Here is a 53,821-nt window from a genome sequence, read left to right on the forward strand (position 1 = left end):
GCCGTCGAGGTCGCCCATCATGATGTCGGTGACGATGCACAGCGCCGGTGCTTCGGCATAGACCGACAGCAGCGTGACCGGGTCGAGAAAGGGTTCGGCGGCATGACCGTGACGGCAGAGCAGTCGTGCGACAGCCGCGCCGAGGTCATGGTCGTCATCGACGACATAGACGGCGGCACGATCCGGCTGATTGGCGGGGAGTGTCATGTCTCGGCTCCGGGGCGCGGGAGGGATAGCGTCGCGCAGATGGTGCCGTCGGCGTGCGTGACACGCTCTACCGTGCCGCCATGGGCTTCGACGATCGCCCGCGCCACGAGCGCCCCGACGCCCATGCCGGGGCGTGCTTCCCGCCGATCGGGGCAGCGGTTCGCGACCATGACCACGACCCGGTCGTCGTTCTGATGGGCAGAGAGCGCGACACGACCGTCGCACGCCTGCACCGCATTGCGGACGAGATTGACGACCGCCTGCGCGAGCTCGATCTCCTGGCCGAAGACGACCAGGTCGGGATCGATGGGCGACACCTCCACCACGACCCGCGCCGCCCTGGCCTCGGCACGGGTCAATGCCGTGACGGTCTCGACCAGCGCGGACAGGGGCAGGGCGCTCGGTTCGTCGACCGATCGACCGCCGAAACGGCGCAGCCGGCGGACCAGCGTGGACAGCGCCGCCGCCTTGCGGTCGATCAGCGCGGCGGTCTGGGCGATGTCCGGATCCGCGGCGACGGTGATCTCGTGCAGGTGCTTGGCCTCGATCGCCAGCGTCGAAAGCGGCTGGCTGATCTCGTGGATCACCGCCACCGACATGGCGCGCAGCGTCTTCAGCCGTTCCGCCTGGAACAGCATGCGGTCGCGGCGCGACAGGTCGCTCTGGGCCCGCGCCTGCGCATCGGCGAAGCTGCCCGCGAGGTAGCCGACGACGACGATCGATGCGAGGCTCATGTGCAAGGCGAGCCGTTCGGCGACGGGCAGGTCGGTCGCGGTAAAGGGCAGGACGATCGCCGCCACGATCACGATCGCACACCAACCCGCGGTGCGGCCGAAGCGCAAACCGATCCAGGCGACCGCGAGCAGCGCCGGGGCGGCGGGGACGCCCAGCCCGATCGCCGCCAGCAGCGTGCTCGCGGCGATCGCTGCGCCGAGGACAATGGCGGCTTCGGCCAGTCCGGCAAGCTGACGCAGCGTCGGGCGGTGCAGTGCCCGGGGTCGGTCCTGCCCCGCATGGACCACCCAGAGCAAGGGCGGGGCGATCAGCAACACGCCGAGCAGGTCGCCGACGACAAAGCCCGTCAGCGATGCCACCGTCTGACGCAGGCCCGAGACGCCCGTCAATTCGGGACTGAACAAGGTCCAGGGCAGCGCCGCCATGGTCGCCGCGACCGGCGCGGTGACTGCGGCGAGGCCGAGCGGCATCGGCGCGACGCCGAGGCTCGATTGCGACCGCGCCGCGACGTGGCGGACCAGCCAGACGACGATGCCATAGGTCAGCGCGGGCCGGGCGACGCCGTTTGCCGCGGTCAGCCAGCCGGCCTGGCCCGGAACGATGATGCCGGCGATCGTCTGCACGATCAGTTCCGCCGCCATCACCGCCAGCGTCAGCCGCGGGCCACGGCTCCATAGCAGCGCCAGCCTGACGCCAGCGGCGGGATAGAGCAGCGAGTAGAAGCCCTGACCGCCCCAGCCTGCCGCGGCCTGGTGCGCGGCCGCGAACGCCGCTGCATAGCCGATGAGCCAGGGAAGGTCGGTCAGTCGTGGCACTGTTTTGCCGGCTACGGCACCGATCGAGAGGCGGGGCGAAGAGGGAGGCAGCGGCATTGAGGGCTGCCTAGCCGCATCCGGCGCCGATAGGCCATCGGGGAAATTCCCGGGTTTTCGACGCGGCGGCGATGGCCATGATGATCGCGAGCCAGCTCCGGGAATGTATCGATGCCAGCCCATAGTGTCTCGCGATCGCGGAATCGTCACCGTGTAACGCGCGCCACAGCACGATGACGGACGGACCTAATCCGATTCACGAGGTGCGCGAGCTCTGGTACCAGGAGGATGGCAGCGTTATCGTCTACAGCCATCAGGTCGTGCCGCGGCGGTGGTGGAACCGCCTGACGCGGCCGATCGGCGTGCTGCTGATCGTGCTCGCCGTCGCGTGGCCCGCATTGCTGCTATCTCATGGATGGACATGGCTGGGTCTGGCGTTTGCCATTGGCGACGTGTGCGTCGTGTTCGTCGGCCGCGATCTGATCCTGTGGGGGGCCAGGCGCTGGAGTGATCCGTAGGCAACCGCGCTTAACGCGGAATCGGAAGGTCTGCGCAGCAGGGCGGGTGCCCTGACGGGCTTGTCGCTCGCCAGGGCACATCATGAATGGCCGGCTCCCCCGACCGGCGGGTCAGTCGCCGGGGAGGGCGGCACCGGCGACTGCGAACAGATCCGCCGCGGAGTGGCGGGACAGGTCGATCGGAAACGCCGCGCTCATCGACACGCCCGCCGGCGCGTCGTTCGCATCGAAGCCGAGCGCGCGGCAGGCCGCCACGCTTGCCTTGGTCCTGCAGGCGAGCCCGCCGCCATGTGCAAAGACGTTCAGCAGCACCCGGCGTGCGTGCGAGCGCGGCCGGATGCGCAGATCGGGAACGTCGGTATAATAGATCTCCAGCGCGCCGGGGCAGAGCCGGGCGAGATCGTCGAGCAGCGCCTCGCGCTCGTTCGGTGCGGCGGTCGGTTCGGTGCGGAGCGCTTCCTCGTCGCCGTCGGTTTCATCGTCGGCCTCGCTCTCTCCAGCCAGATCCTCGACGGCGGGTGCGGGGCGGTCGGCGAGCAGCCGGGCGAGCCGCTCCTCGAACGCGACCGGATCGACCGCTGGCGCGTCGCCGGGTTCGGTGCCGTCGTTGCAGGGCGGCATGAACGCGGCAATGAGATCCCGCTCGATCGGCGCGAGCCAGTGCTTCTTCACCCATGCGCTCGGCCGCTGCCCGGGCTCGGGGAGAACGGTCGCGGCCAGGTCGCGCGGCAATTGGAGATAGGTGAAGCCGAGGTGATCGAGCATCGTGGCCTCGTTCCCCGGCCCGAACACATCCCAGTGTGCGGCTGCGAGCTGCGCCTTGGCGAAGGTGCAGCTGCCGCCCTTGCGCTGGAGAAGCGGGCTTTCATCGCCGTTCAGCGCCAGCATCGCGACGATCGTCTCGATCGGTCCGTTGGGCTCTGCGGCGGCGAGCGCATGCAGATGCTTGAGATGCCGACGGGCGAAGGTGACATAGGGCGAGCGCAGCGTCTGATAGGTGACGTGCTTCTCCCAGCGCTCGAGGACCGATCCGCCAAAGGGCCGCTCAGCCTTGCCGGCATATAGGCCGACATAGACGAGCCGGTCGTCATGGAACATGCCGTAGATGCCGGGCCCGCGCAGTGCCTCCGGCTCCCCCGCCCAGGGTGCCCGCGGTACGGCGCGCAGGTTCATCCATGCCGGCTTGCCGAGCGTGGGCGGCACGGGACGCAGGGTAAACAGCTCGGAAGCCCGGTAAAACGGCATGCGCAATGTCTCCTCATGGGGTGGCTATGCGGCTTAGGCGGACGCGCGCGCGACCGGCTATCCGGGGTTTTCCCGGGGGGCGACATCGCCGGCGGCCCGTCCCGCGGGCTGCCGGTCACGGGGCGCGCTAGAAGCCGACGCGAAGCGAGACGTCGACGGCGCGGGGACGACCGAGGACCCATTGCTGATTGCTGTACGTGCTGATCGCATAGTCCCGGTCGAACAGGTTGTAGCCGTGGATGTCGACCGCGAGCCGTGGCGCCACTGCATAGGAGAGCGTGGCGTCGATCGTGGTGTAGCTGGGGACGTGGAAGCTGTTCGCATTGTCCGAATAACGAGGCCCGACGTAGCGCAGGCCGGCGCGCGCCTGAAACGCGCGCGTCGCGTTCCAGCGCAGCCAGAGGTTGGCTAGCGCCTCGGGCACGTCCGGCGGGGTATTGCCATCGAAGCGCATACCGCCTGAGACGAAGTCGTCGAACGTCGCGTCGAGGATGCTGCCGTTCGCATCGATCCCGACACCGTAAGGCAGATCGAGCGACACCGCGGCCTCGATACCCCTGGCCGATCGCTGGCCAACCTGCTCGACCGGGCTCGTCGGGGTCAGCTGCGCCAGCAGGCGCTTCTTGACGATGCGGTAGGCGGCGAGGGTGGCGGTGCCGCGACCGTCGAGGAACACGGCCTTCGCGCCGACCTCGACCTGATCGCCAACCGCGTTGCTGAACTGCACCTGCCCGGTCGAATAGGTCGTCAGCGTCCCCAGCGGGTCCACGCCGGTGGCATATTGCGCATAGAGCGACACCGTCGGGATAGGCTGATAGACGCTTCCGACCCGCCAGGTCAGATTGTGCAGCCGCTTGTCGAGCACGAACGTCTCGGTGCCGGCGCCGCCCGGATAGTCGATCGACCAGCGGCGTATCGTGTCGCGCTCGTAGCGCACGCCACCGACGATCGAGACGTGCGTGCCGAGCTTCAGCCGGTCCTCGGCAAAGACCGCATATTCGGTCGTGCGCGTGCGATAGCGCGGTGCGATGCCTTGCGTGTCGATGATCAGACCGGGATCGAACGCGAAGGGATCGACCTCCGAAACCTGCGGGTCAGACCCGAAATTGTGGGAGTAGGTCAGTTTGATGAGGTTGACGTCGAAGCCCATGACAAGGTCATTGCCGACGCCATCGGCAATCTGTGTTCGGAGCGTCACGCTGCCCTGATCGCCCCATTGCGTCTGATCGTGGACGATGCCGGTCATGTCGGTGCGCAGGATGCCGCCCGGCGTGCCGGTGTTGCCGCTGCCGTTGGCGCAGACGCCGTCCGCGGCGATCCAGCAATAGGTTTCGAGATTGAGCCAGGAGCGTTTGGAGGTGAGGCGATAGGCCTGGTTGCTGACGGTGACCGCATCGCTCGGCGTCCAGTCAACCTGCAGGCTGGTGCGGTTGTCGCGGTATCGGATAGAGCCGTCGCGTGTGTTGTAGTTGCGTTCCCGGATGCGGTCGTTGAGCCGACCGTCGATCAGCGGTGTGCCGAAATAGCGCATCGGCTTCTGGTCGCCATAATCGTCCCGCACGGTGACGACGAGCGTGTCGGTCGGCGCCCAGCGCAGCGTGCCCGACACGGCATGGCTGCGCGACTGGCCGCGATCGACATAGCCGTCCGATCGGCGATAGCTGCCGTCGATGCGGTAAGAGAGGCGCTCGGTGATCGGCCCCCCTGCGCCTGCCGCGAGATGGAAGCTGTCCTGCGAGCCATAGCCGATCTCGCCCTCCACGTGCGTCTGCTGCGTATCGGGTTTGCGCATCACGACATTCACCGCGCCGCCCAGTGCGCCCTGGCCGTAGAGCACCGAGGCCGGGCCGCTCAGGATGTCGATCCGCTCGACCATCCACGGATCGGTCGGAAAGGTGATCGTGCCGGCCGCCGGGAACAGCCTGATGCCGTCGATGAGCTGGAGCACGGATCCCTGACCGCTGAAGCCCCGCGCGGCGAGCGCGGTACCGCCATTGCCGGGATTGCCCGCATTGCTGATGCCCGGTGCGCGGCTCGTCGCGTCGATCACCGACAGGTCGCCGCGCGCGCGGATCGTGGCGCCGTCGATGACCGAGAGCGTCGCGGGGGTCTCGAGCGGCGTAAGGCCCAGGCGGCTGCCGGTCGCATTCGGCGTGGTGAGCGTGTCCTGGGCATGCTGTCCGACGACCAGGATGTCCTTGGTGTCGGGATCCGGCGCGGACTGCGCATGGACTTGTGCTGCGAGGACAGGCGACAGAATAGCCCCCGCGAGCGCGAGGCGAGACAATAGGAACGGCATTACGGTAATCCCCCGGGCGTCTGGCGAACCCGGCAGGGACCTCCCGCGAACGGCCGACATCCGCGCCAGCCGGACGCGATTGCGACCGGCACGCATGCCCGTGCGGTCCCCACCGCACACGTCGTCGCTCGACGGAGTACCGTGCCGCGGCCACCCCCTGGGCCAGGCAAGAGCGACCAGACGCCGGCAGGTCTCCTGGCTCACGGGTCATCACACGATGCACGGCCTTCCCAGGCCCTCATGACGAAACGTCTGGCCCAGTGGCTGCTCCTTCCTTTGCAGGAAGAAGCGAAATGCATCGCGCTCGCCGCTTACAGTTGCAGGGACAGCCTCGGCTTCAGGTGGCAAACCACCCTCACCGCGTTCCCTATTAAGCCCCTTTCGGGGCACCGACGCGATCATGCCGTCCTGCTCGGATCGAACAGGTCAGCGGCGCCGGTCTATCCCGGTCAGGATCGTTCGGCAATCGTCCGGCGAGCGGCGCGATGGCGGCTCGATCGTCCTGCTCGATTGCTGTGATCCAGAAGCTCCGTTTGGCGCGATGCGCGTCCTCGATCAGGAGGCGGCGGTGCCGCACGCTCTGTGCGGGGATGCCACGCTGATGGCATGCAGGATTAAGGGATCGAGATGAAGAACGTGAAGAGCCGTCAGGCTGTGACGGCGATGCTGCTGGCTGCGGCATCGGCGGGTGCCATGATCCAGCCCGTTGCCGCGCAGACGGTGGCACCGGCCGAGACGCAGGCGGAAACCCGCATGACGACTGCGGCGGCTCCGTCCAGCGCCGGCAAGCCCGCGCTGGCGCAGGCCGGTGTGGCCGGCACTGTCGAAGCCAAGGGTGATTCAGCCAGTGCCGCCGCGCCGCAGATGACCCGCGACAATGGTGCGCCGATCGGCGAGAACCGCCACTCGAAGGCGGCGGGCGACCTGGGCCCCGTCCTGCTCGAGGACACGACGCTGATCGAGAAGCTCGCACGCTTCGACCGGGAGCGCGTGCCCGAGCGCGTCGTCCATGCCCGCGGAACCGGTGCCCACGGCGTGTTCACCGCGACCGCGGACATTTCGAGCATCACCGGTGCATCGCTGTTCATGCCCGGCAAGCAGACGCCCGTGTTCGTCCGCTTCTCGACCGTGATCCACCCCTCGGGCAGCCCCGAGGGCATGCGGGATCCGCGCGGCTTTGCGACCAAATTCTATACCGATCAGGGCAATTGGGATCTGGTCGGCAACAACCTGCCGATCTTCTTCATCCGTGACGCGATCCAGTTCCCGGATATGATCCACGCGCTCAAGCCCTCGCCTGTGACGAACAAGCAGGACCCCAATCGCTTCTTCGACTTCTTCTCGGCCACGCCCGAGGCGACCAACATGCTCGCGCATGTCTATTCGAACCTCGGTACGCCGGCATCCTACCGGACGATGGACGGCAACGGCGTCCATGCCTTCAAGCTGGTGAATGCCAAGGGCGAAACAATGTTCGCCAAGTTCCGCTGGATCAGCCGCCAGGGCGTGCGCAACCTGAACGGCGCGCAGGTCGCGACCGCGACCTGGAACTACCTGACCGACGATCTTTATGGCGAGATCGGCAAGGGCAACTTCCCCGTCTGGGACCTGATGGTGCAGACGATGTCGGCGTCGGCGTTCGCCAAGCTCGACTATAATCCGTTCGACGACACCAAGGAATGGCTGGGCGTGCCGTTCCGCAAGATCGGCGAGATGACGCTCAACAAGGTGCCGACCAACTTCTTCGACTATACCGAGCAGTCGGCGTTCGCACCGGCCAACCTCGTGCCGGGGATCGAGGCTTCGCCGGACCGGATGCTGCAGGGGCGGCTGTTCTCCTATTCGGACACGCAGCGCTATCGCATCGGCGCCAATGCGATGCAGTTGCCGGTCAATCGTCCGCTCGCGAGCGTCGTCAACAATTACCAGGACGGCCAGCTCGACCATAGCAACCGCGCGTCCGACGTGAATTACTTCCCGGCGGCGACCGCGGCAAAGTCGACCGATGCCCGCTTCCGCGCCGCGCCCTATGGCATCGACGCGACCGTCGATGCGAAGCCGATCGCCAAGACCAACAACTTTGCCCAGGCGGGCGAATTCTACCGGGCGCTCAAGCTGCAGGACAAGGCGGATCTGGTCACCAACCTGGCGGGTGATCTCAATGTCGTGACGTCGGCGCGGACGAAGACGATCATGGTCAGTTACTTCTATCAGGCCGACAAGGACTTCGGCACGCGCCTGGCAACCGCGGTGAACGTGCCGATCGCCGACGTGTCGCGCGCGGTGGCGGACTATCGCGCCGCCAACCCGGGCCAGAGCGCCCGCTGATCCCGGGGCAGGCGGTGCGCCACGGCGCGCGCCTCCTGCCGTGACAGACTTCAAGGAATGAGACCGACGATGCTGACTTATCTTGCCGCGCTGCTCGCCGCTGCTGGGCCACAGGCCGCTGCGACCGAGCGACAGACGCCTCCTGCGGTCGCGGCCTTGCCATCACCCGAGCGTCGCCAGCAGCTGCTGTTCGAGGCGGCGCGGCTCGGCCGGACGGACATGATCGAGCCGCTGCTCAAGGCCGGCGCCGACATCAATGCCTATGACGAGCGCGGTTTCACGCCCGTGATCCTGGCGGCGTATAACGGACAGCTTGCTACGGTCGACGCGCTGATCGGCAAAGGCGCCGACGCCTGTCGCCCCGATCGTGACCAGGGCAACAGCGCGCAGATGGGTGTCGCGTTCAAGGGCGAGGATGCGATCGCGGCGCGGCTGCTGAAGGCAGGGTGCGACGTGAACGCCCGCAATCACGCCGGGCAGACCGCGCTGATGATGGCATCGCTGTTCAATCGCCGGGCACAGGTCGACCTGTTGCTGGCGGCGGGTGCGGACCGGATGATCCAGGATGCGGCGGGACGATCGGCAGGTTCGGTCGCGGCCGGGCAGGGGAACGCTGCCATGGCGGAACGCGTGAAGCGCTAAAGCAAGTCTTCGGGCGTCCCGCGCGCCACGGCGGGCCGTGTCGCTACCGTTCCGCATTGACGCGGCGCGGCATCCGGGGCCATCGCGTTGGCCATGACCAAGAGCAAGGGACGCACCGGCGCACACGCGCGCGCCAATATCCAGCCTGCGCCGACAGCCGCCGAGCTCGACGCAGCCAAGCGCGAGGCCGTCCAGATCGAGGGGCGGCTCGCCGGCCTCGCGGCCGGGCATCCGTCGGTCAAGATCTGGAAGGCCCGCCTCCGGGCCGCGCAGGCGGTGATCGCTCGTGCGCCGCGCGACTGAGACGTTTGCGTAGGTTCGGCCGGGTCTGGATCACGGCGCACTGATGATCACCATCACACCGTCAGCTCCATGTCAGTCCCGGGATTTACTCCGACAAGTGAAGCCGATAGCCTGTGTCTGAAGACGTGGCTGGGAGAGTGACATGGGTTGGACGCGTCGCGGTGCGCTAGGCGCAGGGATTGCGCTGGGTGCGGTGCCGCCATTCGCCCTGGCGGCGACGGGTGCACCCTCGGCGGCGACCCCCTTTCCGCTGTCGCAGGTGCGGTTGCGGCCGTCGATCTTCCTGACATCGGTGCAGGCGAACCAGCGCTATCTGCTGTCACTCGATGCGAACCGTCTGCTGCACAATTTCCATGCCGGGGCAGGGTTGCCGACCAAGGGCGAAGTCTATGGCGGATGGGAATCGCGCGGGATCGCCGGGCATTCGCTCGGTCATTATCTCAGCGCGCTGTCGCTGGTCTATGCGCAGACGGGGGATCAGCAATTCCGTGACCGCGCGGCCTATATCGTCGCCGAACTCAAGGCGATCCAACTGAAGCAGGGGGATGGCTATGCCGGCGGGACGACCGTCGAGCGCGACGGCAAGACCGTCGATGGCAAGGTCGTGTACGAGGAACTGCGCAAGCGGGAGATCCGGTCGACCGGGTTCAGCCTGAACGAAGGATGGGTGCCGCTGTACACCTATCACAAGGTCATGGCGGGCGTGCTCGACGCGCACCGGCATGCCGGAGTTGCAGAGGGTCTGGCCGTCGCGATCGGGCTTGGGACCTATCTCGGCACGATCCTGGAGGGACTGAACGACGTCCAGGTCCAGGACATCCTGCGGACCGAGCATGGCGGGCTGACCGAATCCTATGCCGAGCTGTACAGGCGGACCGGCAATCGCCGCTGGCTGACACTCGCCGAACGGCTGCGGCATCACGCGATCGTCGACCCGCTCCGGGACGCGCGCGACGACCTCGCGGGGCACCACGCCAACACCCAGATCCCGAAGATCGTGGGGGAGGCGCGCCTGCATGAGCTGACCGGCGATACCGACCATGCCAGGGTCGCCCGGTCGTTCTGGACGATCGTGACGCGCGACCACAGCTATGTCATCGGCGGCAACTCGGACCACGAGCATTTCGGCGAGCCGCGCAAGCTTGCCCAGCGGCTCGACCAGCAGACGTGCGAGGCGTGCAACAGCTACAACATGCTGCGCCTGACCCGGCATCTCTATGGCTGGACCGGCGATGCGCGCTATTTCGACTTTTACGAGCGCGCGCATCTCAACCACATCATGAGTCAGCAGCACCCCGACACGGGGATGTTCACCTATTTTACTGCGCTGGCGCCGGGCATGGGGCGCGTGCATTCGAGCGCGACCGAGGATTTCTGGTGCTGTGTCGGGTCGGGCATGGAAAGCCATTCGAAGCATGGCGAGAGCATCTACTGGAAGCGCGGCGATGCGGTTGCGATCAACCTCTATTATGCCTCCACGCTGGATGCCCCCGAGGCGAAACTCGACATCGATACGCAATTCCCGCTTGGCGACACGGTGCGGATCGCCGTCAGGACGGCGCCGCGGACGCTGGCGCTCCGCGTGCCCGGCTGGTGCGCTGCGCCGCTGTTGCAGGTGAATGGCAGAACGGCTGGCGTGCGCGACGGCGGCTATCTGCTGCTGACCGGGCTCAAGGCGGGCGATCAGATTGCCTTGTCGCTGCCCATGCCGGTGCGCGTCGAATCGATGCCCGACGATCCAAGGCTGATCGCGTTTCTCAGCGGCCCGCTGGTCCTTGCGGCCGATATGGGCGCGGGGGACCGTCGGTCCGACGGGCCGGACCCCGCGCTCGTCACCGATCGGGCGGAACCGGTTCTGGCGGCGGCGGGTGGATTGCACCGGTATCGACTGGGCGGGCAGGGCAAGCCGCGCGACCTGACGCTGCGACCGTTTTTCGCGCAGCATGACAACCGCACCGCGGTCTATTTCCGCCGGTTCGGTACCGCCGAGTGGCCGACCGCGCAGCTCGCCTGGGCGCGTGCGTCGCAGGAGCGGGCGGCACTGGCCGCGCGGACGGTCGATGTGATCCGGCTGGGTGAGCAGCAGCCCGAGGTCGACCATGCGTTCGCCGACAGCGGCAACTCGGCGGCAGTGTCGCATGTCGCCGACCGCAGCCGCAACGTGAACATCGGATATTTCGAATTCGACCTGGCGGTTGCGCCGGGGCCGCTGACGCTGCAGGTCGAATATGGCGGCGGGCAGCGCAACAAGGATTTCCGGATCTCGGTCGACGGCACGCCGTTGGCGCGCGAGCAGCTCACGGGTGACGTCACCGCCGCCCGCAACATCCGGACCTATCCGCTGCCGCCCGAGACCACGCGCGGCAAATCGAGAATTCGCGTCCGCTTCGACTCCGACACATGGCAGGGGGTCGAGGTCTATACGGTGCGGACGATGCGATCCGAGACGATCTGACCGGTACGACGGAAATAGGCTTGGACGGTAAAGTCGGGGGATTTCCGGCTGGTCGGTTAGGTCCGCGAGCGGTATCGGGCCATCCCGCGGATCGTCGATTGGAGACGTCATGAAGGTTGCGATCATTGGTGCCGGCATTGCCGGCCTCAGCTGTGCGCTGCGACTCCAGCAGGACGGCTGCGTGGTGACACTGTTCGACAAGGGACGCGGCGCGGGCGGTCGCATGGCGACGCGGCGGGTCGAGACGCCCGGCGGCACGATCGCGTTCGACCATGGCGCGCAATATCTGACGATGCGCGACCCGGATTTCGTGGCGGCGATGCAGGGCTGGGCGGCGGCGGGCGTCGTCGCGCGCTGGCCCGCGGCGGGGCCCGATGCCTGGGTCGGGACGCCGGGGATGAACGCGATCGTCGGGCATCTCGCAGCGCAGACGGACGTCCGCTGGAACACCCAGGTCACCGCGCTGCGCAGGACGACGGCGGGATGGCAGGTCGATCCGGGCGAAGCGGAGCTGTTCGACAGCGTCGTCGCCGCGATCCCTGCGGAACAGGCGGCGGGACTGCTCGCACCGCATGACGCGGCGATGGCGCGCGTCGCAGCGAACAGTCGGTCGGCGCCCTGCTGGACGGCGATGTTCGCGTTCGAGACGCCGCTCGCTATTTCCGACGACGTACTCAAGGATCGCGGCATCATCGGCTGGGCCGCGCGCAACAGCGCGAAACCGGGACGCGATGGTCCGGAGGCCTGGGTCGTCCAGGCGACGCCAGACTGGTCCCGCGATCATCTGGAAGACGCGGCGGAGACGGTGGTCGATCAGCTGCAGGCGGCGCTCGCCGCGGAGTGCCCCGACGCGCTGCCCGTGCCGATCGTCCGTGTCGGCCATCGCTGGCGCTACGCTCGAGCCGCGGCAGGTGAGTCCGGCTGTCTGTGGAATGCGGGCGAACGGATCGGGGCGGCGGGCGACTGGCTGCTGGCGCCGCGGATCGAGAGCGGCTGGCTATCCGGCCGACGCCTTGCTGAGCGGATGCTGGCCGACGCGTAACGATGGATCCCGGCGCCGCGCCCGGTCGTCACGCGGGACACGCATCGACGCGATCGGGCCATGGTCCGACGCATGAAAATTGCCGCGAACCTTTGCGTGGCAGGCATTATCGGTTAACGGGGCCGCATGGCCACCCGTCCGCAGACCCTCTACGAAAAGATCTGGGCATCGCACGTCGTCGAACGGCGCGACGATGGCACCTGCTTGATCTATATCGATCGCCACCTTGTTCACGAGGTGACCAGCCCACAGGCTTTCGAAGGCCTGCGCGTCGCCGGACGGCGGGTGCGGCGGCCCGATCTGACGCTGGCGGTGCCCGACCATAATCTGCCGACGACCGCACGCGTCGACGCCGCGGGCGTGCCGCTGCCGATCGCCGATCCTGAGAGCGCGCAGCAGCTTGACGCGCTCCGCCGCAACACGACCGCGTTCGGGATCGACTATATCGACGCGACCGCGGTGCAGCAGGGGATCGTGCATGTCGTCGGGCCCGAACTTGGCTTCACCCTGCCCGGATCGACGCTGGTCTGCGGCGACAGCCACACCTCGGCGCATGGTGCGCTCGGCGCGCTCGCCTTCGGGATCGGCACCAGCGAGGTCGAGCATGTGCTCGCCACGCAGACTTTGTTGCTGAGCCAGTCGAAGACGATGGAGGTCCGCGTCGACGGCACGCTGGGCTTCGGCGTCAGCCCCAAGGACGTGATCCTCGCGATCGTCGGGCGGCTCGGCGCCGCGGGCGGGACCGGTCACGTGATCGAATATACCGGCGACGTGATCCGCGCGATGTCGATCGAGGGGCGGCTGACCGTCGCCAACATGTCGATCGAGGCGGGTGCGCGGGCTGGCCTCGTCGCGCCCGACGAGACGACGTTTGCTTATATCAAGGGCCGGCCGATGGCGCCGAGTGGCGAGGCGTGGGAGCGCGCGCTGGCCTGGTGGCGGACGCTGCCGAGTGATGCGGCGGCGTCCTATGACAAGACGGTCCTGTTGCAGGCGAGCGATATCGCGCCGGGCCTGACCTGGGGCACCAGTCCCGAGGACGTCGTGCCGATCACCGGCCATGTCCCTGACCCGATGAGCTTTGCCGACCCCGCCAAGCAGGCGGCGGCGCGCAAGTCGCTCGAGTATATGGGGCTGACGCCGGGTACCGCGATGCAGGACGTCGCGATCCAGCATGTCTTCATCGGCAGCTGCACGAACAGCCGGATCGAGGATCTGCGCGCGGCTGCGGCGATCGCGAACGGTCGGCGGGTCGCCGATGGTGTCCGCGCGCTGGTGGTCCCCGGATCCGGCCTCGTGAAGCGTCAGGCCGAGGCCGAGGGGCTCGACCGGATCTTCACCGGCGCGGGCTTCGAATGGCGCGAGCCAGGCTGCTCGATGTGCCTGGCGATGAATCCGGACAAGGTGCCGCCGGGCGAGCGTTGCGCCTCGACGAGCAACCGCAATTTCGTCGGACGGCAGGGGCCGGGTGCGCGCACGCATCTCGTCTCGCCCGCGATGGCGGCCGCGGCCGCGGTCACGGGACGGCTGAGCGACGTGCGCGACCTGATGGGACATGAGTTATGAAGCGTGTGATGATGCTGTTGATGGCCGGCGCGGTGATGAGTGGCGTTGCAGCCTATATGGCGGCGGCGCGGACGCTGCCGGGCACCGGACGTGTCGCCCCGGCCGAAACCGGCCCGCGATGAAGCCCGTCTCGACGGTTTCGGGGCGCGCCTATCCCTGGGGGGCGAAGAACGTCGATACCGACGTGATCATCCCCGCGCATTGGCTGAAGACGATCACGCGGACGGGGCTCGGGCGCGGCGCGTTCGAGACGGTCCGTGCGCAGCCGGACAATGTGTTTGACGATCCCCGCTATTCCGGCGCGCCGATCCTGATCGCGGGCGACAATTTCGGCTGTGGGTCGAGCCGCGAGCATGCCGCCTGGGCGCTCGCCGACATGGGCATCGCCGCGGTGATCGCGCCGAGCTTCTCGGACATCTTCTCGGGCAATGCGTTCAAGAACGGCATCATCGCCGTCGTCCTGCCGCAGGATGCGATCGACCGGCTGATCGAGGTTGCACGGACCGACAGCGTGACGATCGACCTCGAATCGATGACCGTCACCACGCCGTTCCAGGACCGCTTCGTCTTCGATCTCGACGCGTTTCGCCGGCAATGCCTGATCGAGGGGCTGGACGAGGTCGGGCTGACACTGGCAAGAGATACCGCGATTTCAAAATTCGAGGAGGCGGTGGCCGAACATCGCCCCTTTCTGGAGAGGGAAAGCGGTTATGCGGGCATTGCTGTCGAAGGCGTCGGGCGGACCTGAAACTCTGATATTGTCGGAACTGCCTGATCCGGTCGCCGCGCCGGGCCAGGTCGTGATCGCCGTCAAGGCCTGCGCGATCAACTTTCCCGACGTGCTGATCATCGAGGACAAATATCAGTTCAAGCCCGAACGCCCCTTTGCACCCGGCGGCGAAATCGCGGGTATCGTCGCCGAGGTCGGTGACGGGGTCGAGGGCTGGGCGGTCGGCGACCGGGCGATCGCGATGCTCGGTCATGGCGGACTGTCCGAAAAGGTCGTTGCCGACCCGGCCAAGCTGTACCGCCTGCCCGAGGGGCGCGACTTTGCGGAGGGCGCTTCGCTGATCCTCACCTATGGCACGACGATCCATGCCTTGCTCGACCGTGGGCATTTGAAAGCGGGGCAGACGTTGCTCGTGCTGGGCGCGGCGGGCGGCGTCGGGCTGGCGGCGATCGAGCTTGGCAAGGCGTTCGGTGCGCGGGTCGTCGCTGCTGTCTCGTCCGAGGAGAAGGCGGCCGCCGCGCGTGCGGCGGGTGCCGACGAGACGATCGTCTATGCACGCGCGCCGTTCGACAAGGACCAGTCCAAGGCGCTGGCCGAGCAGTTCAAGGCAGCCGTCGGCAAGGCGGGTGCCGATGTGATCTACGATCCGGTCGGTGGGGACTATGCCGAGCCCGCGCTGCGCTCGATCGCCTGGGAGGGACGGTATCTGGTCGTCGGCTTCCCCGCCGGTATCCCGCGGCTGCCGCTCAACCTGACGTTGCTCAAGAGCTGCGACGTGTGTGGTGTGTTCTGGGGTGCGTTCGCTGCCCGTGACCCGAAGGCCAACCAGGCGCATATCGAAACTCTGTTCGAGCTGTGGCGCGACGGCAAGATCGCGCCGCGGGTGACCGAGCGGTTCGCGCTGGAGGACGGTGGCAAGGCGATCGCGAAGATGGCCGCACGCGCCGCGATCGGGAAGCTGGTCGTCGAACTCGGCTGATGATGTCTCTCGCGCCGTGCCGGTTCAGAGCAGGCGCGAGATCGTCATGACGATCGCCATCCACAGGATCGCGGATGCGGCCGCACCGAGTGCCATGCCATGCGCGATCGAAGGAAATCGACCGCGACCATCACCACCGGCACCGATCGGCGGCGCTGCGGGGTGACGCGATACGGCGGTGTCGGACGGCGGCGAAATGCTCCTTGGATGGCGGCCAGTCATTCTACTCTCCATGCCCGTGCCCTGTGTCACGTGACTGTCTTATAGATGATGGATGTGCCGGCATTGTTCCAGAGCCGCACCAAATTATTGCGGAGCCGTCGGCTGCTACCTATCTGCTAAGCTCGACACGCCGGAGGGAACACGTGCGCCATGACGACTTTTGACGATCGCGAGCGATCTTTCGAGGCAAAATTTGCCCGCGACGATGAACTCGCATTCCGTGTCACGGCGCGGCGCAATCGGTTGCTGGGCCAATGGGCCGCGGCCGAGATGCGGCTGACCCGCGAGGAGGGCGACGCTTATGCGACGGCCTTGGTGCATGCCGATCTTGAAGGCGGGGGCGACGACGATGTCGTCCGCAAGCTGGTCGGTGACATGACCGCCGCAGGTCTCGACCATGACGAGGCGACGGTGCGCCGTGCGCTGGCGACACAGATGATCGAGGCACGTCGCCAATTGATGGAGGCCCAGTAATCCAATGCCGATGACCGCCGACGATATCCGCACGATGATTCGCGACGCCATTCCTGATGCCGAGGTCGAGATCACCGACCTGGCCGGGGACGGCGATCACTATGCTGCGCGCGTGACCAGCGCGAGTTTTGCCGGGCTGAGCCGGGTAAAGCAGCACAAGAGCGTTTACGACGCGCTGGGGGGCCGCATGGGCGGCGTCCTCCATGCGCTGCAACTGACCACCGTGATTGCATAAGGACGACGACATGACTGACGACACGCACGCGCGCATCGATGCGCTGGTGAAGGCCAACCCCGTGGTACTCTTCATGAAGGGCAGCCCGCTGTTCCCGCAATGCGGGTTTTCGAGCCGCGCGATCGCGATCCTCAACCATCTCGAGGTCGAGTTCGAGAGCGTCGACGTGCTGCAGGACCAGGGCATCCGCCAGGGCATCAAGGCCTATTCGGACTGGCCGACGATCCCGCAGCTCTATGTCGACGGCGAATTTCTCGGCGGATCGGACATCATGATGGAGATGTACGAGAGCGGCGAACTGAAGCAGGTTCTGGACGCGCAGAAGGCGGCAGGCTGAGTATTTGACGAGGCTCTGGATCGAGCGGGGGTATCTGGCCGCCGCTCGGTCAGGGCTTGAAGGGTACCGGGTGAGGGTGGACCGGTGCGAGACCTGAATGACAGCGACCCGTCCACCCTGCATAAGCGCTGAACGCTCGGTAACGCATGAGACGGTGCAGGCGATGTGCCAGTTCGCCCGAGTTGCGGACTTTCCCCGGTCTCGGTGGTTAATCGGCCGCAGCGCCGGCCGCTGATCGTAAAGAAACCCGACACGGACGGTCATCGGCGTCGATCGCGCGACCGTAAGAAACTGACATTGACTACGACCGTAAACGAGCTGATTACAAGCGTAGTCAGTTAGGAGTGAGTCGTGGCCGAACGGATCAGTGATGCCGAGCACAGCGTCATGGAGGTGCTGTGGGACGAATCCCCGCTGAGCGCGCAGGATGTCGCCGAACGCGTCGACCCGGCGCGCGGCTGGAGTGCCAACACGGTCAAGACCCTGCTCGGGCGGCTGATCGCGAAATCGGCGATCACGCATGAGGAGGATGGCCGGCGCTATCTTTATCGTCCCACCGTCGCGCGTGGCGATTATGTGGCAGGCGAATCGCGGCGGCTGATGAACCGGCTGTTCGGCGGCAGGCTGACGCCGCTGGTCGCGCATCTTGCCGAACGCGACGAACTGACCGCGCAGGACATTGCCGAGATCGAGGCGTTGCTGAAGGATCTCAAGGCATGAGCGCGGGGCCAATCCTTTCCGGGGGGATCGGAGACGGCCCCGCCGCCGCCCTCCCGTCGATCGATACGGCCGCGCTCGCGGGCTGGGCGAGCGACGCGCTGATCGCATCGACGCTGCTGATGCTCGTCGTGCTGCTGGTCCGCGCGCCGGTGCGCCGCGCCTTCGGGGCGCAGGTCGCCTATGCGCTCTGGGCGCTGCCCGTGTTGCGGCTCGTGCTGCCATCGATGCCCGAGACGTGGCACGCGGCGGCGACGCCCATTACGCGCGCGGGCGAGACGATCAGCGTCTACATGATCGCGCCCGCTGCAACCGCCGCCACGACGGGTGCAACGACGGCCGCCGCGACACCCGATGCGATGGAGCCGTCGTTCGGCGCTGTCCTTGCGGGACTGTTCGGCGGCGGGCTCGGCAGCGCGCTGGGGGCCGCATGGGCGGTCGGGGCGCTTGGGCTGCTCGTCTGGCATCTGCTTCAGCATCGACGGTTCTGCCGGCGGATGCTCGACAGCGCGGACCGGCTCGACGACCGCGACGGGGTGCGCGTGATCGCCACCGCGGCGGCGCCGGGTCCGCTCGCCTTCGGTCTCGTCCGCCGCTACGTCGCGTTTCCGCGTGATTTCGCGGATCGCTATGACGCGGACGAGTGCGAATTGGCGCTGGCACACGAGATTGGCCATCACCAGCGCGGCGACCTGTTCGCCAACTGGGTGGCGTTGATCGTGCTCGCGCTTCACTGGTTCAACCCGGTCGCCTGGTATGCGTTTCGCCGGTTCCGCGCGGACCAGGAGCTTGCCAACGACGCACGCGTGCTCGCGGGCAGGTCCGCGGTCGACCGCCACATCTATGCCTGCGCGATCGTCAAGGCGGCGCATGGCGGCGCGGTCTCGGCCGCGTGTCACCTCCACACCATCACCGATCTGAAAGGGAGATTGCGCATGTTGACGACTTCTCGGATTTCACGCGGCCGGATCGCGACGGGGGCGGCCTCGGTCGGCCTGCTGGTCGCGACGGGGCTCGCGCTGACCGCTTCGGGCACCAAGGCCGCCACGGCGATCCGCGCCGGTGTCGAGGACCGCGTCGCGCCGGTCGCCCCGGCGGCGCCCCTGCCACCTCTGCCACCTCTGCCAGTCTTGACCCCGGTCGCAGCCGCGGCGCCTGTCGCGCCCGCTGCGCCGCTTACCGCACGCCCCGCCGACGCGCGTCAGGTCACGACGATCGTCACGCGCGACGGCAAGACCGTCAGCACGCGGGTCATCCGTGCGAAGCCGGGCAGCACGATCGTCGCGTCGGGGATGGTACCCGAGGTGACCGAACGCACCTGCGTCGATGGCAAGGACGGGCCGGGCAAGCACTATGTGATCGACCGGACCGAAGGCGGCGTGCGCAAGATGGTCATCTGCACCAATCGCATCGAACAGGCCGCCGCCGACGCCGCCACCGCCGCGATCAACAGCCGCGAGATCGAGGCGAGCGCCTATGCCTCCGCACTCGCCAGTCTGAAGATCGCGCGGGCGTCGATCGAGAAGAACGCCGACATGACCGCTGCGCAACGCCGCGAGGCGCTTGCGGGTATCGACGAGGGTCTGGCCGAGGTTCAGGCCGACATGGCCAAGCGGGATTGAGCTGCATTCTGGGGTGGGTGGGGTGCCTGCGGCCCTGGATCCTGACTTTCGTCCTGATGACGGGATCGGGGTGGTATCACAGGGTCGGGCGGCGGGGTCTCGGGTTCGGGTCTTGCCATGCGCGCCGCCAGCCGCCATTTCGGGGGCATGGCTGAGCATCCGACCGGCATCCCGATCCAGCTCGAGCCGCTCGTCGTCCGCGTGCTCGCGCCGAACGCGTCGCCCTATACCTTCACTGGCACGCAGACGTATATCGTCGGAACGACCGCGCTGGCGGTGATCGATCCCGGGCCCGACGATCCCGCGCATCTCGATGCCTTGCTGCGCGTGATCGATGGCCGCCCCGTCGCCGCGATCGTCGTCACGCATCATCACCGCGACCATAGTCCGGCGACGCGCCCGTTGCAGGCCGCGACCGGCGCGCCGATCGTCGGCGCCGCCGCGTTCGCGCCCGGTGTCGCGGCCAATAGTTCGTTCGACGCGCTCTATGCACCCGATCGCGTGCTGGCGGACGGTGAGACGGTCGGCGCGGCGGGCTGGACGCTCGAGGCGATCGCGACGCCGGGGCATACGTCGAACCATCTTGCCTTCGCCCTGCGCGAGAGCGGGGCGCTGTTCTCGGGCGATCACGTCATGGGCTGGTCGACCAGCGTGGTCGTGCCGCCCGATGGCGACATGACCGACTATATGGCGAGCCTCGAGCGGCTGCTGGGTCGCGACGACCGGGTCTATTATCCGGGGCATGGCGAGGCGATCGAGCGGCCGCAGCGGCTGGTGCGCGGGATGCTCGGCCACCGCAAGCAGCGCGAGGGGCAAATCCTCCGTCTGCTGCGCGAGGCGCCGCGGGGTGTCGCAGCGCTGGTCGAGCGCATGTATGTCGGGCTCGATCCGCGGCTGGTGCCGGGCGCCGAGGGATCGGTGCTGGCGCATCTGTACGACCTGCGCGGTCGCGGGCTGGTCGGCGAGACGGAAGGGGATGGTGCATGGCGGATGGCGTGAACGAGGACAGCCGCGGCACGGACACTGCGCGGCGTGGCGGGGTCGGGTCGTTCCTGGCCAAGGCGGCGGGGGTGTTGGTGCTGCTCGCGCTGGCCGCGCTGATCGCGCTGTGGGGCGTGCAGCGTTACGTGCAGAGCCGGCTGGCGCCCGACCCGACGACGATCGCGAGCGCCAGCCTGGAGGGGCTGCGCGAACAGAATCGGCTGTCGACCTTTGCCGCCAGGTTCGTCGCGGTGGTGACGTCGCGCCAGTCGCAACTGGGCTTCACCACCGAGAAGACGCTGATCATGCCGGGGATGGTCCGCTATGAGGTCGACCTTGGCAAGCTGTCGCAGCGCGACGTCGCCTGGGATGCCGCGACGCGGACGCTCGCGGTGCGATTGCCGCCGGTCGAGGTGGAGGGGCCGCAGATCGACCTCAATGCGCTGCGCGAATATGGTTCGGGCGGTGTTCTGGCGACGCTGACCGATGCGGAGAAGCGGCTCGATACCGCCAACCGGCGCGCGGGCCAGATCGAACTGGTCCGCCAGGCGCGCGAGCCCGCGATGATCCGGCTGGCGCGCGACGCGACGCGGCGTGCGGTCGAGCGGAGCTTCGCGATGCCGCTGCGCGCGGCGGGGGTGGATGCGACCGTCAGCGTGCGCTTCGCCGACGAAGCGCAGGCTTCGACCGAGCGATGGGATACGTCGCGTTCGCTGCAGGACGTGCTAGGGAACCGCAACTAAACCGGGATACGACAATGGAACTCCACCAGAATTTTGCGGGCATCGACATTCGCGGCGAGATCGAGCGGCTCCGCAAGGAGAAGAACGCGATCATCCTCGCGCATTATTACCAGAAGCCCGAATTGCAGGACATTGCCGATTTCGTCGGCGACAGCCTTGATCTGTCGCGCAAGGCGGCGGCGACCGAGGCGGATGTCATCGCGTTCTGCGGCGTGCGGTTCATGGCGGAGACCGCCAAGATCCTGTCGCCCGACAAGATCGTCGTCCTGCCTGACATGGATGCCGGCTGCAGCCTCGAGGACAGCTGTCCCCCCGAACAGTTCGCCGCGTTTCGCGCGAAGCATCCCGATCACATCGCACTGACCTACATCAACTGCTCGACCGAGGTGAAGGCGCTGTCCGACATCATCGTGACGTCCTCGTCGGCCGAAAAGATCCTGTCGCAGCTGCCCGCCGACCAGAAGATCATCTTCGGGCCGGACCGCAATCTCGGCGGCTATCTGGTGCGCAAGACCGGGCGCGAGATGCTGTTGTGGCCGGGCGTGTGCATCGTCCACGAGGCGTTCAGCGAAAGCGAGCTGCTCAAGCTCAAGGCCGCCAATCCGGGCGCGCCGATCGTCGCGCATCCCGAATGCCCGCCGATCATCCTCGACCATGCCGATTATATCGGGTCGACGCGCGGCATCCTCGACTATGCGATCGCGATGCCGGGCGACACGCTGATCGTCGCGACCGAGCCGCACATCATCCACCAGATGGAAAAGGCGTTGCCGAACAAGCGGTTCATCGGTGCGCCCGGCGCCGACGGTAACTGCAACTGCAACATCTGCCCGTACATGGCGCTCAACACGATGGAGAAGCTGTACGTCGCGCTGCGCGACCTGTCGCCGCGGATCGAGATCGAGGAGGGGCTGCGGCTCCAGGCGAAGAAGAGCCTCGATGCGATGCTGGCGATGGCCTCGGGCACCGTCGGGATGGGCGATCTCGGCCCGGCGCAGACGAGCGGAACGCGTTCGTGAGCGCAGCGCTGGCGGGCTTCGACATCGATAGGTTCGTCGCTGCGACGCTGGCCGAGGATCTGGGGACGATCGGCGACATTACCTCTGCGGCGGTGATCCCCGCCGAGGCGCGCTTTGCCGGGGTGATGGACAGCCGCGACGCGATCACCGTCGCCGGTCTCGCCCTGGCCGATGCGTTCTTCCGCGCGCTCGATCCCGAGGTCCGGATCGAGCATCTCGTGGAGGACGGGCAGACGGTCGCTGCGGGTACCGAGCTGATGCGGATCGAGGGCCGCGCGCGCGCGATGCTGACCGCCGAGCGGTCCGCGCTGAACACCGTCCAGCACCTGTCGGGTGTGGCGACGATGACGCGGGCCTATGTCGATCAGATGCAGGGCACCGGCGCCATCCTGCTCGACACGCGCAAGACCATCCCGGGCCTGCGCGTGCTGGAGAAATACGCGACGCGCATGGGTGGTGCGCAGAACCACCGCATGGGGCTGTGGGATGCGGCGATGATCAAGGACAATCACGTCGCGGTCGCCGGCGACGTCGGCGAGGCGGTGCGTCGGGCGAGGGATGCGGGCATCGCGCAGATCATCGTCGAGGTCGACCGTGTCGACCAGATCGAGCCCGCGCTGGCGGCGGGGGCAACGCATCTGCTGCTCGACAACATGCCACCCGAGATTCTCCGCGGTGCGGTCGCGCTGGTCGATGGCCGCGTGCCGACCGAAGCATCGGGCGGCGTGTCGCTCGACACGATCCGCGCGATCGCCGAGAGCGGGGTCACCTATGTCTCGGTCGGACGGCTGACCCAGTCCGCGCCCGCCGCCGATATCGGGCTCGATTTCGCGACGCTTTGATTGGCGCGCGGGGACTGGCGCGTGGGTAGAGACGCGGTATCGTGCCGCCACGACATGATCGCGAAATGAACAGGGTGAAGATGCGTCCCAAATCCGTTGTATTGGCCGAATGGCTGTATCTCGCCTCGATCGGTCTGCTGATCGCGGTCAGCGTGCTGACCTGGGATGCCGCGGTCGCGCAGGGCGGCTTTGCACTGGCGGCAGGGGTGACGGCGTTCGGCGTCGGACTGTCGCTGCTGCTGCTGATCCTTACGACGCGCAGGGGTAGCCGGGTTGCCCTGTGGCTGCTCGTCGCGCTGACGGTACTCGGCGCCGCTGGGGTGATGCTGCAGGTCGCGACGGGGGTGCTTGCGACAGGGCTGATCGGGATGCTGACGATCGCGCAGCTCGTGCTGACGATCCTGCCGATCGTCCTGCTGTTCCGGCCCCGAGCGCGCGCCTGGTTCGACGAGGTCGCGGACCGCGGCATCGACGACGATGCCGAGGAGGAGATCGAGGCATGACACGGATGAACCGGCTCGCGGGCATGATGATCGTCGCGGGGCTGTCGGCACCGGGTATCGCCGCGGCGCAGGCCTATAGCTGTTCGGCGCCCATCGGCGGCACCGACCGCGTCCGCCCCGACCTGCCGTCCGCGCGCGAACCCGCGCGGATCCTGCCGATCGCCAGCTATACGCTCGCCATCACCTGGGCCCCGCAATATTGCCGCGAGAAAGGCGACCAGCCGAGCGCGCGATTCCAGTGCGGGGCGGGCAACCGGTTCGGCTTCACGCTCCACGGCCTGTGGCCCGACGGCACAGGCAAGACCTGGCCACAATATTGTCGCGCGACCGCGATCGTCCCGCAGGCAGTGATCAAGCGCCAGCTCTGCACGACGCCGTCGGCGCAGCTGATCCAGCATGAATGGGCCAAGCACGGGACCTGCATGCCGGGCTATCAGCCCGCACGATATTTCCGCCAGTCGAGCAGCCTCTACGCCAAGCTGCGCTATCCCGACATGGACACCCTGTCGCGAAGCCCGCTGACCGCCGGGCAGTTCGCCACGGCGATGGCGAAGGCCAATCCCGGCCTTAACGCGGCCATGATGCGCGTCACGACGACCAAGCAGGGCTGGCTCGACGAGCTCTGGATCTGTCTCGACACCGCCTTCCGCTACAAGCGCTGCCCCGCGCACGCAGGCGGGGTCACGCAGGGCACGCCCATCAGGATCTGGCGCGGCGAGGGCTGACCGGCACTCAGCCGGCCAGCGTGACGGTCGAGGGGTGGTGCTTGTCGAGGTGACGCTTGATGATCCGCAGGTTGCGCGTGTTCGATCGGAACATGAAATCCGCGGCGTCGCCTACGAACGGCACCAGCCCGAGCGCTGCGTCGAACCCGACATTGCCCATCATCCGGGCGAGCTGGAACTTCGACATGCCGAGGTTGCGCGCTTCCCAGACGAGCCAGCTTCCCATCAGCGCACCGATCAGGTCGCCGACGACGGGAATGAGCCCGACGATCGCGTCGAGCCCGATCGGGCGGTTGATCCCGGGGACCATGAACGCGCGTTCGAGAATGCGCTCCAGCGCCTCGACCCGGGCGCGGACCGAGGCCGGGTCCTGACCGATCGCGAAGCTGCTGGCCAGCGTGGCGGGATCGATGCGAGTGGCATTGTTGGTCATGCGACTCACTTGGTGTCGGGACGAAGCCTGTTCAACGGGTGCCACGCGCGGCTGTTCGGCTGCCATTGTTGCAGCCGCGTCGCTACCAGCGACCAGCGGAGCGGCCGTGCGAGCGGGATGAAGGGCACGTCCTCGTTCAGCGCGGCATCGGCGGCCGCAATCCGCTGGCTGCGTTCGGCGAGCGTCGGTGCCGCACGCGCCGCGTCGAGTGCCGCCTGCGCGGGGGCGCTGCAGACGATGCACGCGTTCGCCAGATACCAGCGCGCGCTATCATAGGGCGCCACCAGGTCGATCAGCCGCAGATCGGCGGGGGCGTCGATCGCGACGCGCTCGGGCAGGATGCCGATCCGGAGCAGGGCGGCGGCGACATGCGCGTAGAGGATCGTCGCGCCCGATCCGGCGGGCAGCGCGATCCGCATCGCGATCGGCCCGCTCTGCGCCTGCTCGCGCCACGTCGCGACGCGTAACCGGGCACCTGCGCGGCGCTCGTCCTGGTTCAGCAGCGTCCATGACGGCACCTGCGGGAGCCCGGCGGAGTCGAGCGGTTCGGCGAGGATGCGGTCCGCAGCCTCCCAATTGGGGGCGATCGCGGTGGTCAGCGCGGTGCGATCGATCGCCTGCGAGATCGCCGCGCGGTTCGCTGCCTCGGCAAGGAAGCCCGTCCGCGAGACGATCGCGAGTCCGAACAACCCGACCGCGGGGTCGACCCGGATCGCGGCGGGGGCGATATCGGCCGTCGCGAGAAGCGGCCAGTCGGCGAAGCTGCCGCCGCTGACCAGGTCCGAGTCGCGATGCGCAAACCGCGCGATCGCCCGCGCGGCGCGCTCGCCGATCAGACGGACATCACGCTCTGGCTGCATCTCGAGCTGGTCTTCGGGGTCGGCGCGGTTGAGATCATAAACCGGGCGCAACAGCGGCGCGGCGCCGGGCTGGGCGATGCGGAACGGGCCGCTGCCGCCGGGCGGGCGCAGACGCAGCAGCGCGAGTTCGGGCTGAGCGAACAGCTTGAGCAGGTCGGGACGCGGCCGCGACAACCGGACCTCGATCACCTGCGGCGTCATCACGACGATCTCGTCGACCGCGCTGAGAAAAGGGGCGAGCGGATTGCGCGATGCCGGCACGATCTGGCGTTTGAGCATCGCGACGATCTGGTCCGCGGTGATGCGGCCACCGTCGCTCCACGTGGCTTCGCGCAGGCGGAAAATATAGCTCATGCCATCATCGATGACGATCCAGCGTTCGGCGAGGCCAGGCTCGATCTGGCCGGCAGCATCGAACCGGACCAACCCCTGCGCCGTCGAATCGATCAGCAGGCGCGAGGGGAGGTCGATCGGGCCCCGGCGGGCATCCGCGGCAGCAGGCACCCCACCGATCGCGCTGACGACGACCGCGCCCGAGTCGCGGCGCCTGTTGCAGGCCGCCGGTGCGAAGAGCAGCGCGGCGGCACAGGCAAGCGTAATGGTGCGGACGGCGGGACTCGAACCCGCACTCCAAGGGAGGGAGATTTTAAGTCTCCTGCGTCTACCGGTTTCGCCACGTCCGCACACGGGAGTCAGAAAGACGAGGTCGAGCGCAGGGTCAACCCATGTTGGACCCGCAGGTGCCGCTCAATCGACGTTAAGACGCGAGCGCATTTCCTTGCCGGGCTTGAAATAGGGGACGCGCTTGGCGTCGACGGCGACGACTTCGCCGGTCCGGGGATTGCGTCCCGTCCGCGCATCGCGCGCGCGCGTGGAAAATGCGCCGAAGCCGCGCAGTTCGACCCGGCCGTCGGCGGCCAGCCGCTTCGATATCTCGTCGAAGAAACACGAGACGATCAATTCGACCTCGCGCGGCTCCAGATCCGGATGCGCATCGGTCAGTTTTTGAACAAGCTCAGATCTGATCATGGTAACGAGCCCCCGCCCATATGTGATAATACTGATTTAGGTCAGTAATTGGGGCGATAGCACCAAATGAGTTTCAAGCCAAAAGCAAAAGGGACCGAAATGCATCGAGCATCCCGGTCCCAATTCGCTTACTTCTTTTCGGCTTCCGTGCGGGCCTTGAGAGCCTCGCCCAGGATGTTGCCGAGGGTCGCGCCGGAGTCCGACGAACCATACTGAGCGACAGCCTGCTTCTCTTCGGAGATCTGCATCGCCTTGATCGAGAAGGTCGGCTTCTTCGAACGATCGAAGCCCGTCACCATCGCGTCGAACTTCTGGCCGACCTGGAAACGCTCCGGACGCTGCTCGTCGCGATCGCGACCCAGATCCGTGCGCTTGATGAAGCCGGTCGCGCCATCGTCGCCCTGCTGAACTTCGAGACCCGCGTCGCGGACTTCGAGAACGGTGACCGTGACGATCGCGTTCTTGTTCAACTTGTCGCCTGCTGCTGCGATGCCGCCGGCCGAAGGCCCGCCACGCTCAAGCTGCTTCATGCCGAGCGAGATACGCTCCTTCTCGGCGTCGATGTCGAGCACAACGGCCTCGACGGTCTCACCCTTGCGGTGCAGGTTGAGCGCGTCCTCGCCCGAAACGCCCCAGGCGATGTCGGACATGTGGACCATGCCGTCGACGTCGTTGTCGAGGCCGATGAACAGACCGAATTCGGTCGCGTTCTTGACTTCGCCCTCAACGGTCGAGCCGATCGGATGCGCGGCCGCGAAGGCCTCCCACGGATTGGCCTGAGCCTGCTTGAGGCCGAGCGAGATGCGACGCTTCTCGGAATCGACTTCGAGGACCATGACGTCGACTTCCTGCGAGGTCGACACGATCTTGCCCGGATGGACGTTCTTCTTGGTCCAGGACATTTCCGACACGTGGACCAGGCCTTCGATGCCCGCTTCCAGCTCGACGAACGCACCATATTCGGTGATGTTCGTGACGCGGCCGGTGAGCTTTGCGCCGACCGGATACTTGACCATCGCGCCATCCCAGGGATCGCTCTCCAGCTGCTTCATGCCGAGGCTGATGCGCTGGGTGTCCTTGTTGATGCGGATGATCTGCACCTTGACGGTGTCGCCGATGTTCAGGACTTCGCTCGGGTGACCGACGCGCTTGTAGCTGAGATCGGTGACGTGCAGCAGGCCATCAATGCCGCCGAGGTCAACGAACGCACCGTAATCGGTGATGTTCTTGACGACGCCGTCGATGATCTGGCCCTCGGCCAGGCTGAGGATCAGGCCCGAACGCTGCTCTGCGCGCGTCTCTTCGAGAACCGCGCGACGCGACACGACGATGTTGCCGCGCTTGCGGTCCATCTTCAGGATCTGGAACGGCTGGGGGATGTCCATCAGCGGGGTGACATCGCGCACCGGGCGGATATCGACCTGCGAGCCCGGCAGGAACGCGACGGCGCCGTTCAGGTCGACGGTGAAGCCACCCTTCACGCGGCCGAAGATCACGCCCTCGACGCGGGTCGTCTTCGAGAATTCGGTTTCCAGCTTGTCCCATGCGGCTTCGCGGCGCGCACGATCGCGGCTGAGCATCGCTTCGCCATGGACGTTCTCGACGCGGTCGACATAGACTTCGACTTCGTCGCCGACCTTCAGGTCAGCCTTCTGGCCCGGCGCTGCGAATTCGCGAAGCGGCACGCGGCCTTCCGACTTCAGACCGACGTCGATGACGGCCATGTCGTTCTCGATGCCGGTCACGGTGCCATGCACCACGCGGCCCTCGAAGCTGTCGGCGTCGCCGAGCGTCTCGTTCAGCATCGCGGCGAAATCGTCGCGCGACGGCATTACCTGGGTTGCCATAGAATTCAGTAATCCTAGTCTGTTTCCGGCCAAGCGGTTGGATCCGCTGGTCTTGGCCTTCGTTGCCGCGACGACCGAACGCCGGCACGGCATCCGGACGGCACGAGGCGCAGAGGATGTAGACGCTGAATGCGAAAACGGCGCGTGAGACTCAAAGGTCTCCGCGCCTTCCTCCACGAGCATCGCTCGCCGGACGCTCCTGTGTAGCGGAAACCCCGTCTCGGAGCAAGTTCGCCGCTGCAGCGTTAGGGGCGGCTCACAACAGGAGCGAAGATTTGAGCGAACGCGGCATTCTCGTGCTGGGCTGGATCGCCACGGCGACGGCGATCGTGATGTACCTGTCGTATATCGACCAGATCATGCTGAACCTGGCCGGTCAGAAGGGATCGGTGGTCCAGCCGTTCGCAACGATGGTCAATTGCGGGCTGTGGGTGGCGTATGGCGTGCTGAAGCCGAAGCGCGACTGGCCGATCGCGGTGGCGAACTTCCCGGGGGTGGTGCTGGGGGCGATTACGCTGGCGACGGCTTTGTAACGGGCGTCTGAGCGCCTCCTTGTTCTCCCGCAAAGGCGGGAGCCTAGTCTGGGTCCCCGCCTTCGCGGGGAAACAGCGTTGTTTTACGGTACACTAGCCCAACCAAAAGCCACCCCGGCGAAGGCCGGGGCCCAGTTGGGGGGCATCGCTGACTGAGTGCAGCGCTTCGTTACTGCGACCTTTCCAACTGGGCCCCGGCCTCCGCCGGGGTGGTGTTACCGTCCGCGGGAAGCCAAAGGCCTAACCCGATGCCTTCTTCGCGCGCTGCGCCTCGACCAGCGCCACCGCGCGCTGCACCGACGCTTCGATCGACAGGAAGCTCGTATCGAGCAACGCCGCGTCCGCCGCCATCACCAGCGGTGCGATCGAGCGGCCGCTGTCGCGCGCATCCCGCGCCCGGATGTCCGCCAGCACGCGGTCCTTGCTCGCCGTGCCGCCACGTGCTTGCAGTTCCGCATGGCGCCGCTGCGCGCGGATGTTCGGGGTCGCCTTCACGAACAGCTTGGCATCCGCATCGGGCGCGATGACCGTGCCGATATCGCGCCCGTCGAGGATCGCGCCACCCGCCTGCGCGGCAAACCGCTTCTGCCGCTGCATCAGCGCCGCGCGGACCAGCGGATGTGCGGACACGATCGAGGCCATCGCCCCGACATCGTCGTCGCGCAGCGCCGGGTCCGTCATCACCGCATCGTCGAAGTCGCATGCGGCAACCGCATCGGCTTCCTGTTCGGGGTCCAGCCCCATCCGCGCCACGTTCAGCGCGACCGCGCGGTAGAGCAAGCCGGTATCGAGATAGGGGAGGCCGTAATGCTTCGCCAGGGCGCGCGCGATCGTGCCCTTGCCCGATGCCGCCGGACCGTCGACTGCGATGATCATCTTAATTCCCCTGGCCGGTCGCCCGACCCGTTAATTCGTCGAGCGACCGGAAGAACACGGGATAGCTCGTCGCCACCGGCGATATGTCGTCGATCGTGATGGGCTCGGCGCTGCCAAGTCCAGCCACCACCATGCTCATTGCGATGCGATGATCGAGTTTCGAGGCGACCCGAGCGCCACCGCGAATCGCCGCCCCGCCCGAACCCGTGATCGCCATGCCGTCTTCGAATTCCTCGCACGTCACGCCGCACGCCTCGAGCGCGATCCGCATCGTCGTGATCCGGTCCGATTCCTTCACCCGCAGCTCGTGCGCGCCCCTGGCGACGGTCGTGCCGGACGCAAACGCCGCGGCGACGAACAGCACCGGATATTCGTCGATCATGCTCGGCGCGAGATCGGCCGGCACCTCGATCGCGGTCAGCGCGGCATGGCGGACGCGCAGGTCGGCGACGGGCTCGCCGCCGACGGTCCGCGGATCGAGCTCGGTGATGTCCGCGCCCATCATGCGCAGCGCCGTGACGATGCCGATCCGTGTCGGGTTCAGCCCGACATTGCGCACGACGATGTCCGACCCCGGCACGATCGACGCCGCGACCAGCCAGAAGGCTGAGGACGACGGATCGCCCGGCACGACGATATCCTGCGGGGTCAGCTCCGCCTCGCCGGTGATCGAGATCACGCGGCCTTGGTCCGTTTCCTCGACGGTCAGCTGCGCGCCGAACCCGGTCAGCATCCGCTCGCTGTGATCGCGCGTCGCGACCGGCTCGATCACCGTGGTGATGCCGGGCGTGTTGAGCCCCGCCAGCAGGATCGCCGACTTCACCTGCGCCGACGCGACCGGCAACGTGTAGGTGATCGGCACCGCGGGGCAGATCCCGCGCACCATCAGCGGCAGCTTGCCGCCGGGCGACGCGGTGATGTCCGCGCCCATCTGCGACAGCGGCTCGATCACGCGGCCCATCGGCCGTCCCGACAGCGAGGCGTCACCGGTGAAGGTGCAGGTGATCGGGTGGCTCGACACCAGCCCCATCAGCAGCCGCGTCGAGGTGCCCGAATTGCCCATCTCCAGCGCGGTCTCGGGCTGGAGCAGCCCGCCGACACCGACGCCGTCGACGACCCAGATGCCGTCGTCCTGCCGCTCGATCGTCGCGCCCATCGCGCGCATCGCCGCCGCGGTGGCGAGCACGTCCTCGCCCTCCAGCAGGCCGGTGATCCGGCTGGTCCCGACCGCGAGGCTCGCGAACATCAGCGCGCGGTGGCTGATCGACTTGTCGCCGGGGACCGCGATCGAACCGGTCAACGGACCGCGCGCGACGACGTCCAGCGGTTGGGGGAGGGGGTGTGTCATGGGGCCGGGCTTTTGACAGTGGCCTTGCGCTATGGCAAGGCGCGCCCACTTTGCGGGGGCATCCCCCACAATCTATCCATTCGAAAGGTTCTATCGGCATGATCAAGCCGGAATGGGGCACGAAGCGTTCGTGTCCGAAATGCGCGACGCGTTTCTACGACCTCGAAAAGGCCGACCCCGTCACCTGCATCGAATGCGGGTATGCGTGGGAGCCCGAGCCGATCCTGAAGTCGAAGCAGCCGCTGCCGTTCGAGGTCGCCAAGCCCGACACCAAGAAGCCCGACGCGGATCTCGAGGGTGACGAGGAAGAGGATATCGCCTCGATCACCGGCGAGGACGAAGAGCCGTCCGCGGACGACGAAGTCGATCTGGGCGGTGACGACGACCTCGGCGTCGAGACGCCGCAGGACGAGCACGAGCGTTGAGATAAAGAAATTTGGCAGGCGGCGTTTACGCCGCTTGCCAACCCGGGCGGCTCCGGTTAGTGAGCCGCCTCCCAACGGGAATGGGGCCGTAGCTCAGCTGGGAGAGCGTTCGCATGGCATGCGAAAGGTCAGGGGTTCGATCCCCCTCGGCTCCACCATTCTCGTTGATACGCGACGCGGTCGCGGTCCCATATTTGTGATGGACACCCCGCAGCGGGTCGTAACGCCGTTGTGCCGTCACAGGCCTCAATAGGTCGCCTGGAAGGTCTCGGTGGCGACGCTGAGACCATGGGTCAGGGCGTGGACGGATTCGAGCTGCTGGCCGATCCGCCGGGCCAGGCTGATGAAGCGCTGGTTTCGGACTTCGAGATGCTCGACGCTGTCGGTCATCGCGCGTGCGGTGAGCGCGGTTTCGTCGATCGCGGCGGTGATCGCGAGGATCCGCTCGTTCTGATTGTGTGCGGTGTCGGTCACGATGACCGCGCGGGCCTGGATATCGGCGATGTCGTGCGCGATCGCGCGATTCGCGGCGACGACGTCGCGCGTCGCGATCTGCATCGCCGAGATCTGCGGCTCGATCCGTGCGACCGCATCGGACGTCTGCGTGGCAAGCGTCTTCACCTCGGCTGCGACCACCGCGAAGCCGCGCCCGGCCTCTCCGCTGCGCGCCGCCTCGATCGCGGCGTTGAGCGCGACGAGGCTAGTCTGCCGGGCGACCGCGCGGATGATGTCGAGGATCGAGCCGATCGATCCGGCACGGTCCGACAGCCCTTGCGACAGGGCGACCGTCTCGTGCGCATGCGCCATCGCGCCGCTGGCGGCGCTGCTGGTGTGGCGGACCTGGTCGACGACCGTGTCGATCATGCCGGCCATCATCGCCGAGGTCTGCGCGGCATCCTGCATCGCGGCGGTGGATTGCTGCGCGGCGACGACGACGTCGCCCAAATCGCGGACGATCAGTTCGAGTTCGGCTTCGCCCGCGCGGCCCATCGCCTGGCCCTCCGCTGCCGCGGCATCGGCTTCGGTGACGACGGTGGCGATCTCCTTGCGGAAGCGTTCCGCCTGCGCGGCTTGCGCCGCGACGACGTCGGTTAGCCGTCGCTCGACCGTGACGTCGCGGTAGGTGATCACCGCGCCGTGCCCGGGCAGCGGGGCGAAGTTGATATGCAGGATCGTCCCGTCGTCGAAATGATGATCGATATCGACGCTTTCCTGCTGGGCCTGCCAGCGACGGTGATTGTCGACCACCGTCGCGATCCGTGCCGCGGACCAGCCGACGGCGGTGCCAACGACTCCGAGAAAGCTCGCCATGTCCATGCCGATCATGACGCGGTCCGGGTCGAAGCGGAACAGCGCCGCCACGCGCGGATTGACCAGCGCGATCCGCTCCGCCGCGTCGAAGACCACGACGCCGTCGGCGACCGCGGTCATCGCAATCGCCAGCAAGACGTCGGGGGGCATCGATCCGGTGCCTGGCGCGGCTTCCACCGCTGGCAAGGGGCGGGGGATTACGGCATGTCGCGTCTGCATCACCGCGGACTAGCCCAAAATGGTTTTAAGTCCGTTACTTAACCCCGATCTGTTACCCTTTACGACGGGCGTCACCGTGTCGCGGGCGCGGTCCGCCGGGCGGTCAGGATGCGGATCGGCGCGGCGATCATCTGGCCCTTCATCACGCCTTCGCCCTTGGTCGGCGAGGTAGGCGCGGCAAGGATGCCGCGGACGATGTCCATGCCCTGGACGACGTGCCCGAACGCGGCAAAGCCCGTATTGTCGCCCGGCTTCTCGGGATGCGCGTCGAGGAAGGGGATCGCGCCGACGGTGATGAACACGTCGGCGCGCCCGCTCCCCGGCGCCAGCCGTGCGAGCGAAATCGTGCCGTCGGTGTGGAGCACGCCGGTCTTGCTGGTCGGCTCGTGCGCGATCGGCGGGAAGGCGCGCTTGGGATCGCCCTCGATCCCGCCCTGGATCAGCCCCGTATCCGGCCCCAGCCGCAGCGCGCGATAGAAGGTCGTGCCGTCGAGCTTGCGCGCGTCGACATAGCGCAGGAAATTCGCGGTGGTGATCTTGGCGCGCTCTTTCTCGAGTTCGAGCACGATCGGGCCGAGGCTGGTGGTCAGCGTCACGCCGATGGTCGCGGGGCGCGGCGTCGCAGCGGGCACCGGTGGCGACGCATCTGCGGGCGCGGTGGCAGGCGCGGTGGCAGGGGCTGGCACGGGTGGCACGCCCTGTGCGGCGAGCGGGGCGCTTGCCATCAGGGTGGCGAGGACGGCGTATCGCAGCATGTCGAAACTCCTGAATTCTGTCCCATTCGCGGACGGGTTAAAACGGGACGATTTTGTCGCTGGTCGAAAAGGTAAACACCGCGTTAACCGGTCGCCATGACCCGACGCCTAGTCCTGACCAACGAAGCCGCGCGCCACCCGTTTCGACGGACGCTGCCCCCGCCCGTGATCGCAGCGTCGGGCGGGCGCGACGATCAGGACGTCAAGCTGTTCGTGCTGAGCTTCGCGGCCTTCTTCACCTGCTTCTACAGCTTCATTTTCTGATCACGGGCAGGCAGGTTTCGGCATCGTCGTCGCAGGCGCGGTGCAGCTTCTGCGCGATCCAGGCGGATACTAGGCACATGCCGGCGACCAGGAAGAGCAGGTCTTCGGGCGTCACGCCCGCCATCGTGATGCCGATGACCGCGATCGACCCGATCGTCATCGCGCCCGAATTGACGACGTTGTTCGCCGCCACCGTCCGCGCGGTCTGATCCTTTTCGACCGTCGTCGTTAGAAAAGCGTAGAGCGGGACGACGAACATGCCGCCGGTGATCGCAATCATCATCAGCGTGCCTAGCACCGGCCAAGCGCGCGGCTGTGCGAGGAACCCGGCCCAGTCGTAGAAATGGCCCGGCGCCGCCGGCGTCCAGGTCCGTACCAGGACCGAGAAGATAAGGACGAACACGCCCATCGCGATCACCGAGGCGGGTGCGTAGCGCGCCGAGATCCGGCCCTTGAGCATCGTGTTGATCACCACCGAACCGATCGCGACGCCGATCGAGAACACCGCGATCACGAAGCTCGCGACCCGCTCGTCCGCGGTCAGCACGTTCTTGACCAGCGGCGGGAAGATCACGATCAGCACCGCCCCGATCGTCCAGAAGAAGCTGATCGCGCAGATCGCCAGGAACAGCCGCGGGATGTGCATCGTCGCGCTGATCAGCCGCCACGACGCGGTGAACGGGTTGTAGTTGAGCACCAGCGGCGGGCCCTCGCGCGGTGCCGGCGGCACCTGGCGACCCGCGAACCAGCCGATCACCGCGATCGCCAGAACCGCGATCGCCGCGCGCTCGATATGATCGGTCATGAACCCGGCGGTGATCGTCCCCATCAGGATCGCCAGATAGGTGCCGGCCTCGACCAGCCCGGTGCCGCCGAGCACGTCGCATGGCGGCAGATGCTGCGGCAGGATCGCGTATTTGATCGGCCCGAAGAACGTCGAATGCACCCCCAGGCACAGTACCGCCCCGAGCATCAGCCCGAGGCCGATCGTCGAATGGCCGCTGCGCGCCACCATCAGGCCCGCCGCGCCGAGCGCCATGATGCCGATCTCCGCGCTCTTCACGAGCCGGATGATCCGCGCCTTGTCATGGCTGTCCGCGAGCTGCCCGGCGAGTGCCGAGAGCAGGAAAAAGGGGATGATCGCAATTCCGGTGGCGAGTGCGTTGAAATTCGCCTCCATCCGCGGATCGTTGAAGATCGCATAGGTCGCGAACAACACCATCGACGTCTTGAACAGATTGTCGTTGAAGGCGCCCAGAAACTGTGTCGTGAACAGGGGCAGGAAGCGTCGTTGCTTCAGCAACCCGAGTGCGTTGCGCATGCGAGAAAAGGCCCTGATCGTGGCAATAAGACTGCCGCGGCCTTAGCCCAGCGGGGGCGGTAGGCCAATGGTTTAGCGCCGCCCGCGTCGGCCGGGTGTCCGCGTACGGGATCCGGACGAGCCCCCGCGCCACGGTCCGGCGTCCGCGCTTGCCGCACATTAGTCGGCACCGATCGGTAAAACCCGGTTTCGCCAAGGGCATGACCGGAGTAGGGAAGGCGGGGTGTGGACCCTGCCCAACCTTCTGACGCTGTCGCGCATTGTCGCGGTACCCCTTCTCGTCGGCTTTCTGTGGTGGCCCGGCTGGGCGGCCGGCTACGGCATCGCCTTCGCGCTCTACTGCCTGATGGGCATCACCGATTATTTCGACGGCTATCTCGCGCGGTCGAACGGTGCGGTCTCACGCCTCGGGATCTTCCTCGATCCGATCGCGGACAAGATCATGGTCGCGGCGGTCATCCTGATCCTGGTCGGCACGCGCGATATTGCGGGCGTCCATGTGATCGCCGCGCTCGTCATCCTGCTCCGCGAGATTGCGGTGTCGGGCCTGCGCGAATTCCTGGCGCAGGTGCAGGTGTCCGTGCCCGTCTCGCAGCTTGCGAAATGGAAGACGACGCTGCAGCTGGTCGCGCTGGGCGGACTGATCCTCGCGGGCGCGCTGCCCGACATGCCGTGGGTACATGGCGTCGGGCTCGCCGCGCTCTGGGGGGCTGCGGTCCTGACGCTGGTGACGGGCTGGGATTACCTGCGCGTCGGCCTGAAGCATATGGATTGAGCGCATGACGGTGACGATGGTGTATTTTGCGTGGGTCCGCGAACGGATCGGGACGGGCGAGGAACGTGTCGATCCGCCCGCATCGGTGACCACGATCGCCGAACTGGTGGACTGGCTGGCGCTGTCCAGCCCGGGCCATGCCGCCGCCTTTGCCGATCCCGCCCGGCTGCGCGCCGCCCTGGATCAGGCGTTCGTGCCGATCGATACCCCGATCGCCGGCGCGCGCGAGATCGCACTCTTCCCTCCGGTGACGGGCGGATGATCCGGATCATCGTCCAGACGGCCCCGATCGACCTGCTTGCAGAGATCACGCAGGCCGAAACCGCCGGCGAACGCGGCGCGGGCGCGGTGGCAACCTTCACAGGTCTCGTGCGCGCAGATGACGGCGTCGAGACGCTCGAACTGGAACATTATCCCGGTGCGACAGAGGCTGCGCTCACCAAGGTGGCGACGGGTGCCGTCGAGCGCTGGGAGCTGAGTGCGGTGACGATCGTCCACCGGGTCGGGCCGATGCATCCGGGTGAACGGATCGTCTTCGTGGCGGCGGCGTCCGCACACCGTGCCGCGTCGCTCGAGGCCTGTGCCTATCTGATCGATCGGTTGAAGACCGATGCGCCGTTCTGGAAACGCGAGACCCGCGGCACACAGGCCAGCTGGGTCGAAGCGCGCGACGCCGACAAGGACGCCGCCGCGCGCTGGACCTCCTAGACGGCGTTAGCCGATCTTGGGAACGCTCATGCCGTTGGTGAGATGGACGACACCGTTGGTCGCCTTGACATCTGCCGTGTCGACATAGGCCTTGCTGCCGGCAACGTCCGTCAGTTCGATATTGCCGTTCGGACCCACCGATGCCGTCAGCGGCTGGCCGGCCAGCGTCGTGAGGACGGCCTTGCCGCCACCCGACGTGATCTGCGCCTTCAGCTGATCCGACGTCACGGCGCCTGCGACGACGTGATACTTCAGGATCGTCGCCAGCGTGGGCTTCGCCTCCGGCTTCATCAGCGTATCGAGCGCGCCGGCGGGAAGCCGGGTGAACGCCTCATCGCTCGGTGCGAAAACGGTGAAGGGGCCGGGGCCCGCAAGCGTCGTGCCGAGGCCGGCTGCAGTCACCAGCTTGGCGAGCGTCGCGCGGTTTGGAAGCGTCGGCAGCGCTGCCGCGATCGTCGCGGTCGCTGCAGGCTGTGCCGCGGCGGGTGCTGCTGGAGCGCCGGCCATCGGTGCGGCGGTACCGGCCTGTGCAGGGGCCTGCATTGGGGCCTGTGCGGGCGCCGTGCCAGTTGGCGCGGTCTGTGCGGGCGTCGTGCCGCTCGGCGCGGTCTGCGCGATCGCCGGTGCAGCCGCGAAAAGCGTTGCGGCAAGGACGAGAGGGGTCTTGGTGATCATGGATTTCTCCTGGCTGAAACAATCGTGAAATAAATTCTGCGATAGAACGTATGGAGTCACGCGGCGGTTTGCCAAGTTACGGATGCGCCAACAGGACCAAGTGCGCCGTTGACGCGACGAAGTGTTGGCACGCTGCCACACCTCGCTCAAGACAAGCGGGGTACGATTACCCCGTTGACGACATGAACAATGCCGTTCGACTGACGCACATCGGCGGTCTCAATATAACTTTTGTTACCATTGACGTCGGTGAGTGCGATGATATCTCCAACGAGGGTCACCGTGATTGCATCACCTTCGACCGTCGTCAGTGCGGCGGTGCCGCCACCCGCCGCGACACGCGCCTTCAGGTCGGCAGCGGTGATGTCGCCGGGCACGACGTGATAGGTCAGCACTTTCGCCAGCGATGCCTTGTTCTCGGGCTTGAGCAACGTCTGGACCATGCCGGGCGCGAGCCGGCCGAACGCTGCGTCGGTCGGTGCGAAAACGGTGAACGGCCCGGTCCCGGACAGCGTCGCGGTCAGGTCCGCAGCCTTCAGCGCGGTAACCAGCGTCGCGAGATTGGGTGCGGCGGAGGCATTGTCGACGATCGTCCGCGTCGCGATCATCGGCACGCCGCCGACGGTCGGGTTGGCGACGGCGATCGGCCCGTTGGGCGTCGACAGTGCGGGGTTGGCGGGGGGCGGCGCGGTCGGCGTGCCGAGGTCGCTGTTGCCGCTGCTGCAGGCGGCGAGCGCTAGCGCGACGAGACCCGTGGTGCCCAGGCCAATATACAGGGGGCGCATGTTCGACATCGAAATCTATCTCCTCAAACGGGCGCTTGCGAACCGCAACTACGGTTGAGCCCGGAAATCGTTGCAGTGCGAGCCAGCGCGGCCGGTCAGCGGGCGTCGGCAAGCGCCTTGGCGAGCAACTGGAAATCCTTCTCGCGCGGCGAGGCCTTCCGCCACACCAGCGCGATCCGGCGAAACGCGTTCTCGGCGTCGAGCGGCAGCGCGGTGATCCCGGTATTTTCGAGGATCCCGGCGTTCAGCGCCATCTCAGGCAGCATCGTGATGCCCAGGCCGTTGTCGACCATCTGCACGATCGTGTGCAGCGACGTGCCCATCATCGTCGCCTCGGCACGGATTTCGGGCCGGTTGCACGCGGCGAGCGCATGATCCTTCAGGCAATGCCCGTCCTCGAGCAGCAACAGCCGAGTCTCGTCGATCGCCGAGGCGGGAATAGCGGAGGCGGGGATCGAGGTCCGGTCCGCGGGCACGTCCTCGGTCGGGAAGGCGACGAACAGCCGGTCGTCGAACAGGGGCTCGAACGCGACTTCGCCGCACGCATAGGGCAGGGCGAGCAGCACACAGTCGGTGCGGCCGTTGTGCAGCCCCTCGCACGCCGCGCCGCTCGGCTCCTCGCGCAGGAACAGCTTGAGGTCCGGATAGTCGCGTCGCAGCCGCGGCAGGATGCGCGGGAGCATGAACGGCGCGATCGTCGGGATCACGCTCATCCGCATGTCGCCCGACAGCGGCCGACCGGCGGCGCGCGCCATGTCGCCAAGTTCCTCCGCCTCGCGCAGCACGCGACGCGCCTTGTCCGCGATCCGGTCCCCCAGCGGGGTGAAGCGGACGACGCGGCGTGTGCGCTCGACCAGCACCACCCCGATCAGCGTCTCGAGCTCGCGCAGACCTGCCGACAGCGTCGACTGGGTCACGAAACAGGCCTCGGCAGCACGGCCGAAATGGCCATGATCCTTCAGCGCGACGAGATATTGTAGTTGCTTGAGCGTGGGGAGATAGGTTGCAGCCATTGATCGCCCATATCGATCGTGCACCCCCGTTTGTCCATGCCGGGTCGATAATGAGGCCGTCGGCGCGGGGCGTCCGCCACGGCGTTGCCCCCGCCCGCTGGAAATCGCCCCTGTGAACGCCTAAATGAGCGGACCGCCAAGGGGAATGCGCATGTTCAGCCGGTTAGGGGCTTATCTCGATTCGATCCGGGCGCGTGACCCGGCGCCGCATTCGCGCGCGGAGATCATGCTCTACCCCGGCGTCTGGGCGCTGGGGATGCACCGCATCGCACACCGGCTGTATAGCGGGCAGAATTTCTTCCTCGCGCGGTGCGTCAATCATTTGTCGCGCTTCCTGACCGCGATCGACATCCATCCCGGCGCGACGATCGGCCGCAATTTCTTCATCGACCACGGCTTCGTCGTTATCGGCGAGACCTCGCTGATCGGCGACGACGTGACGATCTATCAATGCGTGACGCTGGGCGGGACGAGCCCCGACAATGGCGTTGCCGGCAAGCGCCACCCGACCATCTCGGACGGTGCGATCATCGGATCGGGCGCGCAGGTGCTCGGGCCGATCACGCTCGGCCGCCGCTCGCGAGTCGGCGCTAATGCGGTCGTGACGCGCGACGTCCCCGAGGGCACGACCGTCGTCGGCATCCCGGCGCGCGCGACGACGGTAGAGGGCGGCGCCGCACCCGAGGCCCCGCGCTTCGTGCCCTATGGCACGCCGTGCACCGAGGCCTTCGACCCGGCGACGCAGAAGATGGAGATCATGCGCTGTGAGCTGGAGATGATGCGCAAGCGTCTGGACTCGCTGCTCGCCGATCAGGACCTGTCGACCGATCGCGACGGGCTCCGTCGCGGCCCGGTCGAACAGGATCTGCGCGATCGGGCCTGATCCGTCCTGATGAACAACGTCACGCCCTTTCCGACCCGCAATACCGCCCCCACCCAGATCGGCTTCGATCGGCTCGAACTGATGCGGATCCTCGACCTCTACGGACGCATGGTCGCGGCGGGGCATTGGCGGGACTATGCGATCGATCTCGGCCGCGAGGCGGCTGTGTTCGCCTGTTTCCGCCGCGCGGCCGAACGGCCCGAATTCCGGATCGAGAAACGCCCCGCGCTTCGCAACCGCCAGGGCATGTGGGCCCTGGTCGGCGAAGGCGGGGCGGTGATCAAGCGGGGCCATGACCTTGGCCCGATCCTGGCCCCGGTCGAGCGACGGCTGATGAAGCTCGTCGAAAGCTGAGCCCGCCGGCGCGGCGGTCAGCCGCGCTGGAGCTTCGCTAATATGGTCATCGCCTGGTCCGCGCCCGATTGCGGGACGATCTCGCCGTTGCGGTCGGTAATTGCCGCCCAGTTGGCGGCTACCCCTTCGACCGACAGATCGTCGCCCGACAGCAATGCGCCCGGCGTCAGCGTGACATAGGCGGCCTGGAACACGCCCGCGCCGGCGCCGAGGATCATGTTGGTCGGGGCATCCTCCGACACCAGGAACACCGCGCCGGGCGCGACCTTGTCGGGGGAGAAGGCCTTGAACGCCTCTTCGGGAAAGATGTCCTGCGTCATCCGCGTGCCTGCGGTCGGCGCGATCGTGTTGACGCGGATGTTGTTCTTCGCCCCTTCGATCGCGAGCGTCTTGGTCAGGCCGGCAAGGCCGAGCTTGGCGGCGCCGTAGTTGGCCTGGCCGAAATTGCCGTACAGTCCGGTCGATGACGCGGTCATCAGGATGCGGCCGTAATTCTGCGCGCGCATCCCGTCCCAGACTGCCTTGGTCGCGTTGGCCGAGCCGTTCAGATGGACGTCGACGACGAAGTTGAAATCGGCGGGGTCCATCTTGGCGAAGCTCTTGTCGCGCAGCACGCCGGCATTGTTGATGAGGATATGGACGCCGCCCCATTTTTCGGACGCACGCGCGACCATCTCGATCATCTGGTCATAGTCGGTGACGCTGCCGCCATTGGCGATCGCCTCGCCGCCCACGGCCTCGATCTCCTCGACGACCTTCAGCGCGGCATCGGACTGCCCCGTACCGTCGCGCGAGGCGCCGAGATCGTTGACGACAACCTTCGCACCGCGCCGGGCAAGCTCGAGCGCATATTCGCGGCCGAGCCCGCCGCCTGCGCCGGTGACGATCGCGACGCGGCCAGCAAAACCGAAGGATCCAAAGCTGTCGGACATGGAAAAAGGCGCCCCTCTCTTATCGTGGAGCGCCTTTCCTAGAACGTAAAGCAGTCGGTGCAAGCCGCGGCGTTAGCCACGGCCCGCACCGATGCGAATCGCTTACTTACCGCCGCGGTTCTTGCAGCCGTCCTTGACGGTGCGCGAGCAGGTTGGGTACTCGGCAGGTGCCGGGGTCGGCGGCGTCACCGTCGGCTGACCGAAGACGATGTTCGCACCACCGGGTGCAGCCATCGGAGCCTGGGGCGCTGCGGGCGGCGGCGGTGCCATCGCTGGATCCGCAGGCGCTGCAGGATCGGCTGCCATCGCCGGATCGGCGGGAGCGGCGGGATCTGCGGCTGGCGGTGCCATTGCCGGATCAGCGGGCGCGGTCTGGGCGGCCGGGTCTGCTGGCGGCATCGTCTGCGGCGCGGTCTGCGCGAACACGGGCGAGGCGAGCAACGCTGCAGCGGCGAGAAGAATGGACTTCATGCGAATCTCCTGAATACTTGGAGCGCAAATTCGTTAGCGCCACGGTTGAACGCACTAAAACCCGCTTGGGTCCTTCGTTTCGCGTCCGATTCTAACCGGCTTGTCTTGGTCCTGCACTAATGACGCGGTCGGCGACCGCTTGCAGTACCCTGACTTTCAGCCGCCAGTATCAAGCGAATAGCCAGCCGAGCGCACCGTGCGGATGATATCGGGACGTTCGCCGGTGTTGATCGCTTTCCGCAGCCGCCGGATATGCACGTCGACGGTGCGCGATTCGATGTCCGAATCATGGCCCCACACCGCATCGAGCAGCCGTTCGCGCGAGAAGACCCAGCCGGGATGTTCGAGGAAATGCTTGAGCAGCCGGAACTCGGTTGGCCCGAGTGCGACGACCTCGCCCGAGCGGCGGACCTTGTGGCCGACCGTGTCCATCTCGATGTCGGCATAGCTCAGCGCTTCGCCGGCAAGCGCGGGGCGAACGCGGCGCAGCACCGCGCCGACGCGCGCGACCAGCTCGCGCGGCGAGAAGGGCTTGGTGACGTAATCATCGGCACCGGTCTCGAGCCCGCGGACACGGTCCTCCTCTTCCCCACGCGCGGTCAGCATGATGATCGGCACGTTCTGCGTCTCGGGCGCACGACGCAGGCGGCGGCACACCTCGATTCCCGACAGGCCTTCGACCATCCAGTCGAGCAGGACGATATCGGGCACCTTCTCACGCGCGAGCAGCAGCGCCTCCTCGCCATCGGGGGTGTGCGCGATCTCGAAATCCTCGCGCTTGAAATGCCAGACCAGCAGTTCGGCGAGCGCCGCGTCGTCCTCGACCAGCAGCATCCTTGCACGGGCCATGTCGATTACTCCTGTATGCCGCCGCGGTCGCGGTCGGCCATCTGGGTGCCGGTCGCGGCAAAATAGACCATCTCGGCGACGTTGGTCGCGTGGTCGCCGATCCGTTCGAGATTCTTCGCGACGAACAGCAGGTGCGCGACCTGGCTGATCGTCTTGGGATTTTCGACCATGTAGGTCACCAGCGTGCGAAAGATGCTGTCGTAGAAATCGTCGAGCGCGGCGTCGCTTTCGACGACGAGCATCGCCGCCTCGAAATCACGCGCGGCAAAGGCGTCGAGCACGTCATGCACCATCTCGCTCGCCATCCGGCCCATGGCGGGCAGGATCGAGATCGGATCGATCCGGTGCTCGCTCTCGATCATCGGCACGCGCTTGGCGATGTTCTTGGCATAATCGCCGATCCGCTCGACGACGCCCGCGATCTTCAGCGCGGCGACGACCTCGCGCAGGTCGATCGCCATCGGTGCGCGCAGCGCGATGATCTGCACCGCCAGCCGCTCGACCTCCGCCTCGATCGCATCGATCTGCTTGTCCGCCGCGCGGACCTCGCGTGCGAGCGCGACGTCGTTACGCTGGAGCGCCTTCATCGCATTGGCGATCGCGTCCTCGGCGAGGCCGCCCATCTGCGAGATGAGGCCGCGCAGGCGGCCGATCTCGTCGTCGAAGACCTTTACGGTATGCGTGTTCATCGATCCCGTCCCCATCAGCCGTAGCGGCCGGTGATGTAATCCTTGGTGCGTTCCTCGCGCGGGTTGGTGAAGATGGCGGAGGTGTCGCCATATTCGACCAGCGTGCCGAGGTGGAAGAAGGCCGTGCGCTGGCTGACGCGCGCCGCCTGCTGCATGTTGTGCGTGACGATCACGATCGCATAGCGGCCGCGCAGCTCGTGGATCAGCTCCTCGATCTTGGCAGTCGCGATCGGGTCGAGCGCGCTGCACGGCTCGTCCATCAGGATCACCTCGGGATCGACCGCGATCGCGCGCGCGATGCACAGCCGCTGCTGCTGCCCACCCGACAACGCGGTACCGCTGTCGGTCAGGCGATCCTTCACCTCGTCCCAGAGACCCGCACGCCGCAGCGACTTCTCGACGATCTGGTCGAGGTCGCTCTTGGCACCCGCAAGCCCGTGAATGCGCGGGCCGTAAGCGACGTTCTCGTAGATCGACTTGGGGAAGGGGTTCGGCTTCTGGAACACCATGCCGACGCGGGCGCGCAGCTGGACGACATCCATGTCGGGCGAATAGATATCGTGCCCGTCGAGCTCGATCTTCCCCTCGACCCGCGCGCTGGCGACGGTGTCGTTCATGCGGTTGAGCGTGCGCAGGAAGGTCGACTTGCCGCAGCCCGACGGGCCGATGAACGCGGTGACATTGTCCATGTCGACGTCGATCGACACATTGTCGATCGCGCGCTTCTGCCCGTAATAGACGCTGACGTCGCGCGCGGTCATCTTGTGGTTGGTCATCACCAGCGGGTCTCGAATTTGTTGCGGAGGTAGATCGCGACGCCGTTCATCGCGAGCAGGAAGACGAGCAGGACGATGATCGCGGCCGAGGTCTTCTCGATGAAGCCGCGGCTGACCTGGTCGGACCACAGGAAGATCTGCACGGGCAGCACGGTCGCGGGGTCACGCAGCCCCGAGGGCGGCGCGGCGATGAACGCGCGCATCCCGATCATCAGCAGCGGTGCGGTTTCGCCAAGTGCGCGCGCCATGCCGATGATCGTGCCGGTCAGGATGCCGGGCAGCGCGAGCGGCAGGACATGGTGGAACACGACCTGCACCGGCGACGCGCCGATTCCGAGCGCGGCGTCGCGGATCGATGGCGGCACCGCCTTGATCGCGTTGCGCCCGGCGATCACGATCACCGGCATCGTCATCAGCGCGAGCGTCAGCCCGCCGACCAGCGGCGCCGATCGCGGCATCCCGAAGGTACCCAGGAACACCGCGAGCCCGAGCAGCCCGAAGATGATCGAGGGCACCGCGGCGAGGTTGTTGATCGACACCTCGATCAGGTCGGTCCAGCGGTTCTTCGGGGCATATTCCTCGAGATACAGCGCGGACAGCACGCCGATCGGGAAGGCGAGCAGCAGCGTGACGATCATCGTCAGCAGCGAGCCCTTGAACGCCCCCCAGATGCCGACCCGCGTCGCGTCGGTCGAATCGGCGGTCGTCAGGAACGTCATGCTCAGCCCGCGCGTCAGCACGCCGCGCGCCTTGAGCCGGGCGACGATGGCCTCCGCTTCGGGCGGGCCATCGCCTTTGGCAGCCATGTCGACCGGGCTGGCGACGGGCACCGCGATCACCGTCTTGCGTGACAGCAGACCGGGATCCGCCTTCAGCGCATCGCGTACCGTCACCCAGGCGCCGTCCGACAACAGGCCTTCGCCATCCTTGCCGAACGCGCGCGTCGCGGCGCTGTCGACCGCACCCTCGAGACCGGCGCTGGCGAGCGCGAGATCGGCGCCGCGGCTTGTCAGCCGCGCGGGTTCGATCGGCAGTGCGGCGGCGGCGAAATCGATCGGCAGCGCGACGCGCGTCTCGACGAACCCGCTCGCGCCCTGCCACAGCATCGACGACAGCAGGAAGGCGAGGAAGCCCGCGGAGAGCCAGACCGCGGCCAGCCCGGCGAGGCGGAACCGGCGCTCGGCGGCATAGCGGCGGCGGATGCGGCTCTGCATCGCCTTGGTGGTCCAGTCGGTCGGCACGCGCGCCGTGGCGGGCTTCGCCGAGGCCGTAGCGTCTGGCGTACCGATGAAGGGGGTGACGCTATTCATAGGCTTCGCGGTACCGTTTCACGACCGTCAGCGCGACGATGTTGAGGAGCAGGGTGACGACGAACAAGGTCAGCCCCAGCGCAAAGGCGGCGAGCGTCTTGGCGCTGTCGAACTCGGCCTCGCCGGTCAGCAGATCGACGATCTGCTTGGTCACCGTCGTCGTGCTGGCAAACGGGTTGAGCGTCAGCGTCGCGACACCGCTCGCGGCCATCACCACGATCATCGTCTCGCCAATCGCGCGGCTGACCGCGAGGAGGACGCCGCCGACGACGCCGGGCAGTGCGGCGGGAAGCAGCACGCGGCGGATCGTCTCGGACGAGGTAGCACCCATCGCGAGGCTGCCGTCGCGCATCGACGAGGGGACCGCGGCGATCGAATCATCGGCCATCGACGAGACGAACGGGATGATCATGATCCCCATCACGAGCCCGGCGGCGAGCGCGCTCTCCGACGAGGCCCAGCTGATCCCGATCCACACCGCGAAATCGCGCACCGCAGGCGCCACCGTCAGCGCGGCGAAATAGCCATAGACGACGGTCGGCACGCCCGCGAGCACCTCGAGGATCGGCTTCATCCACTTGCGCGTGGTCGGGGCGGCATATTGCGTGAGGTAGATCGCGCTCATCAGCCCGAACGGGATCGCGACGATCATCGCGATCACCGCGCCGATGAAGAACGTCCCCCAGAACAGCGGCACCGCGCCGAGCGACGCGCCCGGATCGCGCGCGTCGACGACCTGCGGGCTCCAGTGCGTGCCGAACAGGAAGTCGGTGATCGGCACGATCGAGAAGAAGCGCGCGGATTCGTAAAGCAGCGAGGCGACGATGCCGACCGTGGTCAGGATCGCGATCAGCGATGCGCCGAGCAGCAGGATCATCACGATCCGCTCGACCCGCGTCCGCGCGCCGAAGCCCGGCCGCACGCGCAGGAACGCAAACGCGCCGCCGGCAAAGGTGAGCAGCAGCGCGAGCGCGGTCGCGATCCAGTCGTAGCGCGACTGCGCGGCGGCATAGACCGGCGACAGGACGCGCGCGAGCTCGTGGAACGCGCCGAAGCTTCGTCCTTCCGCCAGGCTGCGCGCCTCGGACAGGATCGAGGCCCGGTCGAAGCCGGGCGGGGGCAACTGCACCGCGGCGGGGCTGGCCAGCACGGTGTCGGTGACGAGCGCGGGTGCGACCATCGACCAGCCGACCAGGAACAGCAGCGGCGGGATCGCTGTCCACAGCGCGACATACCAGCCGTGATGCGCGGGCAGCGAGCTGAACCGCGCAGTGTTGCCGACCCGGAACCGTGCGGCACGCATCCGTGCGCTCAGCCACGCGATCAGGCCGAGCCCGAGAACGAGGAAGAAGAGGGCGAGTGCCGACATCAGGCCGTCTCCGCCGGTTTCAGGGCGGGGATCGTGTTCCAGTAGTGCATCACGACAGCACCGCCGGGTCGAGGATCGTCTCGTTGGCGATGATCGCCGCCGACCGGGCCTGGACCGCGGGTGGCGCGGCGATCAGGCCGCGCTTCACCAGCGGCCCGGTCGCGCTCCAGTTGGCGGCATAGAGTTTCAGGAACGTCCGCAGCCCCGGAATCGCGCTGAGATGCGCCTTCTTCACATAGATGTAGAGCGGGCGTGACCCCGGATACCGCGTGTCCGCGATCGTCGCATAGGTCGGCTCGACACCGGAGATCGCGACGCCGTTCACGTCGTTCTTGTTCTCTTCGAGATAGCTGTAGCCGAACACGCCGATCGCATTGGGGTTGGACTGGAGCTTCTGGACGATCAGATTGTCATTCTCGCCCGCATCGACATACATCCCGTCCTCGCGGACGCGGGTGCACAGCGCCTTGTGCGCATCGGGATCGGACTTGGCGAGCGGCTTGGCGCTGGGGTCGCTGGCCTCGCAGCCCTTGGTCAGGATCAGTTCGGCGAGCGCGTCGCGCGTGCCGCTGGTCGCGGGCGGGCCATAGACCTGGATCGGCACCGGCGGCAGCGCGGGGTTCACGTCGCGCCATACGCGCGCGGTGTTCGGCCGGCCGCCGGGGCTGGCGGCGAGCGCCTTGTACAGGTCGGTCGGGGTCAGCTGCATCTTCGGGCCGTTCTTGGCCTCGGCAAACGCGATGCCGTCGATCCCGACCTGGATTTCCAGGATCTGGCCGGCGCCGTTGGCCGCGCAGTCCTTATACTCGCTCGCCTTCATCCGCCGCGACGCATCCTCGATATCGGGATGGCCGGCGCCGATGCCTGCGCAGAACAGCTTCATCCCCGCGCCGGTGCCGGTCGATTCGATCACCGGTGCCTTGGCATCGGGATCGTTGGCGACGAGCTGTTCGGCGATCATCGTCGTGAAGGGGTAGACCGTCGACGATCCGACCGCGGTGATCTGATCGCGCGAACCCGCGCCGCCGCCATTCGCCTGATCGACGCATCCGCCGATCAGCGTCGCGCCCGCCAGTGCCGTGACCGCCAGTCCTGAAATCGCCCCGAAACGCTGCACGTCAATTCCCGTCATGCCCGCCCGATAGCGCGGCTAGACCGGATCCTGTGTGACAGTCGCGTTACCGTTTGATGACACGCGACGAATTGGCGGGGCCGGCACCGGCCGGCGGCAGGATCACCGCGACCGTCGTGCCGACCCCGACCTGGCTCGCGATGTCGAGGCGTCCGCGATGTCGCTCGACGATATGCTTGACGATCGCCAGCCCCAGTCCGGTACCGCCGAGCGACCGGCTGCGCCCGGCATCGGCTCGGTAGAATCGCTCGGTCAGTCGCGGGATGTGCACCGCGGCGATGCCGTCGCCCTCGTCGCGCACCGCCAGCCTGACCATGCCGGTCACGTCGCGTGCCAGGGTGATCGTCACCGGCGTCCCGGCGCGGCCATATTTCATGGCGTTGCCGACCAGATTGTGGAGCATCTGCGACAGCTGCACGCGGTCGCCCGACACCGGGGGGACGGCGGGCTCGATCGTCGCGACCAGATCAAGGCCGCGGTTGCCCGCGCCGTCGGCTAGTTCGGCCCGCACGTCGCCGACCAGAATGGCCAGGTCGATCGGCGTGTCGGGGACGCGGTATTTCTCCGCCTCGATCCGGCTGAGCGAGATCAGGTCCTCGATCAGCCGCAGCATCCGCTTGGCCTCGTCGTCCATCACCTTGAGGAACCGCGCGCGGATCGCCGGATCCTCGCCCGCTTCCTCGCTCAGCGTCTCGATGAACCCTAGGATCGAGGCGAGCGGCGTGCGCAGTTCGTGGCTCGCATTGGCGACGAAATCGACGCGCATCCGTTCGGCGGCATAATTGCCGGTCTGGTCGATCAGATGGACGATGCGCTGCCCGTCGGACAGTTCGCCGACGCGCATTTCCCAGCGCTGGTCGCGGGTGCCCAGCCCGACCAGCTCGATCGGCGGGGTCTCGCCCAGCGCGGCGGGGGACGACAGCGCTTCGGCCGCGGCGGGGTGGCGGATCGCGACGCGCGCATCGTCACCGATGATGTGTTCGCCGAGCAGCGCGCGGGCGGCGCGGTTGGCGAGCACGACGCGGCCGTCGCGGACCAGCAGCACGGGCTCGACGATCAGGTCGAGCGTCTCGTCGAGGATCGCCGGATTGACCGGCGCGGGATCCGCGGCGGCGGGCGGCTCGTCCCCGGTCCCCGCGGCGACCAGCGCGGCGGCGATCCCGCCGACCAGCGCGACCAGCCCTGCCTGGATCGACGTGCCGATCGCGAATACCGCGATTGCGGCGCCGCCGGCCACAATGATCGCCCAAAAGGTGCGCAGTCCAAATCCGGTCAACATGCGCGCGTGTCTAGGCCATTCGCTGCCCCGCGCGCCAGCCCGTCCCGCAGCGGCACAGCGCCGGCCCCATCGCCCCCTGCAAAGCCCGGTTGCTTGCGCGAGGTTCATGATTGTGAAAGGGCATGATGCTAGCGGAGACCCGATGAGCGACGACACGCGCCCCGACACCGATCCGATCGAGACGACGCCGTCGCGGCGTCGCGTCCTGACGCTCGGCGCGGTCGGTGCCGCTGCGGTCGTGTCGATCCGTCCGGCGCTGGCGCAGACCGCGGGATCGGTGCTCAATTGCGACATTCCGGTGCCCGATGCGGGCCGCGCGGGCAGCTTCATCGATGCGCAGGGCAAGATCGTGCCATCGGGGACCAAGGGCGCTTTCGCGGGCGCCAGCCGGCCGTTCAAGGGCGAGGAAGTCCGGCGCGTGCTCAACAGCGGCGGCCAGCTCCCCGGCACCGATTCCGAACGCAGCCGCGCCTATGTAAATTACATCCGCCGGTTGCAGCGCGGCCAGGGCGGCTTCACCTGCTTCGCCTCGTTGCAGATGCCGCGCGGCTGAGGCCGTGGACGCCGCCGCACCGGATCCGATCTACCGCGCTGACCCGCCGGGCGCGCTGGTGCTCACGCCGCTCGACGCGTTTACTGCGGTCTATCACCGGCGATCGGGCATGACTCACCTGCTGACCGAACCCGCGCCGCAGATCCTGGCGATCCTCGGCGAGGCCGGGCTGTCGCTCAACGCGCTGCTCGACCGGCTGGCGGACGACTATGATCTCGCCGACGCCACAGCTTCGGCGCTAGCCGCGCGGCTCGACGAGCTGGTCGCCGCCGGGCTTGTCGCGACGTCGTGAGACACGCCTTCGCGCTGCGCATCGGTCCGATCGGATTCCGGATCGGATCGGACTGGCGCGCGCCGATCGATCAGCTGCGCAGTCTCTACCGCGATTATCCCGCGCCGCAGGACGGGGTGGCGGATTATACCGTCCGGCTCTTCGCGCGGCGGCCCTGGCGGCGGTGGCTCCGCCCGTCGGTCGAGATCGGCGGTGATTACATGCTGCCCGAGGCCGCGCCGCTGCCGCTGCGGCACGGGCTGCTCGCGGCCGAAATGGCGATGAACCTTCAGATGGCGCTCGGCGCACGCCGCCACCTGTTGCTCCATGCCTCCGCGGTCGAACGCGATGGCCGCGCGGTGCTGATGACCGGGGTATCGGGTGCGGGCAAATCGACACTGGCGAGTTTGCTCGCGGCGCGGGGCTGGCGGTTCATGGGTGACGAATTCGCGCTGCTCGACCCCGCGACCGGGCTGCTTCACGCCTTTCCGCGGCTGATCAGCCTGAAGAATGCGGCGATCCTCGCGGCCGAGGCCGCCTGGCCAGACGCGCGGATGGGGCCGCTGATGGCGGCGACTCCGAAGGGCGATATCCGCCACATGGTCCCTGATGCGCGTGCGATCGCCGCGATGGACCAGCCGGCGACCCCCGCCTTGCTGCTGTTTCCCCGCTACGGCGATGCGGCGGCGGTCCGGCCCGTGCCGCCTGCCGAAGCGTTCGTGCGGATGACGCAGGCCTCGACCAACTATGTCGCGCTCGGCGAGCCGGGATTCACCGCGATGACCCGCCTGATCGCTGATGTCCCCGCGGTCGCGATCGATTATCCCGACGGTGCCAGCGGGGTCGCGCAGGTCGAGGCGTTATGCGCGGCGTTGTGACAGACCTCCCGCGTAGCGTGGCGGCGGACGCACGCCTGCTTGCCGGCGCGCTTGCCGATCCGGGACGCGTCATGGGACTCAACGCGGAAGGCTGGACCACCCTGCTGACGATCGCCCGCGCCGAACAGCTGATCGGGACGCTGGCGCTGCGCCTCTACGGCCTGCCGCTGCCGCGCGCGGTCGAGGCGATCCTCGGCGATGCACGCGCCGCCGCGGAACAGGGCCGCCGCGCGGCACTGTGGGAGGCGGAGATGGCGCGGCGCGCACTCGCACCGCTCGGCTGCCCGGTCGTGCTCCTTAAGGGGACGGCCTATGCCGCAGCGGGACTGATGGCGGGGCAGGGCCGGTCGATCGGCGATCTCGACATCCTCGTGCCGCGGGCGGCGCTCGAGCGGGTCGAGGCGGCGGTGCTCGGCGCGGGGTGGGAATGGGTGAAGCCCGACCCGTATGACGACGCCTATTACCGGCGCTGGATGCACGAGCTGCCGCCGCTGATCCACCGCGAGCGCGACCGGATGATCGACGTCCACCACACGATCCTGCCGCTGACCGCGCGGGTCACGCCCGATCCCGCACGGCTGATCGCGGACAGCGTCCCGCTCGGCAACGGCCTGCGCACGCTGTCGCCCAATGGCATGATCGTCCATGCCGCGGCGCATCTGTTCGCGGACGGCGACCTGGCGGGCGGCCTGCGCAACCTGTGGGACATTCGCTGTCTGGTCGAGGAGTTCGGCACCGAGGGGCTTGCAGAGGAGGCGGCGAGGCATGGTCTGCGCCTGCCCGTCGCGCGCGCGCTGCGCCTCGTCGATGGGCTGTTCGCCGCGGGCCGGCTGACGGCCAGCGACCGCCTCTATGTGCGGCGGCTGACCGCGCGCGACGGCTGGGGGCGGCCGACCCGCCCGGCCACGCGGCTGGCCTTCTACGTCCGATCGCACGCGCTGCGCATGCCGCCGGCGATGCTCGCGCGCCATCTGTGGACGAAGTGGCGCAAGGCCTAAGCGCCCGCGCGGAGGATCAGTGCAGCGTGCGCAGCCGCGGCGGCCGTGTCCGCCGCACCATCGCGATGATCGCGACGACGACGGCGATCGCGATCGTGTCGGCGATCCAGTCGCGAATGTCGCAGTCGCGGTGCAGCGACGGGATCGACTGTGCCACCTCGACCATCGCGCCAAGGAAGGACAGGCGTTCGAGCACCTTGCGTCCGCGCGCCGCCGGATAGGCGAACGACGCCAGCGCGGCGAGCGTCGCGAAGGCGAGCATGTGCTGGAACTTGTCGCCGAACTGATCGATCGGCAGATGCGGCGGCTTGGGGAGGAGTGCCATCGTCACGGCGAAGACGATCGCCAGCGCCAGCGCGATCTTGAAGAACCCGGTCAGGTCGCGGTCGCGGCCGTTCACGCTGCGGTGCGCCGGGCGAGGTCATCGAGCGCGGGGATCAGCGCATCGAATCCGTCGATCACCGCCTCTGCCCCGAGCTCGTCGACCGGCTGCATCAGAAAGCCGAAGCTGCACGCGATCGTCGGCAACCCTGCCGCCTGTCCCGCCTGGATATCGAAGATCGAATCGCCGACGAACGCCGCGCGGGGGGCGGCACCTTGCGCCCCGGCGCGCTTCGCGTCCGCCACCACGGCGCACTGGCGCACCATTTCGTGGATCGGCATCGGCGACGGCTTGCCCTCCGCCATGGTGTCGCCGCCGAGGATGCAGGCGAACCGGTCGGTCAGGCCGAGTTCGTCGAGCACGGTGCGCGCGAATCGTTCGATCTTGTTGGTGACGATCCCGATCGTGACACCGCGTGCCGCCAGCGCGTCGAGCGCCTCGATCACCCCGGGATAGGGCCGCGTCAGCACACAGATATGCGCCTCGTAATAGGCGAGCAGCGCGGCGTGCAGCCGGTCGAGCATCGCCTCGTCATAGCCGCCGGTCGCGGTCAGCCCTTGTTTCAGCATGTGCCGCGCGCCGCCGCCGATCATCGGCTTGACCTGTTCGACGCTCAGCGCCGGCCGGTTCGCAAGCGCGAGTGCATGATTGACCGCCGCGGTCAGGTCGCCGCTGGTGTCGAGCAGGGTGCCGTCAAGGTCGAACCCGACGATATCGAATGAAAAATACGTCATCGCCGTGATGCCTGCCAGCGCGGCTATGGAATTGGCAAGGCTTTCGTGGCAGCGGTCCTTCCATGACGACGCATAAGCACGACCAGTCCATCGCGGTGATAATCCTGGCGGCCGGCAAGGGCACCCGGATGAAGTCCGACCTGCACAAGGTGCTGCACCCGATCGCGGGGCGGCCGATGCTGCACCATCTGGTCGCGAGCGCGACGACGCTGCACCCCGCGCGCACCGTCGTGGTGACGGGTGCGGGGCGCGAGCAGGTCGAGCGCGCGGTCGCCCCGCTCGGGATCGCGACGGCGCTGCAGGCCGAACAGCTCGGCACCGGCCATGCCGTGGCGCAGGCGCGCGACGCGATGGCCGGGTTCGAGGGCGATGTGCTGATCCTCTATGGCGACGTCCCGCTCGTCACCGCCGCGACGATGCAGCGGATGATCGACCGGTTGCACGGCGACGATGCGCCCGCGGCGGTCGTGCTCGGCTTCCGCCCCGCCGATCCCGGTGCCTAT

At 67.5% G+C, this 53,821-nt stretch carries 62 protein-coding genes, 2 tRNA genes and 1 riboswitch (2 of these 65 only partly in view); of the genes, 35 read left to right on the plus strand and 29 right to left on the minus strand.

Translation table 11 applies throughout. From position 1 onward, the window contains the following. Both J3A66_RS14420 and J3A66_RS14425 read right to left on the minus strand, forming a co-directional pair. Positions 1 to 207: the 5' portion of a LuxR C-terminal-related transcriptional regulator gene (locus J3A66_RS14420; RefSeq protein ID WP_209569644.1), read on the minus strand. It extends 390 nt beyond the left edge of the window; only the first 207 of its 597 coding nucleotides appear in the window; it begins with the start codon at positions 205 to 207; its stop codon lies beyond the left edge, outside the window. Further along, a complete protein-coding gene (locus J3A66_RS14425; RefSeq protein WP_209569646.1) occupies positions 204 to 1,757 on the minus strand; it encodes an ATP-binding protein in 1,554 nt (517 codons plus the stop codon). The genes J3A66_RS14420 and J3A66_RS14425 overlap by 4 nt, the downstream gene beginning before the upstream one ends. A 230-nt stretch (positions 1,758 to 1,987) precedes the next feature. Between J3A66_RS14425 and J3A66_RS14430 the strand changes: the two genes are divergently transcribed. Then, entirely contained in the window at positions 1,988 to 2,272 is a 285-nt protein-coding gene (locus tag J3A66_RS14430) for a hypothetical protein (RefSeq protein ID WP_209569648.1), read from the plus strand. A gap of 111 nt (positions 2,273 to 2,383) precedes the next feature. Here J3A66_RS14430 and J3A66_RS14435 read toward each other — a convergent pair whose 3' ends face one another. After that, entirely contained in the window at positions 2,384 to 3,517 is a 1,134-nt protein-coding gene (locus J3A66_RS14435; protein ID WP_209569650.1) for a hypothetical protein, read from the minus strand. A gap of 127 nt (positions 3,518 to 3,644) precedes the next feature. Then, entirely contained in the window at positions 3,645 to 5,816 is a 2,172-nt protein-coding gene (locus J3A66_RS14440; protein WP_209569652.1) for a TonB-dependent receptor, read from the minus strand. A 167-nt stretch (positions 5,817 to 5,983) separates the two neighbouring features. After that, positions 5,984 to 6,225: riboswitch (cobalamin riboswitch) on the minus strand. A gap of 218 nt (positions 6,226 to 6,443) precedes the next feature. Between J3A66_RS14440 and J3A66_RS14445 the strand changes: the two genes are divergently transcribed. The 9 genes from J3A66_RS14445 (at position 6,444) to J3A66_RS14480 (ending at position 15,861) form a co-directional block, all read left to right on the plus strand. Continuing rightward, positions 6,444 to 8,144 carry a catalase gene (locus J3A66_RS14445; protein ID WP_281064181.1) on the plus strand — a complete coding sequence of 567 codons (1,701 nt, stop codon included), beginning with the start codon at positions 6,444 to 6,446 and terminating at the stop codon, positions 8,142 to 8,144. Positions 8,145 to 8,213: 69 nt separating this feature from the next. After that, positions 8,214 to 8,786: an ankyrin repeat domain-containing protein gene (locus J3A66_RS14450; protein WP_209569654.1), complete on the plus strand. Its 573-nt coding sequence runs from the start codon at positions 8,214 to 8,216 to the stop codon at positions 8,784 to 8,786. A gap of 93 nt (positions 8,787 to 8,879) precedes the next feature. Beyond that, positions 8,880 to 9,089, plus strand: coding sequence for a hypothetical protein (locus tag J3A66_RS14455; RefSeq protein ID WP_166746187.1), 210 nt, complete (start codon positions 8,880 to 8,882; stop codon positions 9,087 to 9,089). A 142-nt stretch (positions 9,090 to 9,231) separates the two neighbouring features. Then, positions 9,232 to 11,544 carry a glycoside hydrolase family 127 protein gene (locus J3A66_RS14460; RefSeq protein ID WP_209569656.1) on the plus strand — a complete coding sequence of 771 codons (2,313 nt, stop codon included), beginning with the start codon at positions 9,232 to 9,234 and terminating at the stop codon, positions 11,542 to 11,544. Between the two features lie 109 nt (positions 11,545 to 11,653). Beyond that, positions 11,654 to 12,586, plus strand: coding sequence for an FAD-dependent oxidoreductase (locus J3A66_RS14465; protein WP_209569658.1), 933 nt, complete (start codon positions 11,654 to 11,656; stop codon positions 12,584 to 12,586). A 126-nt stretch (positions 12,587 to 12,712) separates the two neighbouring features. Beyond that, positions 12,713 to 14,152, plus strand: a complete 1,440-nt coding sequence (gene leuC / locus J3A66_RS14470; RefSeq protein WP_209569660.1) for a 3-isopropylmalate dehydratase large subunit — start codon at positions 12,713 to 12,715, stop codon at positions 14,150 to 14,152. Further along, complete coding sequence (locus J3A66_RS19470; RefSeq protein ID WP_261362615.1) at positions 14,149 to 14,274, plus strand: hypothetical protein; 126 nt, start codon at positions 14,149 to 14,151, stop codon at positions 14,272 to 14,274. Before leuC ends, J3A66_RS19470 begins: the two co-directional genes overlap by 4 nt. Continuing rightward, entirely contained in the window at positions 14,271 to 14,900 is a 630-nt protein-coding gene (leuD, locus tag J3A66_RS14475) for a 3-isopropylmalate dehydratase small subunit (protein WP_031441614.1), read from the plus strand. Before J3A66_RS19470 ends, leuD begins: the two co-directional genes overlap by 4 nt. Then, positions 14,863 to 15,861, plus strand: coding sequence for an NADPH:quinone oxidoreductase family protein (locus J3A66_RS14480; protein WP_031441615.1), 999 nt, complete (start codon positions 14,863 to 14,865; stop codon positions 15,859 to 15,861). The genes leuD and J3A66_RS14480 overlap by 38 nt, the downstream gene beginning before the upstream one ends. Positions 15,862 to 15,885: 24 nt before the next feature. On the opposite strand, the gene J3A66_RS14485 is transcribed toward J3A66_RS14480, so the two are convergent. After that, the gene (locus J3A66_RS14485; protein WP_209569662.1) at positions 15,886 to 16,083 is read right to left on the minus strand and encodes a hypothetical protein; all 198 of its coding nucleotides are present in this window, start codon (positions 16,081 to 16,083) and stop codon (positions 15,886 to 15,888) included. A gap of 150 nt (positions 16,084 to 16,233) precedes the next feature. Between J3A66_RS14485 and J3A66_RS14490 the strand changes: the two genes are divergently transcribed. The 11 genes from J3A66_RS14490 (at position 16,234) to J3A66_RS14540 (ending at position 24,281) form a co-directional block, all read left to right on the plus strand. Further along, entirely contained in the window at positions 16,234 to 16,557 is a 324-nt protein-coding gene (locus tag J3A66_RS14490) for a DUF1476 domain-containing protein (protein ID WP_031395262.1), read from the plus strand. Between the two features lie 4 nt (positions 16,558 to 16,561). Next, a complete protein-coding gene (locus J3A66_RS14495) occupies positions 16,562 to 16,792 on the plus strand; it encodes a BolA family transcriptional regulator (protein WP_031395261.1) in 231 nt (76 codons plus the stop codon). Between the two features lie 10 nt (positions 16,793 to 16,802). Continuing rightward, positions 16,803 to 17,129 carry a Grx4 family monothiol glutaredoxin gene (gene grxD, locus J3A66_RS14500; protein ID WP_031395260.1) on the plus strand — a complete coding sequence of 109 codons (327 nt, stop codon included), beginning with the start codon at positions 16,803 to 16,805 and terminating at the stop codon, positions 17,127 to 17,129. A gap of 351 nt (positions 17,130 to 17,480) precedes the next feature. Further along, positions 17,481 to 17,849: a BlaI/MecI/CopY family transcriptional regulator gene (locus tag J3A66_RS14505; protein ID WP_031395259.1), complete on the plus strand. Its 369-nt coding sequence runs from the start codon at positions 17,481 to 17,483 to the stop codon at positions 17,847 to 17,849. Next, positions 17,846 to 19,468, plus strand: a complete 1,623-nt coding sequence (locus J3A66_RS14510; RefSeq protein WP_209569664.1) for a M56 family metallopeptidase — start codon at positions 17,846 to 17,848, stop codon at positions 19,466 to 19,468. Before J3A66_RS14505 ends, J3A66_RS14510 begins: the two co-directional genes overlap by 4 nt. 147 nt (positions 19,469 to 19,615) lie before the next feature. Continuing rightward, entirely contained in the window at positions 19,616 to 20,467 is an 852-nt protein-coding gene (locus J3A66_RS14515; protein ID WP_107931418.1) for an MBL fold metallo-hydrolase, read from the plus strand. Next, on the plus strand, positions 20,452 to 21,192 hold the full coding sequence (locus J3A66_RS14520; protein WP_192141455.1) for a DUF4230 domain-containing protein: 741 nt from the start codon (positions 20,452 to 20,454) through the stop codon (positions 21,190 to 21,192). The genes J3A66_RS14515 and J3A66_RS14520 overlap by 16 nt, the downstream gene beginning before the upstream one ends. Positions 21,193 to 21,206: 14 nt before the next feature. Then, positions 21,207 to 22,211 carry a quinolinate synthase NadA gene (gene nadA, locus J3A66_RS14525; protein ID WP_037527429.1) on the plus strand — a complete coding sequence of 335 codons (1,005 nt, stop codon included), beginning with the start codon at positions 21,207 to 21,209 and terminating at the stop codon, positions 22,209 to 22,211. Next, positions 22,208 to 23,053 carry a carboxylating nicotinate-nucleotide diphosphorylase gene (nadC, locus tag J3A66_RS14530; protein WP_209569666.1) on the plus strand — a complete coding sequence of 282 codons (846 nt, stop codon included), beginning with the start codon at positions 22,208 to 22,210 and terminating at the stop codon, positions 23,051 to 23,053. The genes nadA and nadC overlap by 4 nt, the downstream gene beginning before the upstream one ends. A gap of 80 nt (positions 23,054 to 23,133) precedes the next feature. Continuing rightward, positions 23,134 to 23,556 carry a hypothetical protein gene (locus J3A66_RS14535; RefSeq protein WP_031395952.1) on the plus strand — a complete coding sequence of 141 codons (423 nt, stop codon included), beginning with the start codon at positions 23,134 to 23,136 and terminating at the stop codon, positions 23,554 to 23,556. A gap of 5 nt (positions 23,557 to 23,561) precedes the next feature. Then, positions 23,562 to 24,281 carry a ribonuclease T gene (locus J3A66_RS14540; protein WP_209570529.1) on the plus strand — a complete coding sequence of 240 codons (720 nt, stop codon included), beginning with the start codon at positions 23,562 to 23,564 and terminating at the stop codon, positions 24,279 to 24,281. A 7-nt stretch (positions 24,282 to 24,288) separates the two neighbouring features. On the opposite strand, the gene J3A66_RS14545 is transcribed toward J3A66_RS14540, so the two are convergent. From J3A66_RS14545 to rpsA, 5 genes are all read right to left on the minus strand, one after another. Beyond that, positions 24,289 to 24,714 carry a DUF4112 domain-containing protein gene (locus J3A66_RS14545; protein ID WP_031395950.1) on the minus strand — a complete coding sequence of 142 codons (426 nt, stop codon included), beginning with the start codon at positions 24,712 to 24,714 and terminating at the stop codon, positions 24,289 to 24,291. Between the two features lie 5 nt (positions 24,715 to 24,719). After that, complete coding sequence (locus J3A66_RS14550; protein ID WP_348634060.1) at positions 24,720 to 26,078, minus strand: ABC transporter substrate-binding protein; 1,359 nt, start codon at positions 26,076 to 26,078, stop codon at positions 24,720 to 24,722. A 95-nt stretch (positions 26,079 to 26,173) separates the two neighbouring features. After that, positions 26,174 to 26,257, minus strand: a tRNA-Leu gene (locus J3A66_RS14555). A gap of 64 nt (positions 26,258 to 26,321) precedes the next feature. Then, positions 26,322 to 26,603: an integration host factor subunit beta gene (locus J3A66_RS14560; protein WP_031393082.1), complete on the minus strand. Its 282-nt coding sequence runs from the start codon at positions 26,601 to 26,603 to the stop codon at positions 26,322 to 26,324. 128 nt (positions 26,604 to 26,731) lie between these two features. Then, positions 26,732 to 28,450, minus strand: coding sequence for a 30S ribosomal protein S1 (gene rpsA, locus J3A66_RS14565; protein ID WP_031393081.1), 1,719 nt, complete (start codon positions 28,448 to 28,450; stop codon positions 26,732 to 26,734). A 275-nt stretch (positions 28,451 to 28,725) separates the two neighbouring features. Between rpsA and J3A66_RS14570 the strand changes: the two genes are divergently transcribed. After that, the gene (locus J3A66_RS14570; protein ID WP_031441625.1) at positions 28,726 to 28,983 is read left to right on the plus strand and encodes a SemiSWEET family transporter; all 258 of its coding nucleotides are present in this window, start codon (positions 28,726 to 28,728) and stop codon (positions 28,981 to 28,983) included. A gap of 240 nt (positions 28,984 to 29,223) precedes the next feature. Here J3A66_RS14570 and cmk read toward each other — a convergent pair whose 3' ends face one another. Then, positions 29,224 to 29,859, minus strand: a complete 636-nt coding sequence (cmk, locus tag J3A66_RS14575) for a (d)CMP kinase (RefSeq protein ID WP_209569669.1) — start codon at positions 29,857 to 29,859, stop codon at positions 29,224 to 29,226. Between the two features lies 1 nt (position 29,860). Further along, a complete protein-coding gene (gene aroA, locus J3A66_RS14580; protein ID WP_031441627.1) occupies positions 29,861 to 31,207 on the minus strand; it encodes a 3-phosphoshikimate 1-carboxyvinyltransferase in 1,347 nt (448 codons plus the stop codon). A 98-nt stretch (positions 31,208 to 31,305) separates the two neighbouring features. On the opposite strand from aroA, the gene J3A66_RS14585 reads away from it, so the two are divergent. Beyond that, positions 31,306 to 31,632: a TIGR02300 family protein gene (locus J3A66_RS14585; protein ID WP_031395784.1), complete on the plus strand. Its 327-nt coding sequence runs from the start codon at positions 31,306 to 31,308 to the stop codon at positions 31,630 to 31,632. Between the two features lie 82 nt (positions 31,633 to 31,714). Then, positions 31,715 to 31,790, plus strand: a tRNA-Ala gene (locus J3A66_RS14590). A gap of 88 nt (positions 31,791 to 31,878) precedes the next feature. Here the strand turns inward: J3A66_RS14590 and J3A66_RS19475 are convergent. Beyond that, positions 31,879 to 33,093: a methyl-accepting chemotaxis protein gene (locus J3A66_RS19475; RefSeq protein ID WP_209569671.1), complete on the minus strand. Its 1,215-nt coding sequence runs from the start codon at positions 33,091 to 33,093 to the stop codon at positions 31,879 to 31,881. A 140-nt stretch (positions 33,094 to 33,233) separates the two neighbouring features. Continuing rightward, positions 33,234 to 33,917 carry a peptidylprolyl isomerase gene (locus J3A66_RS14600; RefSeq protein ID WP_209569672.1) on the minus strand — a complete coding sequence of 228 codons (684 nt, stop codon included), beginning with the start codon at positions 33,915 to 33,917 and terminating at the stop codon, positions 33,234 to 33,236. Between the two features lie 96 nt (positions 33,918 to 34,013). On the opposite strand from J3A66_RS14600, the gene J3A66_RS14605 reads away from it, so the two are divergent. After that, positions 34,014 to 34,181 (plus strand): hypothetical protein, encoded by a 168-nt coding sequence (locus tag J3A66_RS14605; protein WP_209569674.1) that lies wholly within the window; start codon positions 34,014 to 34,016, stop codon positions 34,179 to 34,181. Here the strand turns inward: J3A66_RS14605 and J3A66_RS14610 are convergent. Continuing rightward, positions 34,171 to 35,502, minus strand: coding sequence for an MFS transporter (locus J3A66_RS14610; protein ID WP_052148897.1), 1,332 nt, complete (start codon positions 35,500 to 35,502; stop codon positions 34,171 to 34,173). The genes J3A66_RS14605 and J3A66_RS14610 overlap by 11 nt on opposite strands. A gap of 223 nt (positions 35,503 to 35,725) precedes the next feature. On the opposite strand from J3A66_RS14610, the gene pgsA reads away from it, so the two are divergent. From pgsA to J3A66_RS14625, 3 genes are read left to right on the plus strand one after another with little or no spacing between them, the layout of a single operon-like run. Then, positions 35,726 to 36,277, plus strand: a complete 552-nt coding sequence (gene pgsA / locus J3A66_RS14615) for a CDP-diacylglycerol--glycerol-3-phosphate 3-phosphatidyltransferase (RefSeq protein ID WP_031395843.1) — start codon at positions 35,726 to 35,728, stop codon at positions 36,275 to 36,277. A 4-nt stretch (positions 36,278 to 36,281) separates the two neighbouring features. Next, positions 36,282 to 36,539, plus strand: a complete 258-nt coding sequence (moaD, locus tag J3A66_RS14620; RefSeq protein WP_031395844.1) for a molybdopterin converting factor subunit 1 — start codon at positions 36,282 to 36,284, stop codon at positions 36,537 to 36,539. Next, complete coding sequence (locus tag J3A66_RS14625) at positions 36,536 to 36,985, plus strand: molybdenum cofactor biosynthesis protein MoaE (protein WP_031441631.1); 450 nt, start codon at positions 36,536 to 36,538, stop codon at positions 36,983 to 36,985. The genes moaD and J3A66_RS14625 overlap by 4 nt, the downstream gene beginning before the upstream one ends. Before the next feature lie 6 nt (positions 36,986 to 36,991). Here J3A66_RS14625 and J3A66_RS14630 read toward each other — a convergent pair whose 3' ends face one another. The 3 genes from J3A66_RS14630 to J3A66_RS14640 form a co-directional block, all read right to left on the minus strand. Then, positions 36,992 to 37,660 (minus strand): fasciclin domain-containing protein, encoded by a 669-nt coding sequence (locus tag J3A66_RS14630; RefSeq protein WP_209569676.1) that lies wholly within the window; start codon positions 37,658 to 37,660, stop codon positions 36,992 to 36,994. A 146-nt stretch (positions 37,661 to 37,806) separates the two neighbouring features. Beyond that, positions 37,807 to 38,454: a fasciclin domain-containing protein gene (locus J3A66_RS14635; RefSeq protein WP_031395847.1), complete on the minus strand. Its 648-nt coding sequence runs from the start codon at positions 38,452 to 38,454 to the stop codon at positions 37,807 to 37,809. An 86-nt stretch (positions 38,455 to 38,540) separates the two neighbouring features. Then, on the minus strand, positions 38,541 to 39,458 hold the full coding sequence (locus J3A66_RS14640) for a LysR substrate-binding domain-containing protein (RefSeq protein ID WP_031441633.1): 918 nt from the start codon (positions 39,456 to 39,458) through the stop codon (positions 38,541 to 38,543). Positions 39,459 to 39,609: 151 nt separating this feature from the next. Between J3A66_RS14640 and epsC the strand changes: the two genes are divergently transcribed. Continuing rightward, complete coding sequence (epsC, locus tag J3A66_RS14645) at positions 39,610 to 40,341, plus strand: serine O-acetyltransferase EpsC (protein WP_037527486.1); 732 nt, start codon at positions 39,610 to 39,612, stop codon at positions 40,339 to 40,341. A gap of 9 nt (positions 40,342 to 40,350) precedes the next feature. Next, complete coding sequence (locus J3A66_RS14650; RefSeq protein ID WP_031395850.1) at positions 40,351 to 40,695, plus strand: DUF2794 domain-containing protein; 345 nt, start codon at positions 40,351 to 40,353, stop codon at positions 40,693 to 40,695. Positions 40,696 to 40,712: 17 nt separating this feature from the next. Here the strand turns inward: J3A66_RS14650 and J3A66_RS14655 are convergent, their stop codons facing one another. The 9 genes from J3A66_RS14655 to J3A66_RS14695 all read right to left on the minus strand — a co-directional run bounded on the left by J3A66_RS14655 (position 40,713) and on the right by J3A66_RS14695 (position 49,502). Next, positions 40,713 to 41,627, minus strand: coding sequence for an SDR family NAD(P)-dependent oxidoreductase (locus J3A66_RS14655; protein WP_209569679.1), 915 nt, complete (start codon positions 41,625 to 41,627; stop codon positions 40,713 to 40,715). Positions 41,628 to 41,729: 102 nt separating this feature from the next. Beyond that, positions 41,730 to 42,098, minus strand: coding sequence for a hypothetical protein (locus J3A66_RS14660; protein ID WP_209569681.1), 369 nt, complete (start codon positions 42,096 to 42,098; stop codon positions 41,730 to 41,732). 156 nt (positions 42,099 to 42,254) lie between these two features. Next, complete coding sequence (gene phoB / locus J3A66_RS14665; RefSeq protein WP_031395853.1) at positions 42,255 to 42,947, minus strand: phosphate regulon transcriptional regulator PhoB; 693 nt, start codon at positions 42,945 to 42,947, stop codon at positions 42,255 to 42,257. A gap of 5 nt (positions 42,948 to 42,952) precedes the next feature. Further along, positions 42,953 to 43,636 carry a phosphate signaling complex protein PhoU gene (gene phoU / locus J3A66_RS14670; protein WP_031395854.1) on the minus strand — a complete coding sequence of 228 codons (684 nt, stop codon included), beginning with the start codon at positions 43,634 to 43,636 and terminating at the stop codon, positions 42,953 to 42,955. A 14-nt stretch (positions 43,637 to 43,650) separates the two neighbouring features. After that, complete coding sequence (pstB, locus tag J3A66_RS14675) at positions 43,651 to 44,412, minus strand: phosphate ABC transporter ATP-binding protein PstB (RefSeq protein ID WP_031395855.1); 762 nt, start codon at positions 44,410 to 44,412, stop codon at positions 43,651 to 43,653. Beyond that, positions 44,412 to 45,626 (minus strand): phosphate ABC transporter permease PstA, encoded by a 1,215-nt coding sequence (gene pstA, locus J3A66_RS14680; protein ID WP_192142029.1) that lies wholly within the window; start codon positions 45,624 to 45,626, stop codon positions 44,412 to 44,414. The genes pstB and pstA overlap by 1 nt, the downstream gene beginning before the upstream one ends. An 88-nt stretch (positions 45,627 to 45,714) precedes the next feature. Further along, complete coding sequence (gene pstC / locus J3A66_RS14685) at positions 45,715 to 47,091, minus strand: phosphate ABC transporter permease subunit PstC (RefSeq protein ID WP_031395857.1); 1,377 nt, start codon at positions 47,089 to 47,091, stop codon at positions 45,715 to 45,717. A gap of 49 nt (positions 47,092 to 47,140) precedes the next feature. Continuing rightward, entirely contained in the window at positions 47,141 to 48,223 is a 1,083-nt protein-coding gene (locus tag J3A66_RS14690) for a substrate-binding domain-containing protein (RefSeq protein WP_192097569.1), read from the minus strand. Positions 48,224 to 48,269: 46 nt separating this feature from the next. After that, the gene (locus tag J3A66_RS14695) at positions 48,270 to 49,502 is read right to left on the minus strand and encodes an ATP-binding protein (protein ID WP_056406039.1); all 1,233 of its coding nucleotides are present in this window, start codon (positions 49,500 to 49,502) and stop codon (positions 48,270 to 48,272) included. A gap of 142 nt (positions 49,503 to 49,644) precedes the next feature. On the opposite strand from J3A66_RS14695, the gene J3A66_RS14700 reads away from it, so the two are divergent. The 4 genes from J3A66_RS14700 (at position 49,645) to J3A66_RS14715 (ending at position 52,202) form a co-directional block, all read left to right on the plus strand. Continuing rightward, positions 49,645 to 50,055, plus strand: a complete 411-nt coding sequence (locus J3A66_RS14700; RefSeq protein ID WP_031441639.1) for a hypothetical protein — start codon at positions 49,645 to 49,647, stop codon at positions 50,053 to 50,055. A gap of 4 nt (positions 50,056 to 50,059) precedes the next feature. After that, positions 50,060 to 50,347: an HPr-rel-A system PqqD family peptide chaperone gene (locus tag J3A66_RS14705; RefSeq protein WP_348634061.1), complete on the plus strand. Its 288-nt coding sequence runs from the start codon at positions 50,060 to 50,062 to the stop codon at positions 50,345 to 50,347. Beyond that, positions 50,344 to 51,204, plus strand: coding sequence for an HprK-related kinase A (locus tag J3A66_RS14710; RefSeq protein ID WP_209569683.1), 861 nt, complete (start codon positions 50,344 to 50,346; stop codon positions 51,202 to 51,204). Before J3A66_RS14705 ends, J3A66_RS14710 begins: the two co-directional genes overlap by 4 nt. Positions 51,205 to 51,275: 71 nt before the next feature. After that, a complete protein-coding gene (locus J3A66_RS14715) occupies positions 51,276 to 52,202 on the plus strand; it encodes a nucleotidyltransferase family protein (protein ID WP_245337095.1) in 927 nt (308 codons plus the stop codon). A 16-nt stretch (positions 52,203 to 52,218) separates the two neighbouring features. Here J3A66_RS14715 and J3A66_RS14720 read toward each other — a convergent pair whose 3' ends face one another. Both J3A66_RS14720 and J3A66_RS14725 read right to left on the minus strand, forming a co-directional pair. Further along, positions 52,219 to 52,602: a hypothetical protein gene (locus tag J3A66_RS14720; RefSeq protein ID WP_236559065.1), complete on the minus strand. Its 384-nt coding sequence runs from the start codon at positions 52,600 to 52,602 to the stop codon at positions 52,219 to 52,221. Continuing rightward, complete coding sequence (locus tag J3A66_RS14725) at positions 52,599 to 53,318, minus strand: HAD hydrolase-like protein (protein WP_031441643.1); 720 nt, start codon at positions 53,316 to 53,318, stop codon at positions 52,599 to 52,601. The genes J3A66_RS14720 and J3A66_RS14725 overlap by 4 nt, the downstream gene beginning before the upstream one ends. Positions 53,319 to 53,380: 62 nt before the next feature. Between J3A66_RS14725 and glmU the strand changes: the two genes are divergently transcribed. Continuing rightward, on the plus strand, positions 53,381 to 53,821 hold the 5' portion of the coding sequence (glmU, locus tag J3A66_RS14730) for a bifunctional UDP-N-acetylglucosamine diphosphorylase/glucosamine-1-phosphate N-acetyltransferase GlmU (RefSeq protein WP_209569687.1). The gene runs 930 nt beyond the window's last position; the window shows 441 of its 1,371 coding nt (coding positions 1-441); its start codon is at positions 53,381 to 53,383; its stop codon lies off the right edge, out of view.

This window comes from Sphingomonas sp. PvP018, from assembly GCF_017876865.1.
GTDB lineage: Bacteria > Pseudomonadota > Alphaproteobacteria > Sphingomonadales > Sphingomonadaceae > Sphingomonas > Sphingomonas aerolata.

Bases quoted from the DNA above. Each gene is read 5' to 3' on its own strand.
- J3A66_RS14430 (WP_209569648.1), top strand. From the start codon at position 1,988: ATGACGGACGGACCTAATCCGATTCACGAGGTGCGCGAGCTCTGGTAC.
- J3A66_RS14435 (WP_209569650.1), bottom strand. From the start codon at position 3,517: ATGCCGTTTTACCGGGCTTCCGAGCTGTTTACCCTGCGTCCCGTGCCG.
- J3A66_RS14440 (WP_209569652.1), bottom strand. From the start codon at position 5,816: ATGCCGTTCCTATTGTCTCGCCTCGCGCTCGCGGGGGCTATTCTGTCG.
- J3A66_RS14445 (WP_281064181.1), top strand. From the start codon at position 6,444: ATGAAGAACGTGAAGAGCCGTCAGGCTGTGACGGCGATGCTGCTGGCT.
- J3A66_RS14450 (WP_209569654.1), top strand. From the start codon at position 8,214: ATGCTGACTTATCTTGCCGCGCTGCTCGCCGCTGCTGGGCCACAGGCC.
- J3A66_RS14455 (WP_166746187.1), top strand. From the start codon at position 8,880: ATGACCAAGAGCAAGGGACGCACCGGCGCACACGCGCGCGCCAATATC.
- J3A66_RS14460 (WP_209569656.1), top strand. From the start codon at position 9,232: ATGGGTTGGACGCGTCGCGGTGCGCTAGGCGCAGGGATTGCGCTGGGT.
- J3A66_RS14465 (WP_209569658.1), top strand. From the start codon at position 11,654: ATGAAGGTTGCGATCATTGGTGCCGGCATTGCCGGCCTCAGCTGTGCG.
- leuC (WP_209569660.1), top strand. From the start codon at position 12,713: ATGGCCACCCGTCCGCAGACCCTCTACGAAAAGATCTGGGCATCGCAC.
- J3A66_RS19470 (WP_261362615.1), top strand. From the start codon at position 14,149: ATGAAGCGTGTGATGATGCTGTTGATGGCCGGCGCGGTGATGAGTGGC.
- leuD (WP_031441614.1), top strand. From the start codon at position 14,271: ATGAAGCCCGTCTCGACGGTTTCGGGGCGCGCCTATCCCTGGGGGGCG.
- J3A66_RS14480 (WP_031441615.1), top strand. From the start codon at position 14,863: ATGCGGGCATTGCTGTCGAAGGCGTCGGGCGGACCTGAAACTCTGATA.
- J3A66_RS14485 (WP_209569662.1), bottom strand. From the start codon at position 16,083: ATGACTGGCCGCCATCCAAGGAGCATTTCGCCGCCGTCCGACACCGCC.
- J3A66_RS14490 (WP_031395262.1), top strand. From the start codon at position 16,234: ATGACGACTTTTGACGATCGCGAGCGATCTTTCGAGGCAAAATTTGCC.
- J3A66_RS14495 (WP_031395261.1), top strand. From the start codon at position 16,562: ATGCCGATGACCGCCGACGATATCCGCACGATGATTCGCGACGCCATT.
- grxD (WP_031395260.1), top strand. From the start codon at position 16,803: ATGACTGACGACACGCACGCGCGCATCGATGCGCTGGTGAAGGCCAAC.
- J3A66_RS14510 (WP_209569664.1), top strand. From the start codon at position 17,846: ATGAGCGCGGGGCCAATCCTTTCCGGGGGGATCGGAGACGGCCCCGCC.
- J3A66_RS14515 (WP_107931418.1), top strand. From the start codon at position 19,616: ATGGCTGAGCATCCGACCGGCATCCCGATCCAGCTCGAGCCGCTCGTC.
- J3A66_RS14520 (WP_192141455.1), top strand. From the start codon at position 20,452: ATGGCGGATGGCGTGAACGAGGACAGCCGCGGCACGGACACTGCGCGG.
- nadA (WP_037527429.1), top strand. From the start codon at position 21,207: ATGGAACTCCACCAGAATTTTGCGGGCATCGACATTCGCGGCGAGATC.
- J3A66_RS14535 (WP_031395952.1), top strand. From the start codon at position 23,134: ATGCGTCCCAAATCCGTTGTATTGGCCGAATGGCTGTATCTCGCCTCG.
- J3A66_RS14540 (WP_209570529.1), top strand. From the start codon at position 23,562: ATGAACCGGCTCGCGGGCATGATGATCGTCGCGGGGCTGTCGGCACCG.
- J3A66_RS14545 (WP_031395950.1), bottom strand. From the start codon at position 24,714: ATGACCAACAATGCCACTCGCATCGATCCCGCCACGCTGGCCAGCAGC.
- J3A66_RS14560 (WP_031393082.1), bottom strand. From the start codon at position 26,603: ATGATCAGATCTGAGCTTGTTCAAAAACTGACCGATGCGCATCCGGAT.
- rpsA (WP_031393081.1), bottom strand. From the start codon at position 28,450: ATGGCAACCCAGGTAATGCCGTCGCGCGACGATTTCGCCGCGATGCTG.
- cmk (WP_209569669.1), bottom strand. From the start codon at position 29,859: ATGATCATCGCAGTCGACGGTCCGGCGGCATCGGGCAAGGGCACGATC.
- aroA (WP_031441627.1), bottom strand. From the start codon at position 31,207: ATGACACACCCCCTCCCCCAACCGCTGGACGTCGTCGCGCGCGGTCCG.
- J3A66_RS14585 (WP_031395784.1), top strand. From the start codon at position 31,306: ATGATCAAGCCGGAATGGGGCACGAAGCGTTCGTGTCCGAAATGCGCG.
- J3A66_RS19475 (WP_209569671.1), bottom strand. From the start codon at position 33,093: ATGCCCCCCGACGTCTTGCTGGCGATTGCGATGACCGCGGTCGCCGAC.
- J3A66_RS14600 (WP_209569672.1), bottom strand. From the start codon at position 33,917: ATGCTGCGATACGCCGTCCTCGCCACCCTGATGGCAAGCGCCCCGCTC.
- J3A66_RS14605 (WP_209569674.1), top strand. From the start codon at position 34,014: ATGACCCGACGCCTAGTCCTGACCAACGAAGCCGCGCGCCACCCGTTT.
- J3A66_RS14610 (WP_052148897.1), bottom strand. From the start codon at position 35,502: ATGCGCAACGCACTCGGGTTGCTGAAGCAACGACGCTTCCTGCCCCTG.
- moaD (WP_031395844.1), top strand. From the start codon at position 36,282: ATGACGGTGACGATGGTGTATTTTGCGTGGGTCCGCGAACGGATCGGG.
- J3A66_RS14625 (WP_031441631.1), top strand. From the start codon at position 36,536: ATGATCCGGATCATCGTCCAGACGGCCCCGATCGACCTGCTTGCAGAG.
- J3A66_RS14630 (WP_209569676.1), bottom strand. From the start codon at position 37,660: ATGATCACCAAGACCCCTCTCGTCCTTGCCGCAACGCTTTTCGCGGCT.
- J3A66_RS14635 (WP_031395847.1), bottom strand. From the start codon at position 38,454: ATGTCGAACATGCGCCCCCTGTATATTGGCCTGGGCACCACGGGTCTC.
- J3A66_RS14640 (WP_031441633.1), bottom strand. From the start codon at position 39,458: ATGGCTGCAACCTATCTCCCCACGCTCAAGCAACTACAATATCTCGTC.
- epsC (WP_037527486.1), top strand. From the start codon at position 39,610: ATGTTCAGCCGGTTAGGGGCTTATCTCGATTCGATCCGGGCGCGTGAC.
- J3A66_RS14650 (WP_031395850.1), top strand. From the start codon at position 40,351: ATGAACAACGTCACGCCCTTTCCGACCCGCAATACCGCCCCCACCCAG.
- J3A66_RS14655 (WP_209569679.1), bottom strand. From the start codon at position 41,627: ATGTCCGACAGCTTTGGATCCTTCGGTTTTGCTGGCCGCGTCGCGATC.
- J3A66_RS14660 (WP_209569681.1), bottom strand. From the start codon at position 42,098: ATGAAGTCCATTCTTCTCGCCGCTGCAGCGTTGCTCGCCTCGCCCGTG.
- phoB (WP_031395853.1), bottom strand. From the start codon at position 42,947: ATGGCCCGTGCAAGGATGCTGCTGGTCGAGGACGACGCGGCGCTCGCC.
- phoU (WP_031395854.1), bottom strand. From the start codon at position 43,636: ATGAACACGCATACCGTAAAGGTCTTCGACGACGAGATCGGCCGCCTG.
- pstB (WP_031395855.1), bottom strand. From the start codon at position 44,412: ATGACCAACCACAAGATGACCGCGCGCGACGTCAGCGTCTATTACGGG.
- pstA (WP_192142029.1), bottom strand. From the start codon at position 45,626: ATGCAGAGCCGCATCCGCCGCCGCTATGCCGCCGAGCGCCGGTTCCGC.
- pstC (WP_031395857.1), bottom strand. From the start codon at position 47,091: ATGTCGGCACTCGCCCTCTTCTTCCTCGTTCTCGGGCTCGGCCTGATC.
- J3A66_RS14690 (WP_192097569.1), bottom strand. From the start codon at position 48,223: ATGACGGGAATTGACGTGCAGCGTTTCGGGGCGATTTCAGGACTGGCG.
- J3A66_RS14695 (WP_056406039.1), bottom strand. From the start codon at position 49,502: ATGTTGACCGGATTTGGACTGCGCACCTTTTGGGCGATCATTGTGGCC.
- J3A66_RS14700 (WP_031441639.1), top strand. From the start codon at position 49,645: ATGAGCGACGACACGCGCCCCGACACCGATCCGATCGAGACGACGCCG.
- J3A66_RS14715 (WP_245337095.1), top strand. From the start codon at position 51,276: ATGGGACTCAACGCGGAAGGCTGGACCACCCTGCTGACGATCGCCCGC.
- J3A66_RS14725 (WP_031441643.1), bottom strand. From the start codon at position 53,318: ATGACGTATTTTTCATTCGATATCGTCGGGTTCGACCTTGACGGCACC.